Origin of the sequence: Cognatiluteimonas sedimenti (genome assembly GCF_022808325.1) — a bacterium.
GTDB classification, from domain to species: domain Bacteria; phylum Pseudomonadota; class Gammaproteobacteria; order Xanthomonadales; family Xanthomonadaceae; genus Cognatiluteimonas; species Cognatiluteimonas sedimenti.
In genome coordinates this window covers 226,775-270,343 of record NZ_JALGCL010000003.1, presented here as the reverse complement: position 1 = coordinate 270,343, position 43,569 = coordinate 226,775, and the positions used below count along the sequence as shown (strand labels likewise).

General features: G+C 70.3%; 40 protein-coding genes and 1 tRNA gene (1 of these 41 running past the window's edge). 23 read left to right on the top strand and 18 right to left on the bottom strand.

The annotated features are described in order from the left end of the window. Positions 1-44 precede the first annotated feature (44 nt). The 8 genes from MQC88_RS10430 to MQC88_RS10395 all read left to right on the top strand — a co-directional run bounded on the left by MQC88_RS10430 (position 45) and on the right by MQC88_RS10395 (position 4,943). Positions 45-410 (top strand): VOC family protein, encoded by a 366-nt coding sequence (locus MQC88_RS10430; protein WP_243321740.1) that lies wholly within the window; start codon positions 45-47, stop codon positions 408-410. A gap of 513 nt (positions 411-923) precedes the next feature. Continuing rightward, positions 924-1,304, top strand: a complete 381-nt coding sequence (locus MQC88_RS10425; RefSeq protein ID WP_243321738.1) for a hypothetical protein — start codon at positions 924-926, stop codon at positions 1,302-1,304. Between the two features lie 654 nt (positions 1,305-1,958). Further along, the gene (locus tag MQC88_RS10420; protein WP_243321736.1) at positions 1,959-2,531 is read left to right on the top strand and encodes a hypothetical protein; all 573 of its coding nucleotides are present in this window, start codon (positions 1,959-1,961) and stop codon (positions 2,529-2,531) included. Between the two features lie 18 nt (positions 2,532-2,549). After that, positions 2,550-3,008 carry a YciI family protein gene (locus MQC88_RS10415; RefSeq protein ID WP_243321735.1) on the top strand — a complete coding sequence of 153 codons (459 nt, stop codon included), beginning with the start codon at positions 2,550-2,552 and terminating at the stop codon, positions 3,006-3,008. An 87-nt stretch (positions 3,009-3,095) separates the two neighbouring features. Continuing rightward, the gene (locus MQC88_RS10410) at positions 3,096-3,359 is read left to right on the top strand and encodes a hypothetical protein (RefSeq protein WP_243321733.1); all 264 of its coding nucleotides are present in this window, start codon (positions 3,096-3,098) and stop codon (positions 3,357-3,359) included. A 123-nt stretch (positions 3,360-3,482) separates the two neighbouring features. Continuing rightward, entirely contained in the window at positions 3,483-3,857 is a 375-nt protein-coding gene (locus MQC88_RS10405) for a hypothetical protein (protein ID WP_243321731.1), read from the top strand. 14 nt (positions 3,858-3,871) lie between these two features. Further along, positions 3,872-4,228 carry a hypothetical protein gene (locus tag MQC88_RS10400; protein ID WP_243321729.1) on the top strand — a complete coding sequence of 119 codons (357 nt, stop codon included), beginning with the start codon at positions 3,872-3,874 and terminating at the stop codon, positions 4,226-4,228. Positions 4,229-4,499: 271 nt separating this feature from the next. Next, positions 4,500-4,943, top strand: coding sequence for a DUF305 domain-containing protein (locus MQC88_RS10395; RefSeq protein WP_243321728.1), 444 nt, complete (start codon positions 4,500-4,502; stop codon positions 4,941-4,943). 173 nt (positions 4,944-5,116) lie between these two features. On the opposite strand, the gene MQC88_RS10390 is transcribed toward MQC88_RS10395, so the two are convergent. After that, a complete protein-coding gene (locus MQC88_RS10390) occupies positions 5,117-5,308 on the bottom strand; it encodes a hypothetical protein (RefSeq protein WP_243321726.1) in 192 nt (63 codons plus the stop codon). Between the two features lie 134 nt (positions 5,309-5,442). On the opposite strand from MQC88_RS10390, the gene MQC88_RS10385 reads away from it, so the two are divergent. From MQC88_RS10385 to MQC88_RS10375, 3 genes are all read left to right on the top strand, one after another. Continuing rightward, the gene (locus MQC88_RS10385; protein ID WP_243321724.1) at positions 5,443-5,859 is read left to right on the top strand and encodes an MAPEG family protein; all 417 of its coding nucleotides are present in this window, start codon (positions 5,443-5,445) and stop codon (positions 5,857-5,859) included. Positions 5,860-6,424: 565 nt separating this feature from the next. Next, a complete protein-coding gene (locus tag MQC88_RS10380; RefSeq protein WP_243321914.1) occupies positions 6,425-6,922 on the top strand; it encodes a TspO/MBR family protein in 498 nt (165 codons plus the stop codon). 101 nt (positions 6,923-7,023) lie between these two features. After that, positions 7,024-7,404, top strand: coding sequence for a VOC family protein (locus MQC88_RS10375; protein ID WP_243321722.1), 381 nt, complete (start codon positions 7,024-7,026; stop codon positions 7,402-7,404). A 117-nt stretch (positions 7,405-7,521) separates the two neighbouring features. Here MQC88_RS10375 and MQC88_RS10370 read toward each other — a convergent pair whose 3' ends face one another. The 3 genes from MQC88_RS10370 to MQC88_RS10360 form a co-directional block, all read right to left on the bottom strand. After that, positions 7,522-8,832 (bottom strand): sialidase family protein, encoded by a 1,311-nt coding sequence (locus MQC88_RS10370; RefSeq protein WP_243321720.1) that lies wholly within the window; start codon positions 8,830-8,832, stop codon positions 7,522-7,524. A gap of 138 nt (positions 8,833-8,970) precedes the next feature. Then, on the bottom strand, positions 8,971-10,860 hold the full coding sequence (gene mnmG, locus MQC88_RS10365) for a tRNA uridine-5-carboxymethylaminomethyl(34) synthesis enzyme MnmG (protein ID WP_243321718.1): 1,890 nt from the start codon (positions 10,858-10,860) through the stop codon (positions 8,971-8,973). A 471-nt stretch (positions 10,861-11,331) separates the two neighbouring features. Next, positions 11,332-11,946 carry a hypothetical protein gene (locus tag MQC88_RS10360; RefSeq protein ID WP_243321715.1) on the bottom strand — a complete coding sequence of 205 codons (615 nt, stop codon included), beginning with the start codon at positions 11,944-11,946 and terminating at the stop codon, positions 11,332-11,334. Between the two features lie 269 nt (positions 11,947-12,215). Between MQC88_RS10360 and MQC88_RS10355 the strand changes: the two genes are divergently transcribed. The 3 genes from MQC88_RS10355 to MQC88_RS10345 all read left to right on the top strand — a co-directional run bounded on the left by MQC88_RS10355 (position 12,216) and on the right by MQC88_RS10345 (position 15,426). Beyond that, positions 12,216-13,190, top strand: coding sequence for a pyridoxal-phosphate dependent enzyme (locus tag MQC88_RS10355; protein WP_243321714.1), 975 nt, complete (start codon positions 12,216-12,218; stop codon positions 13,188-13,190). Between the two features lie 121 nt (positions 13,191-13,311). Next, positions 13,312-13,851, top strand: coding sequence for a cytochrome b (locus MQC88_RS10350; RefSeq protein WP_243321712.1), 540 nt, complete (start codon positions 13,312-13,314; stop codon positions 13,849-13,851). A gap of 72 nt (positions 13,852-13,923) precedes the next feature. Then, positions 13,924-15,426 (top strand): ArnT family glycosyltransferase, encoded by a 1,503-nt coding sequence (locus MQC88_RS10345; RefSeq protein WP_243321710.1) that lies wholly within the window; start codon positions 13,924-13,926, stop codon positions 15,424-15,426. Between the two features lie 129 nt (positions 15,427-15,555). Here the strand turns inward: MQC88_RS10345 and MQC88_RS10340 are convergent, their stop codons facing one another. The 6 genes from MQC88_RS10340 to bioB all read right to left on the bottom strand — a co-directional run bounded on the left by MQC88_RS10340 (position 15,556) and on the right by bioB (position 21,255). Beyond that, positions 15,556-16,164 carry a hypothetical protein gene (locus MQC88_RS10340; RefSeq protein WP_243321708.1) on the bottom strand — a complete coding sequence of 203 codons (609 nt, stop codon included), beginning with the start codon at positions 16,162-16,164 and terminating at the stop codon, positions 15,556-15,558. Positions 16,165-16,231: 67 nt separating this feature from the next. Next, on the bottom strand, positions 16,232-17,134 hold the full coding sequence (gene bioC, locus MQC88_RS10335) for a malonyl-ACP O-methyltransferase BioC (protein WP_243321705.1): 903 nt from the start codon (positions 17,132-17,134) through the stop codon (positions 16,232-16,234). Further along, positions 17,131-17,895 carry a pimeloyl-ACP methyl ester esterase BioH gene (gene bioH, locus MQC88_RS10330; RefSeq protein WP_243321912.1) on the bottom strand — a complete coding sequence of 255 codons (765 nt, stop codon included), beginning with the start codon at positions 17,893-17,895 and terminating at the stop codon, positions 17,131-17,133. Before bioH ends, bioC begins: the two co-directional genes overlap by 4 nt. Positions 17,896-17,903: 8 nt before the next feature. Further along, positions 17,904-18,908 carry a multidrug resistance efflux transporter family protein gene (locus MQC88_RS10325; RefSeq protein WP_243321702.1) on the bottom strand — a complete coding sequence of 335 codons (1,005 nt, stop codon included), beginning with the start codon at positions 18,906-18,908 and terminating at the stop codon, positions 17,904-17,906. Further along, a complete protein-coding gene (gene bioF, locus MQC88_RS10320; RefSeq protein WP_243321700.1) occupies positions 18,905-20,155 on the bottom strand; it encodes an 8-amino-7-oxononanoate synthase in 1,251 nt (416 codons plus the stop codon). The genes MQC88_RS10325 and bioF overlap by 4 nt, the downstream gene beginning before the upstream one ends. Positions 20,156-20,160: 5 nt before the next feature. Then, complete coding sequence (gene bioB / locus MQC88_RS10315; protein WP_243321698.1) at positions 20,161-21,255, bottom strand: biotin synthase BioB; 1,095 nt, start codon at positions 21,253-21,255, stop codon at positions 20,161-20,163. A gap of 49 nt (positions 21,256-21,304) precedes the next feature. Between bioB and MQC88_RS10310 the strand changes: the two genes are divergently transcribed. Further along, positions 21,305-22,048, top strand: coding sequence for a ComF family protein (locus MQC88_RS10310; protein WP_243321696.1), 744 nt, complete (start codon positions 21,305-21,307; stop codon positions 22,046-22,048). A 69-nt stretch (positions 22,049-22,117) separates the two neighbouring features. On the opposite strand, the gene MQC88_RS10305 is transcribed toward MQC88_RS10310, so the two are convergent. After that, positions 22,118-23,557 carry a short-chain fatty acid transporter gene (locus tag MQC88_RS10305; protein WP_243321694.1) on the bottom strand — a complete coding sequence of 480 codons (1,440 nt, stop codon included), beginning with the start codon at positions 23,555-23,557 and terminating at the stop codon, positions 22,118-22,120. Then, the gene (ubiA, locus tag MQC88_RS10300; RefSeq protein ID WP_243321692.1) at positions 23,554-24,465 is read right to left on the bottom strand and encodes a 4-hydroxybenzoate octaprenyltransferase; all 912 of its coding nucleotides are present in this window, start codon (positions 24,463-24,465) and stop codon (positions 23,554-23,556) included. The genes MQC88_RS10305 and ubiA overlap by 4 nt, the downstream gene beginning before the upstream one ends. Before the next feature lie 111 nt (positions 24,466-24,576). Between ubiA and MQC88_RS10295 the strand changes: the two genes are divergently transcribed. From MQC88_RS10295 to MQC88_RS10265, 7 genes are all read left to right on the top strand, one after another. Continuing rightward, positions 24,577-24,653, top strand: a tRNA-Arg gene (locus tag MQC88_RS10295). Between the two features lie 75 nt (positions 24,654-24,728). Continuing rightward, entirely contained in the window at positions 24,729-25,247 is a 519-nt protein-coding gene (locus tag MQC88_RS10290) for a c-type cytochrome (protein WP_243321691.1), read from the top strand. Positions 25,248-25,368: 121 nt separating this feature from the next. Then, the gene (locus MQC88_RS10285; protein WP_243321690.1) at positions 25,369-26,061 is read left to right on the top strand and encodes an alpha/beta hydrolase; all 693 of its coding nucleotides are present in this window, start codon (positions 25,369-25,371) and stop codon (positions 26,059-26,061) included. After that, on the top strand, positions 26,048-27,145 hold the full coding sequence (gene zapE, locus MQC88_RS10280) for a cell division protein ZapE (RefSeq protein WP_243321688.1): 1,098 nt from the start codon (positions 26,048-26,050) through the stop codon (positions 27,143-27,145). The genes MQC88_RS10285 and zapE overlap by 14 nt, the downstream gene beginning before the upstream one ends. Before the next feature lie 28 nt (positions 27,146-27,173). Next, positions 27,174-27,989: an NADPH-dependent 7-cyano-7-deazaguanine reductase QueF gene (gene queF, locus MQC88_RS10275; protein ID WP_243321687.1), complete on the top strand. Its 816-nt coding sequence runs from the start codon at positions 27,174-27,176 to the stop codon at positions 27,987-27,989. Positions 27,990-28,083: 94 nt separating this feature from the next. Beyond that, complete coding sequence (locus MQC88_RS13130) at positions 28,084-28,467, top strand: LysM peptidoglycan-binding domain-containing protein (RefSeq protein ID WP_254713303.1); 384 nt, start codon at positions 28,084-28,086, stop codon at positions 28,465-28,467. Positions 28,468-28,488: 21 nt separating this feature from the next. Beyond that, the gene (locus tag MQC88_RS10265; RefSeq protein ID WP_243321685.1) at positions 28,489-28,974 is read left to right on the top strand and encodes a DUF3244 domain-containing protein; all 486 of its coding nucleotides are present in this window, start codon (positions 28,489-28,491) and stop codon (positions 28,972-28,974) included. A 163-nt stretch (positions 28,975-29,137) separates the two neighbouring features. Here MQC88_RS10265 and MQC88_RS10260 read toward each other — a convergent pair whose 3' ends face one another. Further along, the gene (locus tag MQC88_RS10260) at positions 29,138-30,436 is read right to left on the bottom strand and encodes a sulfotransferase (protein ID WP_243321683.1); all 1,299 of its coding nucleotides are present in this window, start codon (positions 30,434-30,436) and stop codon (positions 29,138-29,140) included. A 454-nt stretch (positions 30,437-30,890) separates the two neighbouring features. Here MQC88_RS10260 and MQC88_RS10255 point away from each other — a divergent pair, with 454 nt between their 5' ends. Next, a complete protein-coding gene (locus tag MQC88_RS10255) occupies positions 30,891-33,113 on the top strand; it encodes an NADP-dependent isocitrate dehydrogenase (protein ID WP_243321681.1) in 2,223 nt (740 codons plus the stop codon). A 135-nt stretch (positions 33,114-33,248) separates the two neighbouring features. Here the strand turns inward: MQC88_RS10255 and MQC88_RS10250 are convergent, their stop codons facing one another. The 5 genes from MQC88_RS10250 to MQC88_RS10230 form a co-directional block, all read right to left on the bottom strand. Further along, on the bottom strand, positions 33,249-34,184 hold the full coding sequence (locus tag MQC88_RS10250; protein ID WP_243321678.1) for an alpha/beta hydrolase: 936 nt from the start codon (positions 34,182-34,184) through the stop codon (positions 33,249-33,251). Between the two features lie 156 nt (positions 34,185-34,340). Next, positions 34,341-35,807, bottom strand: a complete 1,467-nt coding sequence (locus MQC88_RS10245) for a hypothetical protein (protein WP_243321677.1) — start codon at positions 35,805-35,807, stop codon at positions 34,341-34,343. Next, the gene (locus MQC88_RS10240; protein WP_243321675.1) at positions 35,804-36,868 is read right to left on the bottom strand and encodes an alpha/beta fold hydrolase; all 1,065 of its coding nucleotides are present in this window, start codon (positions 36,866-36,868) and stop codon (positions 35,804-35,806) included. Before MQC88_RS10240 ends, MQC88_RS10245 begins: the two co-directional genes overlap by 4 nt. Before the next feature lie 109 nt (positions 36,869-36,977). Beyond that, positions 36,978-41,861 (bottom strand): type I polyketide synthase, encoded by a 4,884-nt coding sequence (locus MQC88_RS10235; RefSeq protein WP_243321673.1) that lies wholly within the window; start codon positions 41,859-41,861, stop codon positions 36,978-36,980. Continuing rightward, positions 41,848-43,569, bottom strand: partial view of an SDR family NAD(P)-dependent oxidoreductase gene (locus MQC88_RS10230; protein ID WP_243321670.1) — the 3' portion only. It continues 1,452 nt past the right edge of the window; only the last 1,722 of its 3,174 coding nucleotides appear in the window; its start codon lies off the right edge, out of view; the stop codon is at positions 41,848-41,850. The genes MQC88_RS10235 and MQC88_RS10230 overlap by 14 nt, the downstream gene beginning before the upstream one ends.

Sequence of the window (43,569 nt, the reverse complement as noted above, 5' to 3'; positions counted from 1 at the left end):
CCCGCCAATTAGCATCTTCGTCAATTTGATTCTGGAGAAATGAAGTGATTCTTGGGCTGAGGACGGCGATTTATCCAACAAGTGATTTGGCTGCTGCAAAGCATTGGTATGCCCAGGTGCTTGAGTTGCAGCCCTACTTCGATGAGCCGTTCTACGTTGGGTTCAACGTCGGTGGATTTGAGCTCGGCTTGATCCCAGACGGTCAGCCTGGCATCAACGGGCCGCAGCCTCTCTGGGGCGTGCCGGATGCGTCCTTGGCTCACGCAAGACTCATTGAACTTGGCGCTACGTCGCTCGAGCCTGTCACAGTGGTTGGTGGCGGCATCAAAGTTGCCGCGGTAATGGATCCATTCGGCAACAGGTTCGGCGTCATCGAGAACCCACACTTTGATTTGGCCAGTGTCAGGTGACGCGGCCTAACAATTCACTCAAGCCGAAGCCACTTCGCTGCTCGGCCAAATTCAGGCGTTAGGCCCTATATGCGCATTCGTGGCGTCCTTTTCGCATTTCTGGCAACCGCCGTGGCAGCCTGTAGCTCAATCCCGCCGGCTGAGCCGTTAAAGCTCCCCGAGTCGGAAGCGGCGTGCGCAAGTGCGGGATTCGTTTGGGACTGTCGCGGCATCCCGGGCGAAGGGTGTCCAAAAGTCTGCCAAGGTCCCACGACAGACGCGGGGAAGATCTGCACCCACCGCCGTCAGTGTCAAGGTCAATGTGTCGCGGAGACTATTGCTGCGAAAACCGGCCGCTGCTCCACAAACACCAAGTTTCAAGGGTGCGCGTACTACCTCGATGAAGTCAGGCGACCAGGCGGGGGTTTGCTCTGCTACGACTAGGGCCTAACAGTTCAAGCCGAACCCGCTTCGTGGCTTCTTCGAGGCATCAAATTGCGTCTACTATCCGGGTTATTCAGGTGTCAGGTCCCCATGAGCGCATATCTTGCATACCTTGGCGTGCTGGGCGGACTGCTTCTTCCGGCCCTTGCATCGTCCAGCCCGATCGGACCCATCACAAAGATCGTCGTGACTACGAATGGGCTTGGAGCCAAGGCAGAGGGGTGCGCTTCTTTTGCTGTTACTGCGCAGGAGGCCCAGGCCTTCTTTGACAAGGCCGTGCTCATCTCAGGGAGCCAGCAGCACGACTTCTTTCTCTATGGTCCGTGCTTTGCTCGGGGCACATTGGAAACCCGCTATGACACCTGGCAATGGGAGATTCGCAGCATGGGCACTGGCAGCATCACCGCGACCAATGGCGACACGTTTCTCCTGGGCGACCCTAAGCAAGAGTCCTCTCTTGCGGATGACTAGCATGGGCCCTAACAGTTCATTCAAGCCGAACCCGTATCGGCGCTCCGTTCAAATGTCTGGGTGGCGCCGCTTTTCTAGCTCCCGATCCACGCGTTACAGGTCGGCTTGACTCAGGCGTTAGGACTTTGCGAAATTTCCTCGCCCTCGCAGCGTGATCCTTGCAGGCCCGTCGCTTGCGGGCGAAATCCCGCCGTCCGAGCTGAGCATCGGTGGGGTTGTGTCGGGCGTAACCGAGGCTAGCGTAATGCGCCACCTTGGCATGCCATCCAGGCGCGTCGATACCGGCGAAGGCATCGAGTTGCACTATCCAGGCCTCGTCGTAACCGTCGGCTGGTTAGAACAGGAGGCTCCCGGGGTCCAGCGGCGCGTCCTGGCCCTGCACGGCACCGGACCACGCGCCTGCACCCCGCGTGGTCTTTGCCCCGGCATGCCCGCCTCGGAAGCCCGCCGGCTTTATGGCCCCGTTGCTCCGGTCGAGCGGTCATACGGCTCCTTCCTTGAGTACCAGCCGGAGGGCCTCGCGTGCTGGCTGCAGGTATCGGCCCCACGGGCTATCGTGGAGTCTGTGGCCGTGGCATGCCAGCCATAAGGCCTAACAATTCATCGAAGCCGAAGCTGCTTCCCGGCTCGGCCTAACTCAGGTGCTAGCCACTGATGCGAATTCGTAGAGCTTTGGCATTCATAGCCGCAGGCCTGGTGGTTGCCGCGCCAGCGATTGCCTGGGCTGCGTTCAAGCCCGTCCGCGTTCTTGCGCCTTCGCTCAATGGCGTCTCTTGCCTCGATCGCGTATGCGTGGAGGACCTATCCCAACTCTCCAATGCGACTGAGTTGCAGCGTCGTGCTGTTGCTGTGGTGGGGCGCAAGCTCGTTCCCTTGGAGCAAGCACCGCTCACCGTATTCTGCTCATCGCGTCGGTGCTACCGCTCTTTTGGCGGCGGCATGGAGCGCGGAGCTACCCTGTTCGACTGGGGCGTCATCATTCCACCGGAATCGTGGCAGCCCTACATTGTGGAGCACGAATACATTCACATGCTGCAGGCTCAGCAGCTCGGCTTGATCGGGAGGCAGCAGACACCTGCGTGGTTCAAGGAGGGCATGCCCTTCTTCGTAAGTGAGCCGCCTGCCTACGATTTGCCAGACTACGCTCGCCCGCTCGTCACGCAGTACAAGGCGTGGGAACGCAAAGTTGGTCGCAACAATGTATGGAAAGCCGCTGCTAGCCTTTAGGCGCATTCGGGAGCACTCATGCAAAAGCATTGGGCCACGCTGGCGATCATTCTCGGACTGTGGCTGCCTTTGGGCTCGGCGCACACCACGGAACCGGGCCCCACGGACCCCGCTCTGGCCGCAAAGCTCGGTGCGGACAGCCGCGGAATGCGGCAGTACGTCCTGGTTATTCTCAAGTCCGGCTCAAGGCGAGTGCCGGAGGGCCAAGAGCGCATCGACATGTTCAAAGGGCATTTCGCCAACATGGAACGCCTGGCCAAAGAGCAGAAACTGGTTGCTGCAGGTCCGTTCTCGAACGAGGAGAACTGGCGCGGGATGTTCATCTTCGCCGTTCCTGGCATTTCCGAGGCGGAGGCGCTCGTCGCGACGGACCCGGTCATCCAGAGCGGTGAAATGGTGGCTGAGTACCATCAACTCTATGCGTCCGCCGCGCTGATGGCTCTCAACGAGATTCATGACAAGATCTCGCCGCGGTAGGCCGCAAAGGCCTGACAATTCATCCAGGCCGAAGCCACTTCTTGGCCTGGCTTGATCCAGGTGCTAGGGCTCCCCGGAGGAATGTCCATGGCAAACGCTCTCCTGCTGATCGCATTGGCACTCCCAGTCGTTCTGTTTTGGCTACTCAAGTCGCAACCTCGCCTGCGGGCCTGGACGCCCGCAGCCGTTTCCATCGCCGTTGGCTGGCTGCTCAGCGTTGCCTGGGCTGTCGCGGCGCATGAAAACGTGGCAATTGCAGGCGCGTTCGGCTGGGTTTGCCCTGCCGTGTTGGTGGCACTCACATGGCTCGCCTGGCGCTTCACCAAAAAGCGCCGGCTGGCTGAGCCCTGACAATTCATCCAGGCCTGCGCCGCTTTGCGGCGCGGATGACAAGCGTCAGGCGGCACAGCGAGGACATCGCGCATGAGAGCTCGGCATACGTACCCCCTGCTGTTTGCGCTGCCATCGGCGATGGTGTCCCTGATCGCCGCAGTACTCGCCGTCGCTGCCGGGGCCGGCGTGCTTTGGATCCTCGTCTACGGTGACGACCCCTGGCCGCCGATGGTCAACACGCTGCTCATGGCGGGTGCTACCGCTATCGCCGCCGCGCTCTTCTGGGCTTTGATGGCCTTCAGCTATCGCACCGGGAAGGCCTACGAGACCCAGGGCGGCGTGCGGCGGGCACATGTGCTCATCGCGCTTGCCCTGTCGGTCGGCTTGCCGTTGCTCGTAGCCCTGCACCAATGGCAGGTCGGCAATCTCGGGCACGGCCCGGTGCCGCCTGGCAATTCTTCCAAGCCGGCGCTGCTTCGCGACTCGACTCAATCCAGGCGTTGGGCCCCACGATGAGAAGCATCCCCGTCGTGACCGTCCTTCTGGCCCTGGCCAGCCAATCCGCCATTGCTTCCCAGACTGCATGCACGTTTGAAGGCCTCAGGGCATCGCAGTACTACGAGTTGGAGTTCATCGGCTACAGCAACGTCAAGCCAATGATCGTCTTCAGCTCAACGCGATTCGACGCTGGCAAGCGCATCACGCTGCCGCCAGAGAACTACTCGTTGAAGAGTTTCGGCCCGGAGGCGGCGCTGGTCCACCTGGAGTTTCGCAACCCTGGCAATGGCTCGCTGCCTCCGTCTTTCAGCCTTGTCGGACGGGCAGGCAAGGCTGGGCTCAGGATCGGCCCCACGGTCATCGCCGGGGTCATCAAATGCGACGATTGAGCGGTCACGGGCTGTGGCCTGGCAATTCATCCAAGCCAAGACCGCTTCGCGATTCCAAGTCCTACACGCCGAATCCGCCTGCGCGATCGGGTTGCGCGGGGGCTTGCGCTCGTGCGCCCCAGGTACGGTGAACATCAAGGGGGACCTGCTGCCCTCATGGACGCTGCCATCGACCAGCGGCTAAACAGTACGTTCATGCCGAATCTGGCTTAACTCGAGCATCAGCCCCCACAGGAGTGAGCCAATGCACCCGTACAGGAACCTGCTGCTAATGATCGGCACGTCGGCGGTACTGATGTTCTGCCTGACCTACGCGAACACCTACGAGCTTGGCCATGCGTGGTTTAGCTGGACCCGGGTATTCATGACCATGATCATGGCGGGAGCCATGGCGCTGGTCATGCTGTTCTTCATGCGCCACATGTACAAGGACACGCGCGCGAATTCGCTGGTCATCGCTGCCAGCCTGGGCTTTATCGGCTTGGGCCTCTGGCTCGTCCGCAGCCAGGCGACCGTTGGCGACGTGGCATGGATGAAGGCCATGATCCCGCACCACTCCATCGCCATCCTCACCAGCGAGCGCGCACGGATCTCGGACCCGCGTGTACGCAGACTCGCAGACGGGATCATTGCCACGCAGAAGCGCGAAATCGGCGAGATGGAAGGGCTCATCGACGAGCTGCAGGGCAAGCGTTCCGAGCCGGCGGCACAGTGATGGCCAACAACACGCAAGCCCCCGGCATCACGGCAGATGAGGTCGACATGACGGATCATTCCAGCCGAAGCCGGTTTCCGGATCGGCTGGCTTCGGGCGCCAGGGGGCCTGGATAGGGATGCTGTCACTCGCCGCTGGCGGACTGCGTCTCGCCTGGGCCGCCCGTTGACCGTTCATCCGGGCCGATGCCGCTTCGCGGAACGGCGCTCGCGCATCCGGCTGCTGGCGTAGCCGATCGCGCCGAACAGGATCAGCGCCAGGGGCAGCGCGCCCGGCTCGCCCTCCGTGGCGATCATCATGGCCAGCAGTGCCAGGCCGATGGCGCCCGTCCCCACCGATACGAGCCTTTGCGCTTTCGGCGTCATTTCCGTTTCCCGGCAATCGCGAGGCGCAGCTTGCCATTGCACTGTGTGGCTGGCATGAAGCGCGCGTGCGCCGGGCGGGGCCCGCGGCGGCATACTTGCAGAGCACGCCTTGCGGCCTGGGAGGATGTTCCGTGATGGGCAGTCCAAGCTTCTTCGCGCTGGTCGGATTCATCGGCTGGACGCTCGCGTTGCTCGCGCTCATGGAGATCCTGCGTTCGCTCCTGGTCGTTTCGCGCAGGGTTCCCGCGAACGGGTTCCAGCCCGACAACGCGAACCTGTCGCCCTTCATGCAGAGGCTGGCCCGCGCCCATGCCAACTGCATCGAGGGCCTGCCGGTCTTCGGCGGGCTGCTTGTTGCCGCCGTCGCGGCCGACCTCACCGCGGTCACCGACCCGCTGGCCCATGCCCTTCTCGCGGCGCGCGTCTTCCAGTCGACGGTGCATCTCGTCGCGACCAGCGCGATGGCCGTGACCGTTCGTTTCCTGGCGTTCTCGATCCAGGTGGCGATCGCCGCATGGTGGGTCGTGCATCTGCTGGCCGCGGCAGCGTGAGCGTGCCGTTCGCCGCGGCGCGCACCGCGCGCACGGGACATCGCGTTGCGATCCGCCGCGTCGGCTGGATCGCCGTGGCCTGCTAGGCGCGTCCTGCGTCGATCCCGTGCGCGCGCTCCAGGCCAGCCTGCTCTATTACATCGCGGTGCTTGGGGTGGGCTTCGTGTTGGGCACCATCCGGGTGTTGCTGGTCGTGCCGGTGCTGGATGTGCGCTGGGCGGAGTTGTTCGAGCAGCCTCTCATGCTGGTGGCGGGCTTCTACCTGGCGCGGTTCGTCGTGCGCCGGTTCGGGCCGTTCGCCGCGTCCCGGCGCCTGGCGATCGGCGCCGTCGCGCTGGTGCTGATGGTGGCCACGGAACTGGGCCTCACGCGGTTCGTGCTGGGGCTGGACCTGGCGCACTACCTGGCGAGCCGGGACCGGGTGTCGGGCGCGGCCTATGTCCTGGCGCTCGCCGCGTTTGCGCTGATGCCCCTGGTTGCCGGGCGCAGGCGCGATGCCGACAATCCAGTCGGACCCTCGCAAGGCCCGGATCGATCCGGCCCCGCAACGATCGGGAAGGTGCGCATGGCGACAGTGCGGAAGCGGCGGGACTGGTTCGGGTTGGCCGGCTGGGCCGCGTTGTGTTTCGCGGCGTCGGCCATCGGCGCGGCGGCCTCGATCCAGGCCGGGTCGTTCTATGTCCGGCTGGCGCAGCCGGCATGGGCGCCACCGGCCTCGGTGTTCGGGCCGGTGTGGACGGTCCTGTACGCGTTGATGGCGCTGGCCGCGTGGCTGGTGTGGCGCTCGGGGGGCCTGCGCGGCAACCGGCTGCCGCTCACGCTGTTCGTGGCGCAGCTGGCGCTGAACGCGCTGTGGAGCTGGCTGTTCTTCGCCTGGCACCGCGGCGGCTGGGCCTTTGCCGACATCGTGGCGCTATGGATCCTGCTGCTGGCCACGGTGGTCTCGTTCTGGCGCGTGCGGCCGCTGGCTGGCGTCCTGCTCGTCCCTTACCTGGCGTGGGTAAGCTTCGCGGCGGCGCTCAACCACGCCGTCTGGCAACTCAATCCGCAGGTCCTGGGATAGTCGCAAGGCCGCACGGCAGTCCCTCCGCGTCCAGGCCGGCGCGGCGCACGACCCACGTCGGCAGTGGTTCCCAAGCGGCATTCGATGCAACGGGAGATGACATGAAACGCGTCACCGGGATCGGGGGCATCTTTTTCAAGGCGAAGGACCCGGCGGCGCTGGGCGCCTGGTACCGCGACCACCTGGGGCTGGACGTGACGGACTGGGGCGGCGCCGTTTTCGAGTGGGGCGGCGACGGCAGCCAGAAGGGCATGACCCTCTGGAGCGCGTTCAAGAGCGACACGACCTACCTGGAACCGGGCACCGCCAGCTTCATGGTCAACTTCCGCGTCGCCGACCTGGACGCACTGCTTGCCGCGCTCAGGGCCGAAGGCTGCAACGTGGAAGCGCGCACGGACGAATCCGAACAGGGCAGGTTCGGCTGGGTGATCGACCCGGAAGGCAACAAGGTCGAGCTCTGGGAGCCTCCGCCGGGGCAGTGAACTGCGCCGCCCCCCGGCCTTGCCGGCCTGGTTGCGACCGCCCGAAAAAATGCAGCAGGCCGTGGCCCGGACATGCCGGAGGACGCGCGGATGCGCGCGCGGCTTCCCGGCGCTGTGTCACCCGGCCGCGGGCGTCACCACGGCGCCACGCAACTGCGGCGCGCCCTCGATGACATCGGTCCAGGCGATATAGGCGTCGCCGCCTCGCAGCACGATCTGCGGGTAGCCGGTGGCGCGGCCGCGGCCCTGCAGCTTCGCCACTTCGATCCGCTGCAGCTCGCGCGCCAGGTCGGGGCTGCGCCGCGACAGCCACAGCGACTGGCCGCCCGCGTCCTCGCTTAGCCACAACACGAACGCCTGCCGCGCGTCCAGCGCCACCGCCGCGCGCCCCTGCACCGCGGCGCCCTGCTCGAGCACCACCGGCGCGGCGAAGCTGTCGCCGGCATTGTCGCTGCGCGCGACCTGGACCAGCGGCTGCTCGTTGGCGGCGGTGTACCAGGCGACGACGACGTTGTCGCCGTCAGCGGCGAGCGCCGGGCCGTTGACCGGGCAGCCACGCATCACCCAGCCGTCGGCGTGCACCGGAACCGGCTTGCCCCAGGCGCCGCCGTCGCTGCGGACCACGACGATGTCGCGCACTTCCGCGTCGCTGCGATCGCGGTAGGCCAGCAGCGGGCCGCGCGCGGTGGCGACGACCTCGCTCTGGCAGCAGTCGCAGGTCTTCGCATCCAGCACCGTTTCGTTGCTGCGCTGCAGGTCCATGTCGAAGACCGCGGCGCGCAGGCCGGTGCGGGTTTCGCCGTGCTGCATGCCGTCGCCGGCGGCCGCGCCGTCGTGCGTCGTGGCTGCCGCGCCGCCCTCGCCGCCGTTGAGCCAGGCCACGCCGATGCTGTCGCGGCTGGCCGGCCACAGGGCGGCGAATCCATGCTCGGCCTCGACGCCATCGTCGTTCACCGCGATCGGCGCGCTCCAGTTGAAGCCGCCGTCGGTCGAGCGGCTGAGCGCGACGTCGCCGGCGTGGCCGCTGCCGCGCTGCTGCATGAACTGCACCCACAGCGCGCCATCTGCGGTCTGCGCGATGTGCGGCACGTTGGCCCAGTTGGCCATCAGCGAATTGCCGACGGCGATGGTGCGCGGTGCGCTTTGCCAATGGCCGTTGTCGGCCATCGCCACGAACTGCAGCGCGTTGCGGCGGCCCGGCAGGCTGCTGATCCAGCTGAGCAGGACGCGGCCGTCGGGCGTGAGCGCGAGGTCGGGCTGGGCCGAACCGATGGTGGACGGCAGCGGCCAGTCGTGCACGGACCAGGGCTTGGCGAGGTCGGTCGCCGCGGCCGCAGTTGTGGCGGGTGCCGGCGCGGGTGCGTCGCGATGGCAGGCGGCGACCGCCAGCACCAGCCATGCCAGGGTCATCGGTCGTGCGATCTGCATGCGCGGGCTCCGGTGTGCGGTGGGCCTATTGTAGGAGCCGGCTGGCGGGGGAGCGGCGGTGCACGCCCGCTCCTGCCGGCATTGCACGGCGCTCGCGGCGGAAGGCGCTTCCACAGGCGCAGGTCCCGCGCGCGGCGTTCACGCCACCCGGCTGCGGCTGGCGCGGGCCAGGTGCACCAGCAGCAGCGAAATCGCGGCCGGGGTCATGCCGGGAATGCGCTGCGCCTGGCCGACGCTCTGCGGGCGCACGCGCTCGAGCTTCTGCCGCGCTTCCGCCGACAGGCCATGCACGGCGGCATAGTCGAACGCCGCCGGGATCGCCGTGGATTCGTGGCGCTGCTGGCGCGCGATCTCGTCGTGCTGGCGCTCCAGGTAGCCGGCGTAGCGGGTGCCGATCTCGACCTGCTCGGCGACTTCCCCATCCTCGACCGCGGGCGCCAGCGACGGCAGCGACAGCAGCCTGGCGTAGTCCAGCCCGGGGCGCTTGAGCAGGTCAAGGGCGCTCGTTTCCCGGGTCAGTTCGATGCCCAGGTTGGCCGCGACTTCGCTGCCGAGCGCGTTGCCCGGCGAGGCCCATAGCGCGCCCAGCCGCGCGCGCTCGCACTCGATCGCTTCGCGCTTGGCGACGCAGCGGGCGAGGCGCGCGTCGTCGACCAGTCCCAGTTCGTGGCCGATGGCGGTCAGGCGCAGGTCGGCGTTGTCTTCGCGCAGCTGCAACCGGTATTCGGCGCGCGAGGTGAACATGCGGTACGGCTCGGTCGTGCCCTGGGTGACGAGGTCGTCGATCAGCACGCCGATGTAGGCCTGGTCGCGACGCGGCGACCACGACTCGCGCTGCTGCACGTGGCGCGCGGCATTGAGGCCGGCGATGAGTCCCTGCGCGGCGGCTTCCTCGTAGCCGGTGGTGCCGTTGATCTGGCCGGCGAAGAACAGCCCGGACACCGCCTTGGTCTCCAGCGACGCCTGCAACCCGCGCGGGTCGAAGTAGTCGTATTCGATCGCGTAGCCGGGGCGGGTGATGTGCGCGTTCTCGAAACCGCGGATCGACCGCACCAGTTCCAGCTGCACGTCGAACGGCAGCGAGGTGGAGATGCCGTTGGGATAGATTTCGGTGACATCCAGCCCTTCGGGCTCGACGAACACCTGGTGCGAGGCCTTGTCGGCGAAGCGCACCACCTTGTCCTCGATCGACGGGCAGTAGCGCGGGCCGATCCCTTCGATCTGGCCGCTGTACAGCGGCGAGCGGTGCAGCGCGCCGCGGATGATGGCGTGCGTGCGCTCGCAGGTGTGGGTGATCCAGCACGGCACCTGGCGCGGATGGTCGTCGCGCGTGCCCAGGAACGAGAACACCGGACGCGGGTCGTCGCCGGCCTGCACCTCCATCACCGAATAGTCGAGCGTGCGGCCGTCGATCCGCGGCGGGGTGCCGGTCTTGAGCCGGTCGACCACGAACGGGCGCTCGCGCAGTTTCTGCGCCAGCGTGGTCGCGGGCGGATCGCCCATGCGCCCGGCGGCGTACTGGGTCTCGCCGACATGGATCCGGCCGGCCAGGAACGTGCCCGCGGTCAGGACCACGGCCGGCGCCTCGAAGCGCAGGCCAGTGTTGGTGATCGCGCCGGCGACGCGATCGCCTTCGATCACCAGGTCGTCGACCGGGGCCTGGAAGATCGCCAGGTTCGGCTGCGCTTCCACCGCGCGGCGGATGAAGGCGCGGTACAGCGCGCGGTCGGCCTGGCAGCGGGTCGCGCGCACCGCCGGCCCCTTCGATGCGTTGAGGCGGCGCCACTGGATCCCGGCGGCGTCGGCGGCGCGCGCCATCACCCCGCCGAGCGCGTCGATCTCACGCACCAGGTGGCCCTTGCCGATGCCGCCGATCGCCGGGTTGCAGCTCATCGCGCCCACCGTCTCGAGGTTGTGCGTGAGCAGCAGCGTGCGCGCACCGGTGCGCGCGGCCGCGAGCGCGGCTTCGGTGCCGGCATGGCCGCCGCCGACCACGATCACGTCGTAACGATGGAAGGAATCGCGCATGCGCTGTTCGGGTGAAGGGAGGGGGCCCGCATTCAGGCTGGATGCGGCCACGGCGCCGCCATTATCGCGCGCTGGCGTCGCCGCAGTTGGCACGCTTCCTGCGTTGTTTCCCGGTGCACCCGCTGTGGCAAGGCGTCAGGGGGCGCTGGCTGGATTGGAACGGGGCTGGCCGCGCACGCATCGGGGAAGCCGGGGGTCGGATGTCGGGGGACATCCGGCCCCTTTTTTTTGTCCGTCGCCTGCCCGTTGCCTGGTCGGCACGCGACAGTGGGGAATGCTCGGGATGCCGGGGCGTGGAGACGGGCGCCAGTCGCGATGGCGCCGACACCCGGCGGGGGAGCGGAACAGGGGGGATCCGGAATTCCCCGCCGGGTATCGACATTGGTGTCGAGCGCTGTGTGTCGCAATGCGACACAACCGGTCAATCGCGGGCGCTAGCTTGCAGCCCGGCGCCGCGCAACGCAAGACCGGTCAGGGGATCGGTTTGTGACGCTTGTCGCGATCCGTGCCCGTACGCTGGACCGTTTCCGCCATCGGCGAGGTGCTGCGCCGGCTGCCGCCGGTCGCGGGCAGGGGCCGCGGTGCCCGCATCGGGGTGGTGGCCGGGCGCGGCGGCTGGCGGATCATCGGATCGCGCTGCGGCTGGCGGTCGCGCAGGCTGTCGAGGTCGCGCCACGGCGGCCGCGGGCGATCCACGGGCTGCACGGGGGGAGTGTCGCTGCCGCCGTTGTCGCCCGGGTCGTTGCCGCCATTGTCGTTGCCATGGTCATGGCCACCGCCGCCCGGGCCCGGGCGCACGATCACCACCGGCGGCCGGTACGGGTACGGGGGATAGTAGGGATAGCCGCCATAGCCATAGCCGCCATAGCCGTAATACCCGTACGGGTAACCGTAGCCGATGCTGCCGCTCCAGCCGCCGGGATAGCCGTAGCCATAGCTGCCGTACGGCGCGCCGTAATAGCGGTACTGGGTGGACGGCTGGCCGTAGTAGTAGTCGCCGCTGCCGCCACGGTACTGATAGCCGCTGGTCATGCAGCCGGCGAGCAGCGCGCCGGCGAGCGCGGGAAGAAGCAGTTTGCGGATCATCGGACCTACCCCCTGTGCGAACCACGCCAGCATCGGTCGCGGGCATTGAATCCGTGCTTAATCCTGCCCCATCGCGAATTCGCACGCTGAACGGTACAGGGTCGCTCGCGCAACCGGACAATGCCGGCTATCAGGGCGGGCTCGCTGGCCACGACTGCCCGTGGGCACGCTGGCGGCACCTTGCCGGCGCCGGCACCGGCGGCAGGCGGGCCACGACTGCCCGCGGGCAGTGCCTGCGCGGCATCGATGCGCCGTTATACGATCGCCGCATGGATACGTTCGCGCCGCCGCTACCGACCTTCACCGACGTGCTCGACGCCGCGGCACGCATCGCCCCGCATGCGCACGTCACCCCGGTGTTGCGCTCGCGCGCGCTCGATGCGCTGGCGGGCTGCGAACTGCACTTCAAGTGCGAACCGTTGCAGCGCAGCGGTGCGTTCAAGTTCCGCGGTGCCTGCAACGCGGTGTGGTCGCTCCCGGTTGCCGCGGCCACGCGTGGCGTGGTCACGCATTCCTCGGGCAACCATGGCGCCGCGCTGGCGCTGGCCGCGCGCACCCGCGGCATCGCCTGCCACGTCGTGGTGCCCGAAGGCGCAGTCGCGGCCAAGCTGGCGGCGATCGAAGCCTATGGCGCCACCCTGCACCATTGCGCACCGGGCATCGCCGCACGCGAGCAGGCCGCCGCACGGGTCGAACGCGAGACCGGCGCGAACTTCGTGCATCCCTATGCCGATCCCCGCGTGATCGCCGGGCAAGGCACCGCCGCGCTGGAACTGCTGCAGGTGGCCGGGGCGCTCGACGCGCTGCTGGTGCCGGTCGGTGGCGGTGGCCTGGCGTCGGGCTGCGCGCTGACCCTTGCTGCGCAGGCGCCGGCCTGCACGCTGGTGCTCGCCGAGCCGCGCGGCGCCGCAGATACCGCGGCCTCGCTCGCCGCCGGCAAGCGCGTCACCGAGTTCGTGCCCGACACCGTCTGCGACGGCCTGCGCGGCACCCTGGGGGCACCCGGCTTCGAACTGCTGCAGCGCCACGGCGCCAGCGTGACCGTGGTCGACGACGCCGACACCCTGGCGGCGATGCGGCTGCTGTGGACGCGGCTGAAGCTGCTGGTGGAGCCGTCTTCGGCGATCGCGCTGGCAGCGGTGTTGCAGGAGCCGGCCCGCTACGCCGGACGCCGCGTCGGGGTGGTACTGTCCGGCGGTAATGTCGATCTCGACGCGCTGCCTCGCGGATTCGTGGCCGCGTGAGCGCCCGGTGCCGCCAGTGCCGGTGCCGCGCCGCGCGCGATCCGGCCCATGGCATGACGCGCATGCGCGGTTGCCGGGGGCCGGCGCACCCGTATCCTCCTTCCACCCGACGAGCCGTCCCATGAACGTAGCGAGCGTGCCGCGTTACCGCCCCGCCCTGCGCCGGCTGCACTGGCTGATGGCCGTGCTGGTGCTGGCCGTCTACCTGCTGGTCGAACAGCGCGGCCTGTTCCCGCGCGGCAGTGGCGGACGCGCGGCGATGATGCAGGGACACTACTGGGTCGGGTTGACGATCGGCGCGCTGGCCTGGTGGCGGCTGGCACTGCGGGTGCGCGGCGCCACGCCGCCGATCACGCCGCCGTTGCCGCAGTGGCAAGCCTGGCCGTCGCGGCTGCTGCACCTGGCGCTGTACGTGTTCCTGGTGGCGATGCCGCTGCTGGGACTGGCGACCGCCTGGAGCGACGGCAAGGTGCTGTACCTGCCGTTCACCGGCATCGCGTTGCCGTCCCTGCTGGCGACCAATCGGGACCTGGCGCACCAGCTCGAAGACCTGCACGGCAGCATTGGCGAAGCGTTCTACTGGGTGATCGGACTGCACGTCGCGGCGGCGCTGTACCACCACTGGTGGCGCCGCGACGATACCTTGCGCCGCATGCTGTAACTGTCGCGGCGCACGCAGGCGGCTGGCGCGGGCCGCTAGAATCAGTCGCCTCCCTCCGCTCCGAGCCCGCGCATGCAACGACTGCTGCGTTCCCCCAATGCCTGGATCGCGGCGCTGGCGCTGGTGCTGGCATTGGCGCTGCTCGGCCAGCGCGGGATCTGGGACCCGGACGAGGGCCGCTACACCAACGCCGCGCTGCACATGCTCGACAGCGGCAACTGGCTCGAGCCGCACCGCAGCGAGGAAGTCGGGCACTGGACCAAGCCGCCGCTGACCTACTGGGCGATCGCCTCGTCGGTGGCGGTGTTCGGCCACAATCCCTGGGCCGCGCGCCTGCCGGCGGCGCTGTCGTACCTGCTGTGCGCGTGGCTGGCCTGGAAGATGGCGAAGCGGCTGGCGCCGGGCAGCGAAACCCAGGCGGCGGCGATCTTCGCGACCATGCTGTTCCCGTTCGGCGCGGCGCAGCTGATCACCACCGATTACGTGCTGGCGGCCTGCGAGGCGCTGGCCCTGTGGGGCTTCGTCGAAGCGCGCTTCGGCAAGGCCGCGCATGCGCGCCGCTGGCTGGCCCTGATGTGGGCCGGCTTCGGCCTGGCATTCCTGGCCAAGGGGCCGCCGGGGCTGGTGCCGCTGCTGGCGGTGTTCGCGTTCGACGCCCTGACCACGAGCCGGCACGCCGACGGCGGCGTGCGGCCTCGCGCGCTGCAATGGTGGGCGCTGCCGTGGTTCGCGGCGATCGCGCTGCCGTGGTATGCGCTGGTGACCGCGCGCAACCCGGGGCTGCTGGATTACTTCCTCGGCGCCGAAGTGCTGGACCGGATCGCCAGCAACGACTTCAACCGCCACGGCGAGTGGTACGGCTGGCTCACGATCTACGCGCCCACCCTGCTGCTGGGGACGCTGCCGTGGACGCCCGCGTTGTGGCGCTGGCTGCGCGGCCTGCCGGCGGCGCTGCGCGCGTGGCGCACGCGCCCGGGCCGCGACGCCGATCGCAGCGGCCTGCTGCTGGCACTGTGGGTGGCATTGCCGCTGCTGGTGTTCTGCCTTTCGCGCTCGCGGCTGCCGCTGTACGTCCTGCCGCTGTTCGTGCCGCTGGCGTTGCTGGCCGCGCGCCAGCGCCATGCCGAACAGCGCGCGCTGCCGCGCTGGCGCTGGCTGCTGGCGTGGGCGGCAGTGTTGCTGGCACTGGAGTTCGCCGCCGCGTGGTGGCCGACGCACAAGGACGCGCGCGCCTGGGCGGAGGCGATCCGGGCGCGCGCGCCGGGACCGATCACCCAGGTCGACATCGTCGACGACATGGCGCGCTACGGCCTGCACCTGCACCTGGGCGCCAGCGTGGAGAAGCTGTCGCTGGGCAACCCGCCGCACCCGCGCTTCAACCCGGAGTACGACGAGGACGTGACCGACGAAGTCGGCGACGACTACGACCCCGACGCAATCTGGTTCACCAAGCAGGACAACTTCGCCAAGGTCGATGCGCACCTGCGCGCGCTGGGCTTTGCCACGGTCGTCCAGGGCACGCCGTACGAGGGACGCGTGATCTTCCGGGTGCGGCCGCTGGCAGGCGCGCGTTGACGAGGCCGGGCTGTCGGTCGGGAGCAGGGAAACCGCCGGCTGCGTGAAACGCGGAGTTCGCCCTGCACCCGCGATGGCGACCAGCGCCCGCAGGCTTGCGCGGGGGGCGGGGGTGCCTGCCGATGCTGCCTAGGGCGCAGCTCGCGGCGCGTTTCCAGCGTCCGCGCCCAGGTAGGTCATGCCCTGCGCCAGCAGCAGGCGGGTCATCGCCGCGCGTTCCGGCGCCGGCCGCGAGTCCATCGCATCGAGCAGCCAGCGCAGCGAGCGGCAGCGCGATCCACGGCTGTCCGCATCATCGCCATCGGCATTGAGGCCGGCGAGGAATCCGTCGTGCAGGATCGCGGCGGTGGCGCCGGCCGCTTTCAGCCCCTGCCGTGCCAGCGCCGGATCCCACGGCTGCGGCGGCGATTGCAGCGCCGCCAGCAGGACCGCGGCGACCGCGCCGGCGAAGCGCTCGCGGCTGGCCGGATCCAGGGCCATGGCGGCGGTGTTCAGGGCTTCGATGCTGCGCTCGGCGCCGGGAACGAACAGCGCACAGAGCGCCTGCCCCTGGCGTTCGTCGCGCGACGCGGCGTGCACGGCCTGGAACAGTGCGTCGATTTCGCGATCTGGCGCGCGCTGCAGCAGGTCGTTGCCGGCGACCAGCACGCCCGGATCCAGCGCCCAGCCGCCGGCGTCCTGCGCCCATGCCGGCGACAGCGCAAGCGACAACAGCAAGGCGGGCATCCAGCGACGCATGGCGTGGATCCGGTGGGAGCTGCGACGGATTGTGGCGGACGCGGTCTGAACCGCGGCGCGCGCGGCGTCAGCGCCGGCGGACCGGGATCGCGCTGGCGGGAAAGCGGACGATCTCTTCGCCGCCCTCGCGGATCGGTGCGCCATGTTCGGGCGCCCAGGCCATCGCGGTGATCGTTTCCCAGGTCGCCGGCAGGCCCTGGCCAGCGCCGAAATCGCTGGCGTAGGCGGCCGCCGCGCGCGCGAAGCGCGCCTTGCCGGTGAGGGTGTGGCGCCGCGCCTGCAGTGCATTGGTGGCGCCGAGCGTGCGCAACTCGCGCATCAGCGCCGGCAGGTCGCGGTAATGCGTGGTGCTGGTGTCGCGGTCGAGCACCGGGTCGCGGAAGCCGGCGTGCATCAGCGCGTCGCCGAACAGCGCGATCGAGGCGAACGGGCTGACATGCGGGGTGGCGTCGGCCTGCGCGAACGCGCTGCGCAACTCGTGCAGCGTGTCCGGGCCGAAGGTGGAAACCATCAGCAGGCCGCCGGGCCGCAACACCCGGCGGAACCCGGCGAACACCGCCGGCAGGTCCTCCACCCATTGCAGGCAGAGGTTGGAGAACAGCACGTCGATGCTGTCGTCGGCCAGCGGCAGCGCGCGCGCATCGGCGCACAGGCGGTCCACGCCGCGGCGCAAGGGTTGCCAGCGGTCGCGGCTGCGCGCCTGGCGCAGCATCGGCAAGGCCAGGTCGAGCGACAGCACCTGCGCCTTCGGCCAGCGCCTGCGCATCGCCGCGGTGGCACGGCCGGGCCCGCTGCCGACGTCGAGCACGCGCTGCGGCGGCTGCTTGTCGCCGTACTTGGCCGGGTGGAACTCCAGCGACTCCAGCAGCCGCGCTTCGATCTCGCGCTGCAGCGCCGCCGCCGCGTCGTATCCCGGCGCGGCGCGCGAGAACGCCCGGCGCACCTGGCGGTGGTCGAACAATGCGTTCATGCAGCCGTGCCCAGGAAACCCGCCAGCCGCGCCGACACCTCGTCGGCATGGGTCAGGAACGGCGCATGGCCGGCCTGTTCGATCACCTGTACCTGCGCGCGTGGCGCCAGAGCCGCGGCCGCGCGCATCGCGCGTGGATCGACCAGGCGGTCGCGGCGCCCCGCCAGCCACAGGCTGGGGACCTGCAACGCCGGCAATGCCTGGCGCAGGTCCGTGCTCTCCAGCAGTTCCAGGCCGTCGGCGAGCACCGCCGCGGTCGGCTCGCCGCGCGCGAACAGGTTGCCGCGCAAGGCACGGGTCTCGTCCCTGGCATGATCGGAGCCGAAGGCTTCCAGCGCGACGAACAGCTCCAGGGTGCCGCGGTAGTCGTCGCGCAGGCCGGCGGCGAAATTGCGGAAGATCTCCGCCGATACGCCGTAGTGCCAGTCCGGCGCGCGCACGAAACGCGGGCTCGCGCACAGCATCGCCAGCGCCGGCACCCGTTGCGGCCACCGCGCAGCCGCATGCAGCGCGAGCAATCCGCCCAGCGACCAGCCGCACCAGGGCGCCGCCGGCACCTGCGCAGCGATCGCCGCGACGCAGGGCTCCAGCGCCAGCGGCACGCCGCAATCGCGGCTCAGGCCATGGCCCGGCAGGTCCACCACATGCAGCGTATGGCGATCGCGCAGGCGCTCGACCAGCGGCGCGAACACGCCGCCATGCATCGCCCAGCCGTGCAGCAGCACCAGCGGCGGGCCGCTGCCGGCCACCTCGACATGCAGCGCCGCGCTCATGCGCCGCGATCCGTGCGCAACGCACGCGTCGCGGGCGCGCTTGCCGCCTGCGGCCGCGCCACCATCCAGGCGAAGGCGACGATGCCCGCGACCACCAGCGCCGCGCCCCACACGGCGAGCCCGCGCGGCCAGGCTTCGTGCAGCAGCCATACCCCGAGCACGGTCGCGAACAGCAACTCGGCCGCCTGCATCGCCTCGACCGCGCCGAGCGCGGCCGGATTGTCGCGGACCATGCCGGTGGCCTGGAAGAACAGGATCGTGGCGACCACGCCGGCGCTGAGCGCGACGCCGCCGGACAGCGCGACCTGCGGCCAAGGCGGCGCACCCGACTGCTGCCACGCGAAGGCCGCCAGCAGCCACCACAGCGGCTGGCTGGCCAGGGTCATGCCGAACACGCGCTGGGTGGCATTGAGGTCGTCGCCGCTGCGCTCCAGGTGCAGCAGCAGCAGGCGGTTGCCGAGCGGATACAGGAGCGCCGCACCGAGCACGCAGGCCAGCGCGATCCAGCCTGCGCGGTCCAGGCGCCCGTGCGCATGCCCCACCTGCAGCAGCAGCACGCCGGCCAGGATCAGCACGCCGACCGCGAGCGCGGCGCGCGGGACCCGCCCGCGCGCATCGCGGTACAGGAACGGCGCGCACAACATGCCCGCGATCACCGTGAACTGGAAACTGCCGGCGACCAGCCACGACGGCCCGCTGTCGGCGGCGTACGCCAGCAATGCGTAGAACAGCACGAAGCCGATCGCGCTGCAGCGCAGCCACGCCCAGGGATGCGCGCGCAGCGCGCGCCACGCCGGCGCGATCCCGCCCTGCCACGGCATCAGCGGCAGCAACAGCGGCAGCGTGATCAGGTAGCGCAGCGACGCGGTCCAGGCCCAGTGGCCGCCGTCGCTGGCGATCACGCGGTTGAGCACGTAGGTCTGGGTGAAGAACAGCGCCGACAGCAGCGCGAGCGCGATCGCCGCCAGCGCGCGGCGGGCGTCGTGCGGTGCCACGTTCATGCCCGCGCCGCGAGCGGTGCTGCGGCAGCGGCGTCGCCGTGGCTGGCCCGGGCCCCCGCGACCTGGTCGCGCGCGCGCTCCAGCGCTTCCAGCAGGGCGTCGACCTGCAGCGGGTCGTGCGCCGCGCTCAGGGTGATGCGCAAGCGGGCACCGCCTTCCGGGACCGTCGGCGGACGGATCGCGGCGACCATGAAGCCGCGCGCCTCCAGTGCCTCCGACCACGCGCAGGCGTCGCGGTCGTCGCCGACCGGCAGCGGCTGGATCGCGGTGTCCGAGGGCAGCAACGGCAGGCCGCGCTGGATCGCGCCGGCACGGAACTGCGCGATCGTCGCCTGCAGCTTTTCGCGGCGCCAGTGGTCCTTGCGCGCCAGCTTCACCGCCGCCAGCGAGGCGGCGGCCAGCGCCGGTGGCAGCGCGGTGGTGTAGAGGTAGGGGCGCGCGGTTTCGGCCAGGTGCGCGACCAGCACTGCGTCGCCGGCCACCACCGCGCCGTAGCCGCCGAGCGCCTTGCCTAGTGTCGCCAGCTGCAGCGGTACCTGGGCGACGCCGAGTTTCGCCGCGGCGACGCTGCCGCGGCCATCGGGCCCGAGTACGCCGACGCCGTGCGCGTCATCCACGTACAGCAATGCCTGCTGCGCGCGCGCGACGATCGCCAGTTGCCGCAACGGCGCGACATCGCCGTCCATGCTGAAGACGCCATCGGTTGCGAGCACCGCCGCGCCCTCGGGCAGGCTGCGCAATTGCCGGATCGCCCCTTCGGCGTCGCCGTGCGGATAGCGCCGCAGGCGGCATCCAGACAGGCGTGCGGCATCAAGCAGGCTGGCGTGGTTGAGCCGGTCCTGGACGCAGGCGTCGCCGTCGCCGAGCAAGGCCTGCAGCACCGCCAGGTTGGCGAGGAAACCGCTGCCGAACAGCAGCGCGCGCGGGGTGCCGAGCCAGTCGGCGACTTCGCCCTCCAGCGCGTCGTGTGTCGCATGGTGGCCGCAGACCAGGTGCGAGGCGACGCCGCCGGCGCCATCGCGCGAGGCCGTGTCCTGCAGCGCGCCGACCACGGCGAAGTGCTGCGACAGGCCCAGGTAATCGTTGCCGCAGAAATCCAGCAGCCAACGGCCGTCGCCGCCTTCGTCCAGCACCAGGCAGCCGGCGCCGTCGCGGCGCGCCACGGTGCGGCGCACGCGGCTGCGGCCCAGCGCCGCGCGTTGCGCGCGCGCGGCTTCGACGCGGTCGTGCAGGCTGGGGCGGGCCATCGTCGTCAGGCCGCGTGCGCGGGCAGCACGGTGATCGCGGCGTGCACCGTGGCGCCGCCATGGCGGGCATCGCCGTCGTGGCCGGCGGCATCGACCGCGACCGCCATCGGCCGCAGCCCGAGGCGCGCGAACAACGCCAGGTCGCGTTCGGTGTCCGGGTTGCCGGTGGTCAGCAGTTTCTCGCCGTAGAAGATCGAATTGGCGCCGGCGGCGAAGCACAGCGCCTGCAGCTCGTCGCTCATCGACTCGCGCCCGGCCGACAGCCGCACCATCGAGCGCGGCATCAGGATCCGGGCCACCGCGATCGTGCGCACGAACTCGAACGGGTCCAGTTCCGCGGTTCCCGCCAGCGGCGTGCCTTCGACCTGCACCAGGCGGTTGATCGGCACCGAATCCGGGTGCGCCGGCAGCGTCGCCAGCGCCTGCAGCAGGCCGGCGCGCTGTTCGCGCGATTCTCCCATGCCGACGATGCCGCCACAGCAGGTCTTCATGCCGGCGTCGCGCACGTGCGACAGGGTGTCCAGGCGGTCCTGGAATTCGCGGGTGTGGATGACCTCGCCGTAGAACTCCGGCGCGGTGTCGAGGTTGTGGTTGTAGTAGTCCAGCCCGGCGGCCTTGAGCGCGTCGGCCTGGTGGCCGCTGAGCATGCCCAGGGTGGCGCAGGTCTCCAGCCCCAGCGCCTTCACCTCGCGGATCATCGCCGCGACCTTGGGGATGTCGCGGTCCTTCGGCGAGCGCCAGGCCGCCCCCATGCAGAAACGCGAGGCGCCGGCGGCCTTGGCCTGCCTCGCCTTTTCCAGCACATCCTCGGTCGCCATCAGCTTGGTCGCGTCGACGCCGGTGTGGTAGCGCGCGGCCTGCGGGCAGTAACCGCAGTCTTCCGGGCAGCCACCGGTCTTGACCGAGAGCAGGGTGCTGACCTGGACTTCGGTCGGATCGAAGTGCTGGCGATGCACGCCGGCGGCGCGGAACAGCAGTTCGGTGAAGGGCAGCGCCAGTAGCGCCAGCACCTCCTCGCGGCGCCAGTCGTGGCGCAGCGGCGCGCTGCTGGCGGGATCCCGGAGATCCTGGCCGGGGGCGTGGTTCCTGACTGCTGGCATGGGCATTTCCCGACGGCGACGGCGGCACGAAACGGGCAGTCTGGAAAGCATGCCCAGCCCTGTCAACCAGAGCGCCGGCCAGCGGGTTGACGGAACATGGCGCCGGCTCGGGTCGCTGTTGTGGCCGGCGCGCTGCCTGGCCTGCGGCGAAGCCGGCGACGACCACGACCTGTGCGCGCCCTGCCGCGCCGCCCTGCCCTGGCACCGCAACGCCTGCCTGCGCTGCGCGCTGCCGCTGCCCGCGATGGCGGGCGGCGCAGCGGCGACCGCCGCCTGCGGCCGCTGCCTGCGCCATCCGCCGCCGCTCGACCGGGTACAGGCCGCGTGCCTGTACGCGGCGCCGCTGGACCGCTGGCTGCCGCGCTTCAAGTTCCACCAGGACCTGGCCGCCGGGCACCTGCTGGCGCAACTGCTGGCGCAGGCCTGCGCCGATGCACCGCGACCGCAGGCAGTGGTGCCGGTGCCGCTGCATCGCGCCCGGCTGCGCCGGCGCGGCTACGACCAGGCGCTGGAACTGGCCAGGCCGCTCGCACGCGCGCTGGCCCTGCCGTTGCAGCCACGCCTGCTGCAGCGCGTGCGCGCGACCGCGCCGCAATCCGAGCTCAGCGCCGCGGCGCGGCGGCGCAACCTGCGCGATGCCTTCGTGGTCGCGGCCAATGCCGCGCTGCCCGCGCACGTGGTGCTGGTCGACGACGTGATGACCACCGGCGCCACCCTGCACGCCGCGGCGCGCGCGTTGCGACGCGCGGGGGTCGCGCGCGTGGATGCCTGGGTCTGCGCACGGGTGCCCTGAGCCCCGGCGGCGGAGCCTGGCGCACGGCGGGTGCGTCGCCGGTGATGCCGCGCTGCGTCGGCGGCGTGTTCAGGGCGCGGCCAGCCCGGGCATCAGCGGCGGCACGTAGTCCAGGGTCAGCCCCAGCAGCCACAGCAGGCCCAGCACCAGCGGGATGTGCACCAGCAGCTGCACGAAGGTGAAGCCGACGATGTCGCGCGCCTTCAGCCCGAGCACGCCCAGCAGCGGCAGCATCCAGAACGGATTGACCAGGTTGGGCAGCGCCTCGGCGGCGTTGTAGACCTGCACCGCCCAGCCGAGGTGGAACCGCAGTTCGTTCGCCGCCTGCATCACGTACGGCGCCTCGACGATCCACTTGCCGCCGCCGGAGGGCACGAAGAACCCCAGTACCGCCGAGTAGCCGCCCATCACCAAAGCGAAGGTGTCGTGCGACGCGACCCGGGTGAACAGCAACGACAGCCGGTGCGCGAGGGTCGCGCCGTCGGCGCCGGGCGCCGCGGTCAGGATCAGCGCGATGCCGCCGTACAGCGGGAACTGGATCAGCACACCGGTGGTGGCCGGCACCGCGCGCGCCACCGCGTCGAGGAAACTGCGCGGCCGCCAGTGCAACAGCAGCCCCAGCGACAGGAACAGGAAGTTGTAGGTGTTGAGGTTGGCGATCGCCGTCACCGCCGGCTTGCCGGCGAACTCGACGTACAGCCAGCCGAACGCCAGCAGCGACAGCGCGATCGTGAGCAGGGGACTGTATTCGAGCCATTCGCCGGGACGCGTGCGCGACGGCAGCGGCGCGCGACGCGCGTCGGCGGCATCCGGGAACGCCTCCACGCTGCGCACCGCGTCCCCGGTCGGCGCGGTGGCATACGCCACCGCCAGCGACACCGCGACCAGCGCCGCGGTCAGCAGCAGCGACTGCCACAGCAGGATCGTCTGGGTGAACGGCAGCACCCCGGTGATCGCCAGCAGGCCCGGCGGCATGCTCGCCGGGTTGGCCTGCAGTTGCGCCGCCGATGAACTCAGTCCCAGCGCCCACACCGCGCCGAGGCCCAGGTAGGCGGCCGCACCCGCGGCGCGGTAGTCCATCCGCAGTTCCGTGCGTTGCGCCAGCGCGCGCACCAGCAGCCCGGCGAACACCAGCGAGAAGCCCCAGCTCAGCAGCGAACTGAGCATGCTCACCAGCGCGACGAAGGCGATCGCGCCGCGCCCGGTCCGCGGCCAGCGCGCCAGCGCCGCGATCAGCCGCGCCACCACCGGCGCGGTGGCGACGACATAGCCGCCGATCACCACGAACGCCATCTGCAGGGTGAACGGGACCAGGCTCCAGTAGCCGCCGCCGAAAGCCTCCACGGTCGCGCGCGGGGTCGCGCCGAAGGCCAGCGCCGCGGCCGCGACCACGACCACCCCGAGCACCGCGAACACGTACGCGTCCGGGAACCAGCGTTCGGCGAAAGCGGCGCTGCGCAGCGCCAGCCGCGCCGGCAGGCTGTCCGCGCCGCGCGCGCCCGCGCTCACGCGTCCGGCTGCCACAGCGCCAACGCGATCCCGGCGAAGATCACGGCGCCCACCCAGTGGTTGTGCAGGAAGGCCCGGAAGCAGGCGTCGCGCTCGCGATGGCGCGCGAGCACGAACTCGTACAGCACCAGCAGCAGCGCCAGCCCGAGCCCGTAGCGGTAGAACAGGCCCAGCTGCGCCTCGCGCCCGACCAGCACCAGCGCGGTGAACATCAGCGCGTACAGCAGCGCCTGCGCGACCAGGTCCATGTCGCCGAACAGGATCGCGGTCGACTTGGCGCCCATGCGGATGTCGTCGTCGCGGTCGACCATCGCGTACCAGGTGTCATACGCCGTCGCCCAGAAGATGTTGGCCACGTACAGCAGCCACGCGATCGCCGGCACCTTGCCCTGGATCGCGGCGAACGCCATCGGGATGCCCCAGCCGAAAGCCATGCCCAGGTACACCTGCGGCAGGTAGGTGTAACGCTTGAGGTAGGGGTAGCTCATCGCCAGCAGCACGCCGATGACGCTCAGCCAGATCGCCAGGCGATTGAGCGTGAGCACCAGCGCGAACGCCGCCAGCAGCAGCGCCGCGAACAGCGCCAGCGCCTCGCGCCCGGACACCGCGCCGGTAGCCAGCGGGCGTTCGCGGGTGCGCTGTACGTTGCCGTCGAGCCAGCGGTCGGCGTAATCGTTGACCACGCAGCCGGCCGAGCGCATCAGCCACACGCCGGCACTGAACACCAGCAGCGGCCACAGCGGCGGCACCCCGCCGGCGGCCAGCCACAGCCCCCACCAGGTCGGCCACAGCAGCAGCAGCCAGCCGATCGGGCGGTCGCCGCGCACCAGTTTCCAGTACTGGCGCAGGCGCTCGCGCCAGGCCGGCGGCGGCGGCGGGACCGGGGTGTAGTCGCGTTCGTAGCCCATCGTCGACCAGCCTAGCAAGCCCGGGAACCGCCGGCGCCGTTCGCGCAGGTTCGGGCAATCATGCGAGAATGCGGGCCCCGCGGCTTGCTCGACCGCCACGGAACGGCCCCCGCGCCCGTAGCTCAGCCGGATAGAGTAGTGGCTTCCGAAGCCATTGGTCGGGGGTTCGAATCCCTCCGGGCGCGCCATTGTTCCGCTGCTGGCTCGGCTTGCCGGTCTTTCAAACGCATACAGCGGCCAGGCCGCGACTGATTGGGTGGATCGTGCGCAATTACGACCTCGACTTCCTGAAGAAATTCTCGCTGGTGCTGGGCTTCCTGGTGGTGGTCACGCTGGGGCTGATCCTGCTGGCCTCGCACCTCAACGGGCTGATCCCGACCGAGGTTTCGCCGCAGGCCGCGCAGCGCACGCAGGCCCGGATCGCCCCGATCGGCGCGGTCTACGCCGGCGCCACTGGCGCCGCGGCGCAGGCGGCGGCCAGTGCCTCGGCGGCCGCGGCGGCGGCGTCGCAGGTCGCCTACGGCGGCACCCTCGATGGCGGCGTGATCTTCGGCAACCTGTGCACCGGCTGCCACACGTCGGGCGCCGGCGGCGCGCCGACGCTGGACAAGGCCCACTGGGCCGCGCGCCTGCCGCAGGGCAAGGACACGCTGCACAAGCACGCGATCGAGGGTTACACCGGTCCCGATGGCTTCGTGATGCCGCCCAAGGGTGGCAATCCGGCGCTGACGGACGAGCAGGTGATCGCCACGGTCGACTGGATGCTGGCCAACATCAAGTAACGCGGAGCCGCCACGCGTCACCGCCAGACGGCACCCGCAGGGGTGCCGTTTTCGTTGCAGCAGCGTGGCCACCGCGGCGCGATCACGGGCCCGGCTGCGGCCGCGCGGCTATCATGGGCGCATGCCCGCGCCCGCCTTTCCCACGGAATCTTCCACGCTGCAGCTCGACGGCCCCGTCGGCGCGCTCGAGCTGGCGGTGGACCTTGGCGATGCACCGCGGCGGCCGGCGGTCGCGATCGTCTGCCACCCGCTGCCGACCGAGGGCGGCAGCATGCACAACAAGGTGGTGACCATGGCCGCGCGCGCGCTGCGCGAACTCGGCCTGGACACGGTGCGCTTCAACTTCCGCGGCGTCGGCAACTCGGCGGGCAGCTTCGACGATGGCGACGGCGAAAGCGACGACCTGCGCGCGGTTGCCGCCTGGGTGCGGGCGCAGCGCCCGGATGCGGCGCTGTGGCTGGCCGGTTTCAGCTTCGGCGCCTACGTGTCGCTGCGACTGGCCGCGGAACTGCAGCCGGCGGTGCTGGTCTCGATCGCGCCGCCGGTCGGGCGCAGCTGGGAGTTCGCCGCGATCGTGCCGCCGACCTGCCCGTGGCTGGTGCTGCAGGGGGATGCCGACGAGATCGTCGACCCGCAGAAGGTGGCCGACTGGACCGCGCGCCTGCCCGAGCCCCCGGAACTGGTGCGGATGCCCGACACCGGCCATTTCTTCCACCGCAAGCTGATGGACCTGCGCGGCGCGATCAAGCACGGCGTGCGCGCATTCCTGCCGGCGCCGGCGGCCGCGGCCGGCACCGCGCATGGCCCAGGCTGACGGCGCGCTGCCTTCGCAGCGCTATGCCGCCGGCATCGCCCGCGGCGACTGGCAGGACGACCCGGCGCAGCACCCCGTGCTGCGCGAGCTCGACCGCATCCACGCCGCGTTGTGCGAACCGCTGCCCGGCGGGGTGCTCGGGCGCCTGTTCGGGCGCGACCCGGAAACCCCGCGGGGGCTGTACCTGTGGGGAGGCGTCGGCCGCGGCAAGACCTTCCTGATCGACCTGTTCTTTGACGGTTTGCCGATCACGCAGAAGCGCCGCACCCATTTCCATCGTTTCATGCGCTCGGTGCACGAGCGACTGCGCGCGCATGCCGGCCAGCGCGATCCGTTGCGGGCGATCGCGCGCGAATGGCGCGCGCAGCTGAGGGTGCTGGTGCTGGACGAGTTCTTCGTCAGCGACATCGGCGACGCGATGCTGCTCGGGCGCCTGCTCGAACGCCTGTTCGCCGAAGGCGTGGTGCTGGTGACCAGTTCCAACACGCCGCCGTCGCAGCTGTACCACGACGGCCTGCAGCGCGCGCGATTCCTGCCCGCGATCGCGCTGCTCGAGCGCCACTGCGCGGTGCTGCACCTGGACAGCCCGCAGGATTACCGGCTGCGCGCGCTGACGCGTTCACCGGTGTACCGGCAACCGCTGGACGCCGATGCCGACGCATGGCTGGCCTCGCGCTGGCACGAACTGGGCGGCGGCGACGCCCACCGCGATGCCGGGATCCAGCTCGACGGCCGCCGCATCGGCGTGCGCGCGCGCGGCGACGGCATGGCCTGGTTCGATTTCGCCGCACTCTGTGAAGGCCCGCGCGCGGCCGCCGACTACATCGAGATCGCACGCGAATTCCACACCGTGCTGCTCGGCGGCATCCCGGTGATGGATGCGCGCAGCGACGATGCCGCGCGCCGCTTCGTCACCCTGGTCGACGAGCTCTACGACCGCCACGTCAACCTGGTGTGCACCGCCGCCGCGCCGCCGACCGCCCTGTATGCCGGCGAGCGCCTGGCCGCGGCCTTCGAGCGCACCGCGTCGCGACTGATCGAAATGCGATCGTGCGAATACCTGGCGCAGGAACACCGCGGCTGAGCCGCGACCCGCAAGGTAAAATCCGGGCATGACCACGCACGACCTCCCGCTGGGCCGCCACGTCGCCTATCCGAGCGGCTACGACGCCTCGCTGCTGTACCCGATCGCGCGCACGCTGGGCCGCGCCGCGCTCGGGATCGCCGCCGACGACGCGCTTCCATTCATCGGTATGGATCGCTGGCACGCCTACGAACTGTCGTGGCTGGACCTGCGCGGCAAGCCGGTGGTGGCGACGATGACCCTGTCGGTCCCGGCCGACACGCCGAACCTGGTCGAATCCAAATCGCTCAAGCTCTACTTCAACTCGTTCAACGCCAGCCGCTTCGCCGATGTCGCCGCGGTCCGCGCGCGCATCGCCGACGATCTGTCGCGCGCCGCGGGTGGCGCCGTGACGGTGGCCGACGGCGTGCCGGCAGCGGCGGACGACCGCGACGCGGTCCTGCTCGACGGGCTCGACATCGCCATCGACCACTACGGCCCCCCCGACGCCGGCTTGCTGCATGGCGACGACGACGACATCGCCGACGAAACCCTGCGCTCGGACCTGCTCAAGTCCAACTGCCCGGTGACCGGGCAACCGGACTGGGCCAGCGTGCGCATCGCCTATCGCGGCCCGCGCATCGACCGCGCCGGACTGCTGCGCTACCTGGTCTCGTTCCGCGACCACGCCGAATTCCACGAGCAATGCGTGGAACGGATCTTCGTCGACCTGCTGGCGCGTTGCCGGCCGCAAGCGCTGTCGGTGGAGGCGCGCTACACGCGCCGTGGCGGCCTGGACATCAATCCGTGGCGGGCGACGCCGGGCTGCACGCCACCCATGCCGGCGCGCGACCCGCGGCAGTAAGCCTTGCGCGCCGTGGTTTCACGCCGGCGCGATCCATCCTTAACACGCGCCATGGGAGCCTGCGCCAGCCAAGACGGCGCAGGAGGCCCGCACCATGACCCCGCAGACCCCGAAGGATCCCGACGACCTCTCGCTGCAGCCCAGCAGGAGCGCCGGCACCGGGACCGGCAAGCCCGACTTCTCCACTGTCCGCGGCCACGCCGGCACGGTGCCTGTTGGCGGCGGGAGCGGCAGGCCCGACTTCTCCAACGTCCAGGGCCACGTCGACACCGTGCCCGGGGACAGTGGTGGCGGTGGCGGCGCCGGCGAGCAGGGCTACACCGTGCGCAAGGGCGACACGCTCTCGGCCATCGCCCAGCACCACTACGGCAAGGCCAGCCGCTGGCACGCGATCTTCGACGCCAACCGCGACCAGCTCGACGACCCCGACCTGATCAAGCCCGGCCAGGTGCTCAGGCTCCCCGCCATCAACGATTGAATCCCCCCAGGAGAACCACCCATGACCCGCAATCCACTGCATGCCGCGCTCGCGGCCACCCTGTTCGCCAGCCTGGCGATGGTCGGCTGCAAGAAGAACGCCGACACCACCGCGGACACCCCGCCGCCGGCCAGCACGCCCGCGCCGACCACGCCGGCCCCGGTCGAACCTGCCCCGGCACCGGCGGCGATGGCGGTGACCACGGTCGATCTCGGCAACGCGGTCGGCGCCGACAACCGCGTCGCCGCGCCGATGACCAGCTTCGCCACCACCGACACGATCCATGCCTCGGTCGCCACCGACGGCGCCAGCGCCGGCAACCTCACCGCGAAGTGGACCTTCCAGGACGGCCAGGTGGTCGACACCCAGGACAAGGCGGTGGCCGCCGGCCCGCAGGTGACCGACTTCAGCATCAGCAAGCCCGACGGCTGGCCGGCCGGCAAGTACACGCTGGAAATCTCCAGCGGCGGCATGGTGGTGCAGACCCGCGAGTTCGAGGTCAAGTAACGCCCGCCGCCACGGCGGAAACGAAAAGGGCGCGATCGCAGGATCGCGCCCTTTTCCATGGGAGCCTGCGCCGGGCCGCTGTAGCCGGGCACGCCTTCGCGGTCCCCCGCGGCCGCGCACATGCCACCAACGCGCTGCAGCCGGACACCAACCGCCGCGCGGCTCAGTACCCGAGCGCCGCCGCCAGTTCCCGCGTCGGGCTGCCCAGCACGTCCTCGGAGTAGAAGCGCTTCCAGCGCACCGCGGCATCGGGATTGATCGCGTTGTGCAGGTGGAACTTGAGGTCGCCGCTCATGCGCGACGCGCTGGCCACGCCATCGGTCATGCGCCGGTCCATGTCGTCGTACGGGTTGGCCATCGCGCTTTCGTAGGGGATGCCGATGAAGTCGCAGACGCGGCGCAGCACCGCCTCTGGTTCGACCACCAGGTCCTCGTACTGCACCTGCAGCCAGCGCCCCGCAGGCACCTGCTTCGAGATCTCCAGCGTGTTCTGCTGCGCCAGCAGCCAGGTCAGCTCGGCGAGCTCGCGGCTGCCGATGCCGCCGTCCTGCGCCGCGCTCGGCGGCAGCAGGCGCTGCATCGACGATTCCTCGTACGAACGCACCATGCCCAGCGGATGGCGCACCAGGTGGATGTACAGCGGATCGACGAAATCGCGGTCGATGCGCTTGAGGATGTCGACGTCGACGATGTACCACGGCGTCTTGTCCACCAGCAGCCGCTCGCCCTGCAGCGGCGCCTGCAGCTCGCGGTAGAACGCCTTGGTGGTCATGCCCTGCTGCTCGCAGTCGGCGACGAACGCCAGCGCCCGCGCCGCGTCCCAGCCGTTGAGCTGCATCAGCGCGCGCGCGACGCCCTCCAGCAGGTGGTCGGTGTGCGGGCGGGTGAGCGCCTTGCGCCGCTCGGCCATGGTCCGGTACGGCAGCAGGTGCAGTTCCGGCGGCGCGAACAGCCTGGAGTTGCCGGCCAGCAGGATGCGCAGCAGGGTGGAACCCGAGCGCGGGGGCGAGAGCACGAACACGGCGCGTTCGTTCTTCGGCGTGCCGTCGTCGTGCAGGTCGCGCACCGGGAAGCGGCCGCGGAAGCTGTCGAGCATCGCGGCGGTGACGCGCTGCGCTTCCGGGACCGAGGTCACGCGCTGGGTTTCGCCCACCGCCGGGCTGGCGGGGGCCGCGGGCACGCCGTTGTTCAGGCGCCCGGCGACGAATTCTGCGATCTGCCGCACGGTCACGTCGTCGACGTATTTCCCGCCCTGCATCAGCAGGTCCTGGAAACCGAGCTTGGTCTTGAACTCGCTCTCGATGGCGACCGCCATCTGGATGAAGTCGATCGACGCGAAATCGACATCCCCGACCATGGTCGTGTCGGAGGTCATGCCGCCTTCGATTTCGACGTCCCAATCGCGGGTCAGGTCGGCGATCACGCCGATGACCCGTTGTTCCACCGCATCAACCGTGTACACGTCTGCTCTTCCCCAATCACTTGCCGCCATCGATGCCGCCGCGCTCGAGGCCGGCGGCTGGCATTGCCAGTTGCCGACGTCGCCCGCGAGGCCTCCCTGAAACCCGCATCCCGGCGCGCTCCCCGGCAGGTTCCGGGATACGGGACGCAATGGCCGACGGTCATCGATGCCAGCCCTTGCCGACGCCTCCCGCCTGCCCGCGCCGCTTCGGAATTTCCGCCCCAGTCGAGGAACCAACGCGGAATGCAGCTGTCCGCGGCCACGCGCCGTACGGCCACGGTTGCCAGCGTCATGATCGCCCCGCATCGACGCTGCAGGCGGACCCGCGCCGGTTGCCTACCTACCGGCTTGAGTCTACCTGCAATCGGCGGCATTCCCGCTTCGCCAAGCCGGATTGGATCGGCAAGACCGCAGTGCGCGACAATGGCCGCCTTTCCGCCACGCATCGCCGCCCATGCCCGACACCGCGCAGATCCTCTGGACCCTCACCGACGAGGCGCCCTTGCTCGCCACCGCTTCGTTGCTGCCGATCGTGCAGGCCTATGCCGCAGCGGCGGGGGTCGAGGTCGGATCCCGCGACATCTCGCTGGCCGCGCGCATCCTCGCCCATTTCCCCGACCTGCTCGGCGACAAGGCGGTTGCCGACGACCTCGCCTGGCTCGGCGAGCTGGCGACCACGCCGCAGGCCAACATCGTCAAGCTGCCCAACATCAGCGCTTCGGTGCCGCAGCTCAAGGCGGCGATCGGCGAACTGCAGGCACGCGGGTTCGCGCTGCCGGACTATCCCGACGAACCCCGGGACGAGCGCGAGAAAGGCATCAAGGCGCGCTACGACAAGGTCAAGGGCAGCGCGGTCAACCCGGTGTTGCGCGAGGGCAATTCCGATCGCCGCGCGCCGGCCTCGGTGAAGGCCTACGCCCGCCGGCACCCGCACCGGATGGGGGCATGGAGCGCAGGTTCGAAGTCCCACGTCGCGCACATGGACGGCGGCGATTTCTACGGCAGCGAGCAGTCGGCGCTGCTGGCGCAGGCCGGCAGCGTCAACGTCGAACTGGTCGGCCACGACGGCCGCCGGCACATGCTCAAGACCGGCATCGCGGTGCAGGCCGGCGAGCTCATCGATGCCTCGGTGATGTCGGCCGCCGCGCTGTCGGATTTCCTCGACGCCCAGATCGACGACGCGCTGTGGCAGGGCGTGCTGTTCTCACTGCACCTGAAGGCCACGATGATGAAGGTCTCCGACCCGATCATCTTCGGCGCCGCCGTGCGCGCGTTCTACCGCCCGGTGCTGCAGAAGCACGCCGCCGCGCTGGACGAAGCCGGATTCGATCCCAACAACGGCATTGGCGACCTGTACGCGCGGCTGCCGTCGCTACCGGCCGACACCCAGGCCGCGATCCGCGCCGACATCGAAGCCCTGTACGCGCAGCGCCCGGCGCTGGCGATGGTCAATTCCGACAAGGGCATCACCAACCTGCACGTGCCCAGCGACGTCATCGTCGACGCGTCGATGCCGGCGATGATCCGCGACTCCGGGCGCATGTGGAACGCCGGGGGCGAGCTGCAGGACACCAAGGCGGTGATCCCGGATCGTTGCTATGCCGGCATCTACCAGGTGGTGGTCGACGACTGCAAGGCGCATGGCGCGTTCGATCCGGCGACGATGGGCAGCGTGCCCAACGTCGGCCTGATGGCGCAGAAGGCCGAGGAATACGGCAGCCACGACAAGACCTTCCTGATTCCCGCCGCCGGCAGCGTGCGCGTCACCGACGACGCCGGCAACGTGCTGATGGAGCACGCGGTCGAGGCCGGCGACATCTGGCGGATGTGCCAGACCCGCGACGCCCCGATCCGGGACTGGGTGAAGCTGGCGGTGGCCCGCGCGCGGCTGTCGGGCACGCCGGCGGTGTTCTGGCTCGATCCGCAGCGCGCGCACGACCGCAACGTGGTCGCGAAGGTCGAGCGCTACCTGCGCGACCACGACACCGCTGGCCTCGACATCCGCATCCTGTCGCCGGTGGAGGCGATGGCGCTGTCGCTGCAACGCATCCGCAACGGCCAGGACACGATCTCGGTCACCGGCAACGTGCTGCGCGACTACCTCACCGACCTGTTCCCGATCATGGAACTGGGCACCAGCGCCAAGATGCTGTCGATCGTGCCGCTGATGGCCGGTGGCGGCCTGTTCGAAACCGGCGCCGGCGGCTCGGCGCCCAAGCACGTGCAGCAGTTCCTCGCCGAGGACTACCTGCGCTGGGACTCGCTGGGCGAGTTCCTGGCACTGGCGGCCTCGCTCGAGCACCTGGCCCATGCCACCGGCAATGCCGGCGCCAGGGTGCTGGCCGACGCGCTGGACCAGGCCACGGCGCTGTTCCTGGACAATGACAAGTCGCCCAGCCGCAAGCTCGGCGGCATCGACAATCGAGGCAGCCATTTCTACCTGGCGCTGTATTGGGCGCAGGCGCTGGCGGCGCAGGACGCCGACGCCGGGCTCAAGGCGCGCTTCGCGCCGCTGGCGAAGGCGTTGGCCGACAACGAGCGCAGGATCGTCGACGAGCTGCTCGCGGTGCAAGGCAAGCCGGTCGACATCGGCGGCTATTACCGGCCCGACGCGGAGAAGATGTCGCGGGCGATGCGCCCCAGCGCCACCTTCAACGCCGCGCTCGCGGCGCTGTAGCCGCGCGGCGGGCGCCGGCTGCGCGATCGCACCGGCGCGGCAGCCCGGATCACGCCGGGCAAACGCGCCGTGGCCGCGCAATGCGCGGCCACGGGCGAACGAAGGTCACGGGAAACGCCGCTGCGGCCCCGCCGTCTACGGCAATCCCAGCGAGTGCAGGAAGGCGTCGACCCGCGCGGTGAGCTCGCCGGGCGTGCCCAGCTGCGCGTTGATGTTGCCGTGACGCAGGTCGATCGGCGCGACTTGGACCTTGCCGCCCAGCGAGGTGGCCTTGCTGGCGAAGCCCTGGGCCTGCGCGCAGGCGTCGGCGCGCCGGCTGGAGCACACCAGCAGCATCGGCACCGGCGCGCGGCTCAGGCGCAGCGTCGGCGAGGCCGCGCGCCACAGCTCGCGGTCGTTGCCGAAGGCCTTGTCGTAGAGCGAGAAATGCTGCTGCTCCATGATCTGGACCACGTCGTATGCGGCGCTGTCCAGCGAGACGGTGCCCAGCCACGAGCCGGCGCCGGCGCGGGTGGCGATCGACGGATCCGCGCTCAGCAGGGTGACCAGGTGCGCGCCGGCGGAATGGCCCATCAACACGAAGCGCGACGGATCGGCACCCCAAGCCTTCGCCCTGCCCTGGGCGAACGCCAGCGCGCGCGCTATGTCGTCGGCTTCGCCCAGCGGGGTTACCTGCGGCACCAGCCGGTAGCCGACCGACACCACCAGGTAGCCCTTGGGCAGCCAGTACTCGACCTTGTTGTTGACCACGCCCGCGGCTTCCTTGTCGCCGCGCGCCCAGCCGCCGCCATGCACCATGAAGATGACCGGTGCGTTGCGCGCGTTCGCCGGCCGGTACACGTCCATGCGTTGTTCCGGATCCGGACCGTAGGCAAGATCGCGTTCCAGTTGCGCGCCGTTGGGCAGCACCACCGGCTCCATGCGACCAGCCCGGCGCGGCTGGCCGTCGGCAGGGCCGGCCGCGCGGCGCTCGGCCATCCGTTGCTTGAAGCGGTCACGCATGTTCTGGCCGGAACACGCCGGCGCCATCATCACGCCCGTCAACACCAGGGCGACCATGAGCTTTCCCATCGACGAGACCATCATCGGCTTCCATCCTCGGTGACATGGCGGCGAAGGCCGCCATCGGTTGCGCCGGCGATACTTGCACACCGCAAGGCACGTCCGGGTGATGCCCGCGACCGCCGCCGGCGGCGGCGTTCAGCCTGGGTTTCGCCTGCGCCGCGGTCACGGCCGGGGGTCGTGCGAGGCCAGGTAGACCTCGCAGCCGCCACGTGGATTGTGGACGTAGCCTGAGCCGTCCAGCGGCATGATTTTCGGCCCCCACGGGTTGGCGGTGCCCATGAACAGGCCGTGCGGGGTCGAGGCCAGCGTGCGCAACCCCATGTTGTACGGATTGCCCATGCCGTTGGTGGTGACCGGCACCCAGTTCTCGCCGTCGAAGCTGCGGTACAGGTCGAACCCGGACTGGTAGTCGAGGATGTTCTGCGGCCCGACGTGGGCGACGACATCGGCGAAGGCTCCGGGCCAGCGGCTGCGGTTGACGTAGCCCAGGATGCTGCTCCATTCGAACGTGCCCATGTACAGCCAGCCGTCGTGCTCGCACATGCGCCAGAAATAGCCGTTGAAGAAGTTGTCGAAGCCGGCCAGCCGGCCCGACAGCGGTTCCTTGCGGCCCTGCTGCGTGTCGCGTGGAGTGCCGACGATCAGGTCCCAGCTCAGGTCAGGATGCAGCCGGATCAGTTCCGCGGCGCCGGGGCCGATGTTGTTCTGGCGGTCGATGCCGCCGCCCTGGATCCCGGTGCCGATGTACAGGCTGCCCTTGAACGGGAACAGGCTGAGCACGCCCTGGTTCAATGGCCCACGGCCCGCTCCCTGTTCCAGCACCCGCTCCCACAGGTACGGCGCGTCGCCTTCGCAGGTGCTGCGCCACAGCTGGAAGCCGGCGTGGTTGAGCGTGCCGACGTAGAGGTGGTCGCCCCAGGCGCACACTTCGTGCAGCGACTTGTTGCCGACGTCGCCGAAGCCGAAGTCGCTCACCGGCTGCCAGCCGCCGCGCGCCGGATCGCTGCTTTCGTAGATCACCGAATGCCCCGAGACATTGGTGTTGCCGCCGCGCGAACCCGCGGGGGTGGTGTACAGCTTGCCCTTGAACGGCACCATCGACCGGATCGTGGTCACCGGCAACCCGACCAGGCCGGGCTCGCAGGTGACCTCGAAGTTGCGGCCGTCCTCGGTCGCCATGATCACCGGCCCCGGTCCGCGCGCCGGCGACCAGGTGCTGATGAACAGCTTCTGCGGGTCGGCGCCGTCGCGATCGTAGACCGCGATGGCGCGATAGCTGATGTCGCGCGGGATCTGCTTGCCGTGGCTGCCGGTGATCATCGGCGACTTGAACACGCGCTCCCAGCTGTCGGCCAGGGGATCGTAGGCCCAGATCTCCGCGCGCAGGTCCAGCTCGAACGGATCCTGCGGGCACTCGACCGGCCACATGTCGATGCCCAGCGACAGCCGCGAGCGCATCAGCGCGAAGTTGTCGCGCATCGTGGTGACGTAGAGGCGGCCCTTGAACCACGCCATGGAGTGCGTGTACGAATTGTGGCCGTCGCCGAAGCCGCGTTCGGCGATCCGCCGGAAATCATGCTTGCCGAAGCCGCGCGGGATGCCCAGCCGGTTCACCGCCGGCCCGCTCATGCCGTCACCGCCGGTGCCGGCGCGAACATCGCCGCGATTTCCGCGTACGCATCGTCGCGATTGGCGAACGGCCCCATGCGGCATTGTTCCCGGGTCATGAAGTACCAGGCGCCGTCCTCCATGAAGACGCGATCGCCGCGGATGTAGTTGCGGCGCGCCTCGCCGGCGCGGTTGCGCCGGCGCTCGGCGGAAAAATCGCCGCCCCAGAAGCGTTCGCAATCGGAGATCACCGCCAGCGGCCGCGATACCGGGAAGAAGTGCCCGGCATCGCGCACGCGCCGGAACTCGGCCTGCGGCCACACGTCCAGCAGGGCTTCGCCGGTCAGGCGGGCATGCGAGTTGTCGCCGTACAGCGCCAGCATCGGGCAGCGCAGCGCGCGCAGTTCCGACAGTGCCAGGCCGTCGTCGCCCATCATCTGCGCCCGCGCGGACGTCGTGTCCATCAGGGTGAGCCATTGCTGCGCGGTGCGCCGCGCCGACCTGCCCATCAGCGGACTGACCAGTTCGGCCAGTTCCTCCGGCACGCTGGCGCCCTGCAGCTGCCACTGCGCCATGCGCGTGATCAGGTGGTAGCCGAAGTAGGGGTCCTGGGTATCCAGGTCGAGGCCGTGCCGGTCCAGGATCGGCTGTAGCTCGCGGCCGTAGCGCCACTGCTGGTCCGCCTCGAGCCTGCGCACCGCCGCGATGTGGCAATCGGCGAGCACCAGGCTGCTGACACGGCGCGGTTGTTCGCAGGCGAGCTTCAAGGCCACCACGCCGCCGAAGCTGTGGGCGATGAAATGCGCCCGGTCGATGTGCAGGTGGTCCAGCAGCCCGGCGAGGTCACGCGCCATGACGCCGGGCGAATAGCCGTCGGCCGGCATGTCCGAGCGGCCGTGGCCGCGCAGGTCGAGCAGGGTCACGCGAAAGCGGCGCGCGAACTCGGGCGCGAACGGCAGGTACCAGAACGCGAGGTTGGTGGCCAGGCCATGGACCATGACCAGGTCCTCGCGCACGCCATCGCCGCCGTCGTCGGCCTGGACGTAGTTCAAGCGCACCCCGTTGACGATCGCTGTCGGCACGACTACTTCCTGTTTCCGCGCAGCGGCCGCTGCGTGGTCGTTGCGCCGATGCTGGCGGCGCTGGTGGCGCGCAGCGTTTCGACGTGCGCGGCGCGCGGGCGCGGGGTGTTCATGCGTAGGCCTCCATGTCCGTCATGATCGCAGGCGTCGCCACCGCGATGATGGTGTCGCCGCGGCGCACGACCCGGGTGTCGACCATGCCCAGGGGATGCTCCACCCGCATGTTTTCGCAGGCAGCGTCCGCCTGGCGGATGGCGAAACCGGCCGGTTCGCCCTGCAGCCCGATGCCCAGGCACTTGGCGGCGGCTTCCTTGGCGCACCACAGGCGCAGGACGCGTTCCTCGAGCGCGGCGCCGGCAAGCCCGTAGACCAGACCCTGCTCGTGCGGGGCCAGCGACTGCGCGACCAGCTCGGGCTGCTTGACGCGCCCCAGGCCCTCCAGGTCGACGCCGACAGGCACGTCCGGCGACGCCAGCGCCACCAGGCACGACTCGCCGCTGTGCGACAGCGAAACCCGCGGCGCATCGACCAGCGAACCGTTCCACCAGCCGTCGACGTACGGCGCCCCATGCTCGTCGTGCAGCACCACGATGTCGGCCGAGTACAGCAGTTGCCCGGTCTGCGCGTGGATCCAGCAGCGCACCGCTTCCTTCAGCGCGGCGCGCCCGGAAAGCCATTCGCGATGCCGGCGCACCGAACCCTGCAGCACCCGCCACTGCCCGCGTTCCTGTTCGCTCAACAGCACGTGCGCAAGCACGCGCATGCAGATCCCGCCGGACTGCGTGCACAGCTCCCCCGGGATCAGCGGCAGTTCCCACAACGCCACGCCGTCCACGGCCAGCGGCTCGGCCGGCGCGCCGAGAAAGCCCTGCAGCGGGTTGACGCGCGCCATGTGGTAGCTCGGCGGCACCCGGAAGAACAGGTTGCCCATCGCGCGGCAGCGCAACAGCACCCGGCCCTCGCCGTCAACGCAGTCGAACTGCCAGTCGCGCGGGGCGTTGATGTCGGTGCTGACGCCGTCGGCCGGGCGCTGGCGCCCGCGCACCACCACGCCTTCGCGGTCGGCCGGGCACGGTTCGTACAGCTCGATGCGGTCGATGTGCGAGGGGAAGGAATGGAATTCCGGGCCCACGTACTGCACCAGCCAGCACGGCGCGACCTGGCTCAGGGCGTCGAGCAGCACCGGGTTGAGCACCAGTTGCGGCGTATGCCCGGGGGCGAAGAAGTCCGCGAGCCCGACCTCGCTCAGGCGCACGTCGATGCCGGTGTCGTCCCAGGCGAGGATTTCGCGGATGCTCTGGAACACCGGGCCATGGAACATGGCATGGCGGTCGGTGGTGTACAGGCTCGGCACGTGGATGTTCCAGGGCCGCGGGTCGGCCAGCGGCGCCACTTCGGCCAGTTGCCAGTCGCGCTCGAAGCGGAACTCGGCGCTGACCGCGATCCCGCGCGGCGTGGTCACATGCGCGGCATAGTGGTTGCGCGCGCGGTCGATCACGCGCGCATGCACCTCGACGTCGAGCGCGCCGTCGTCGAGCGCGATCCAGTCGAAGGCCTTGACGTTCTCGATCACGCTGACGTCGTAGCGACCCGCCAGCGCCGCGCAGGCCTCGGCCATCAGTTCCAGGCTGACCATGAACGGCACGCAGGCCAACCCGAACAGGTCCGGATCGCTTTCCGATACCGGGCCGGAAAGCACGTGGTCGCGGATGAACTGGTCGTGCTCGAGGCTGACGTGGCAAGCGGCCAACAGGTGCGCGTCGTCGTGCTCGATGATGTGGTCCAGCAACGGCGTCCGGCTGTCGACGTCGTGCAGTGTTTCCGCCGCCTGCGGCATGCCCACAGCGGCTGCATGCGGCAGTGCTTCCATCAGGCCGCGCTGCTGGTCCAGGAAGTCGCGCATGATGTCGAAGTACTCGGACATGACGCGCGCGCGGCCATCGTCGTCCGGCGCCGGCGCAGCGACTGGCGGCATGGCGCCGGCCGCGTCGGCTTCGGCCACGCCGGCGGCCGTTGCCGCCGGCGCGACGGCCGCCGCGACGCCCGCCGGCGACGGCGCCTGCGCTAGCCTGCGGACCTGCTCGCGTTCGTCCTCGTTCAACCGCACCATCGGCATGGTGTTGTCCAGCACCGGCGGCTGGCGCACGCTGGCGGTAGCGTCGAGGTCGACGGCAACAAGTTCACGCCGGCCGTACAACTTGCCGAGGTCGAGCTCGCGGCCGGCGACGTAGAGCTGCGCGAGCGTCGCCAGCAGCTGCTCGACGCCGTTCCTGCGGCGCACGTTGCTCGACAACGCCAGGCAGTCGCGGTCGGCGAGGATATCGTTGACGAAAGCGGTGAGGTTGCCCGACGGGCCGACCTCGACGAACACGCGCACGCCGTCGTCGTGCATCCGGCGGATGGTCTCGCGGAAGCGAACCTTCTGCGACCATTGCCCCGCGGCCAGCGCGCGCACCTGCGCCGGGTCGTCCGGGAACAGCCCGACCGACGCGCAGGAATACAAGGGCAGCTTCGGCCGCTCCAGGCCGATGTCCCCGTAGTACTGCTCGAACGCAGCGCTGACTTCGGCGAACGCGGGGGTGTGGTAGCCGCGGTCGAACGGCAGCGGCATGCAGATGGCACCCAGATGCGCGAGGCCGTCCTGCACGTGGGCGATGTCGGCGGCGCTGCCGTACAGCACCATCTGGTTGCTGCAGTTGTCCATCGCCACCTGGACGTCGCGGCCCTGCTGCGCGAGGTAGCGGTCGACCTCTTCCGCCGGCAGTGCGCCGACGGCAAGCAGCGCGCCAACCGGAATCTTGCCGGACTGCAGCAATGCGTCGTAGACCGCGTAGTGCCTGCTGATGCAGTCGGCCAGTTCCTGTGCGCTGGACGCGGCGTTGGCGCCGCAGGCGGCCAGCGCTGCCGACTCGCCGGAACTGTGGCCGAGCATCACGTCGGCGCGCACGCCGAGCGAGGACAACAGCGCGTGCATCGCCATGCCGCCGACGAACACCGCCTCGGACCCCACGTCCATCGCGTGCAGGCGCTCCTCGAGCAACGCGCGGCGCGCGTCGTCGACTTCGCTGCTCGGGAACACGATGTCGGTACGCGCCTCGCCGGCCGGCAGGCCGTACAGGCCGCGCCAGAAATCCAGCCACTGGCGCACCTCGTCGAAGCACAGCGCCAGGTCGGCGAGCATGTGCGGGTATTGCGAGCCTTCGCCAGGGAAGACGAAGGCGAGCTTGCCGTCGTTGCGGCGGTGGTCGTAGAACACGCGGCCACGGCCGCCCGGGCCCGCGCCGACGTTGCCTGCACGCACCTTCGACAGCGCCTGGCCGATGCCGCTGGCCAGTGTCTTCGCATCCTTGGCGATGATCGCGACCCGATGCCCGGCGCCTGCATCTTCCTGCACCAGCGCCGCCGCGATCTGCGGCAGGCGCCAGGACGGATTGCGCTCGACCGTAGCGGCCAGGCGCTCGAGTTTCTGCTCCAGCGCCGCGGCGCTGTCGGCCGACAGCACGAACAGTTCCGCCGGCCAGTCGGTCATCTGCCCCGGCACGCGCGCCGCTTCCGGCGCCTGCTCGAGGATCGCGTGGGCGTTGATGCCGCCGAAGCCGAAGGAATTGACCGCGGCGCGGCGCGGCTGCCCGGGCGGCGCCATCCACGGCGCGGTGCGGGTATTGACGTAGAACGGGGTCTGGTCGATGCCCAGTTCGGGATTGACCCGGTCGCACAGCGTCGGTGGCAGCGTGCGGTGGTGCAGCGCCAGCGACATCTTGATCAGGCTGGCGATGCCCGCGGCCGGGATGCAGTGGCTGATCATCGACTTGACCGAGCCCAGCGCCTTGGTGCCGACCGGCGCGCTGCGCCCGCCGAACACCGACTTGAGCGAGGCAATCTCGGTCTGGTCGCCCAGCGGGATGCCGGTGCCATGCGCCTCGACCAGGTCGACGGTGGCCGGATCGACGCCGGTCGCCGCGTACGCGCGGCGCATCGCGAGGGTTTCGCCGTCGTGGCTGGGCGCGAGCAGGCCGGTGCCGCGGCCGTCGCTGGAATGGCCGACGCCGCGCAATACCGCGTACACGCGGTCGTTGTCGGCGATGGCGTCGTCCAGGCGCTTGAGCACCACCACGCCCAGGCCCTCGCCGAGCAGGGTGCCGTCGCTGCCGGCCTCGAACGGGCGCACCTTGCCGCGCGCGCTGAGCGCGCCGAGCTGGGTGAAGCTGGCGTTGACGTCGGCGGGCAGGGTTGCGTTGACGCCACCGGCGAGCATCATCCGGCTGCGCCCGGCGCGCAGTTCGTCGGCGGCCGCGGCCACCGCCAGCAGCGACGAGGCGCAGGCCGCGTCGAGCACGTAGTTCGGCCCGCGCAGGTCGAGCCGGTTGGCGATGCGCCCGGTCATCATGTTCGGGACCAGGCCGGGCGCGTTGTCGGCGTTGGTGGGCGGCAGCTTCTTCTGCAGCATGCCGCGCAGTTCGCGCAGCGCGTCCTCGCCCATGTGCGGGATCGCCGCACGGACCAGGTCCATGGTCTGGTCGAGGACGATGTTGTTCTGGATGACGGTGACCTGGCCGGCATGCAGGTAGGCGCTGTGGCCGAGCACGATGCCGGTTTCCGAATGGTCGGCGGCGGGATCGAGGTAACCGGCGTCGGCCAGCGCATCGCGCGCGACGCGCAACGCCAGGTACTGGTCGGTCTCGCCGCCGGCCACCGAGTTCGGCATGATCCCGAACTCGCGCGGGTCGAAGCGATACAGGTCCTTCAGGTAGCCGCCGAACGGGGTCTTGATCCGCCCGGCCTCCAGGTAACGCTGCGCGCCCCAGTCCGCGACCGGTTCGCCGATCGCATCCACGCCCTCGAGCACGTTGTTCCAGAACCCGTGCAGGTCCGGCGCCTGCGGAAAGATGCAGGCCATGCCGATGATCGCGATCGGCGTGGATGCCGCCGCGGCCTGCGCGGATCCCGCATCGGCAATGGCCGGGGCCGGGCCCACCGGTTCAAGCCGCGACATGCGCCGCCTCCCGTGCCGTGCCGCCGAAGCGGTTGAGCGCGGCGCTGGCCACGCTGTCGAGTTCCTCGATCGCCATGACCGCCTCGCCGTGCTCGTCGAGGAACAGCACGTTGCCGCGGATCAGGGTCGGATCGTCGGTGGGGATCCGGGTGTACTGCATGTGCAGGCGCGCGGGGAACCGGTCCCGATAGCGCACCACGCGCCCGAAACGGGTCGGCAGCGCCGATTCGTCGCGATAGGCGCGCGACCACAGCCACGCCATCTGTGCGGCTGCGTCCAGCAGGCCGGGGTCGAAGATCCACGCAGGCGCATCCGCCGCGGCATCGTCGAGCCACTGCGCCGGTTGCGTACTGCGCACGCGCGCGCCCGCGCCCGCCGGCGACAGTCCGTCGATGTCTTCGATGACCTGGAAGCGCGGGCCATGGAACAGCCATTCGTCGTAGGCCTTGGCCACGGCCAGCGCCTTGTCGTCGTGGAACACGCGCTCGGCGCGCGCCGCCGGCGGCAGCAGCTGTTCCAGCCGCACCACGCAGCGGTAGTGGGTCATGGCGCGACCGCCGCCGAGCTCGCTCTGCAGCGACGCCACGACGTCGAAGCCTTCGCTGCTGCCATAGGGCGGCGGCGCGATCCGGACCTGCAGGTTGCGCGCCGCGCCTTCCAGCGCCAGGCCGCTGAGTTCCACGCCCTTGAGCAGCTTGTGCTCACGCACCTCGACCACGCGCCAGCCCGGCCACAGCGTGCGCGCGGCCTCGGCCATCAGCTCCAGCGCGACCGCGGCCGGCAGCACCGGCTTGCCGTCGAGCACGTGCTCGTGCAGGTAGCGGTGGCGTCGCGGGTCGAGCAGCAGCGGCAGGATCCGCTCGCCTCCCGGACCCGCGAGCTCCTGGCTGCCCTCGATCAAGGGGCCGGTCGCCACCGCGGCATCCATCGCCGCCGCCTGCTGACGGATCACGCCGAGCTCGGCTTCGCGCGAATCCCACAGCGCTTCGCCGCAGACCACCTCGACCGGCGTGCCCGCGGCGCGCGCGAGTTCCTCGCGGAACAAGCGCCGTCCCAGTGCCGCCGAAACCAGCCGCACGCCCTGCGCCGCGAACTTGGCTTCGGTGTCTGCGGTCACCATGCCGGCGCCGAACTTGGTCGCGCCCCACGGCCCCCAGCACAGCGCGCTGACGGCCACGCGCTCGCCCCAGCGTGCCTGCAACGCCAGGCACATCCGGTTCATCAGTTCGTTCGCGGTCGCGTAATCGGACTGGCCGCTGTTGCCGTAGCGTCCCGCGACCGAGCTGAACACGGTGAGGAACTTCAGCCGCGACGGATGCACCCACTTCTGCAGCAGCAGCAGGCCGATGACCTTGGTTTCAACCACGCGCGACCAGCTGTCGCTGCGCTTGTCGGCCAGCAGCTTGTCCTCGATCACGCCGGCGCCGTGGACGATGCCGTCGATGCGCCCATGGCGCGCGACCACGTCCTGGACCAGGCCGCGGACGCCATCCTCGTCGGTCACGTCGATGGCGTGGTATTCGACCGCGGCGCCGGCGGCGCGCAGGTCGGCGAGGTTGGCACGCATTTCGCGCAGCGCCAACACGCCCTGTACCCGGCGCTGGATCTCGCCCGGGGTCAGCTTCGCGGCGCCGCTGCGCACCTGGGCGACGTAATGCAGGCGCAGCGCTTCGGCGTCGGGCAGCGAAGCGGTGTCTTCCGGTTCCTG

Excerpts from the sequence above, each read along its gene's own strand:
- MQC88_RS10425 (WP_243321738.1), top strand. The coding sequence starts at position 924 with ATGAGCGCATATCTTGCATACCTTGGCGTGCTGGGCGGACTGCTTCTT.
- MQC88_RS10420 (WP_243321736.1), top strand. The coding sequence starts at position 1,959 with ATGCGAATTCGTAGAGCTTTGGCATTCATAGCCGCAGGCCTGGTGGTT.
- MQC88_RS10415 (WP_243321735.1), top strand. The coding sequence starts at position 2,550 with ATGCAAAAGCATTGGGCCACGCTGGCGATCATTCTCGGACTGTGGCTG.
- MQC88_RS10410 (WP_243321733.1), top strand. The coding sequence starts at position 3,096 with ATGGCAAACGCTCTCCTGCTGATCGCATTGGCACTCCCAGTCGTTCTG.
- MQC88_RS10395 (WP_243321728.1), top strand. The coding sequence starts at position 4,500 with ATGATCGGCACGTCGGCGGTACTGATGTTCTGCCTGACCTACGCGAAC.
- MQC88_RS10390 (WP_243321726.1), bottom strand. The coding sequence starts at position 5,308 with ATGACGCCGAAAGCGCAAAGGCTCGTATCGGTGGGGACGGGCGCCATC.
- MQC88_RS10385 (WP_243321724.1), top strand. The coding sequence starts at position 5,443 with ATGGGCAGTCCAAGCTTCTTCGCGCTGGTCGGATTCATCGGCTGGACG.
- MQC88_RS10380 (WP_243321914.1), top strand. The coding sequence starts at position 6,425 with ATGGCGACAGTGCGGAAGCGGCGGGACTGGTTCGGGTTGGCCGGCTGG.
- MQC88_RS10375 (WP_243321722.1), top strand. The coding sequence starts at position 7,024 with ATGAAACGCGTCACCGGGATCGGGGGCATCTTTTTCAAGGCGAAGGAC.
- MQC88_RS10370 (WP_243321720.1), bottom strand. The coding sequence starts at position 8,832 with ATGCAGATCGCACGACCGATGACCCTGGCATGGCTGGTGCTGGCGGTC.
- mnmG (WP_243321718.1), bottom strand. The coding sequence starts at position 10,860 with ATGCGCGATTCCTTCCATCGTTACGACGTGATCGTGGTCGGCGGCGGC.
- MQC88_RS10360 (WP_243321715.1), bottom strand. The coding sequence starts at position 11,946 with ATGATCCGCAAACTGCTTCTTCCCGCGCTCGCCGGCGCGCTGCTCGCC.
- MQC88_RS10355 (WP_243321714.1), top strand. The coding sequence starts at position 12,216 with ATGGATACGTTCGCGCCGCCGCTACCGACCTTCACCGACGTGCTCGAC.
- MQC88_RS10350 (WP_243321712.1), top strand. The coding sequence starts at position 13,312 with ATGAACGTAGCGAGCGTGCCGCGTTACCGCCCCGCCCTGCGCCGGCTG.
- MQC88_RS10345 (WP_243321710.1), top strand. The coding sequence starts at position 13,924 with ATGCAACGACTGCTGCGTTCCCCCAATGCCTGGATCGCGGCGCTGGCG.
- MQC88_RS10340 (WP_243321708.1), bottom strand. The coding sequence starts at position 16,164 with ATGCGTCGCTGGATGCCCGCCTTGCTGTTGTCGCTTGCGCTGTCGCCG.
- bioC (WP_243321705.1), bottom strand. The coding sequence starts at position 17,134 with ATGAACGCATTGTTCGACCACCGCCAGGTGCGCCGGGCGTTCTCGCGC.
- MQC88_RS10325 (WP_243321702.1), bottom strand. The coding sequence starts at position 18,908 with ATGAACGTGGCACCGCACGACGCCCGCCGCGCGCTGGCGGCGATCGCG.
- bioF (WP_243321700.1), bottom strand. The coding sequence starts at position 20,155 with ATGGCCCGCCCCAGCCTGCACGACCGCGTCGAAGCCGCGCGCGCGCAA.
- bioB (WP_243321698.1), bottom strand. The coding sequence starts at position 21,255 with ATGCCAGCAGTCAGGAACCACGCCCCCGGCCAGGATCTCCGGGATCCC.
- MQC88_RS10310 (WP_243321696.1), top strand. The coding sequence starts at position 21,305 with ATGCCCAGCCCTGTCAACCAGAGCGCCGGCCAGCGGGTTGACGGAACA.
- ubiA (WP_243321692.1), bottom strand. The coding sequence starts at position 24,465 with ATGGGCTACGAACGCGACTACACCCCGGTCCCGCCGCCGCCGCCGGCC.
- MQC88_RS10285 (WP_243321690.1), top strand. The coding sequence starts at position 25,369 with ATGCCCGCGCCCGCCTTTCCCACGGAATCTTCCACGCTGCAGCTCGAC.
- zapE (WP_243321688.1), top strand. The coding sequence starts at position 26,048 with ATGGCCCAGGCTGACGGCGCGCTGCCTTCGCAGCGCTATGCCGCCGGC.
- queF (WP_243321687.1), top strand. The coding sequence starts at position 27,174 with ATGACCACGCACGACCTCCCGCTGGGCCGCCACGTCGCCTATCCGAGC.
- MQC88_RS13130 (WP_254713303.1), top strand. The coding sequence starts at position 28,084 with ATGACCCCGCAGACCCCGAAGGATCCCGACGACCTCTCGCTGCAGCCC.
- MQC88_RS10265 (WP_243321685.1), top strand. The coding sequence starts at position 28,489 with ATGACCCGCAATCCACTGCATGCCGCGCTCGCGGCCACCCTGTTCGCC.
- MQC88_RS10255 (WP_243321681.1), top strand. The coding sequence starts at position 30,891 with ATGCCCGACACCGCGCAGATCCTCTGGACCCTCACCGACGAGGCGCCC.
- MQC88_RS10250 (WP_243321678.1), bottom strand. The coding sequence starts at position 34,184 with ATGGGAAAGCTCATGGTCGCCCTGGTGTTGACGGGCGTGATGATGGCG.
- MQC88_RS10245 (WP_243321677.1), bottom strand. The coding sequence starts at position 35,807 with ATGAGCGGGCCGGCGGTGAACCGGCTGGGCATCCCGCGCGGCTTCGGC.
- MQC88_RS10235 (WP_243321673.1), bottom strand. The coding sequence starts at position 41,861 with ATGTCGCGGCTTGAACCGGTGGGCCCGGCCCCGGCCATTGCCGATGCG.